General features: G+C 40.4%; 43 protein-coding genes (1 of these 43 cut by a window edge). 30 read left to right on the plus strand and 13 right to left on the minus strand.

Annotated elements, in window-relative coordinates:
• Nucleotides 1-270: 270 nt before the first annotated feature.
• The 8 genes from CWB80_RS05980 to CWB80_RS06015 all read left to right on the plus strand — a co-directional run bounded on the left by CWB80_RS05980 (nt 271) and on the right by CWB80_RS06015 (nt 20,331).
• Complete coding sequence (locus CWB80_RS05980; RefSeq protein WP_138601492.1) at nt 271-2,484, plus strand: CapA family protein; 2,214 nt, start codon at nt 271-273, stop codon at nt 2,482-2,484.
• A 9-nt stretch (nt 2,485-2,493) separates the two neighbouring features.
• Nucleotides 2,494-4,404 carry a hypothetical protein gene (locus CWB80_RS05985; protein WP_138601489.1) on the plus strand — a complete coding sequence of 637 codons (1,911 nt, stop codon included), beginning with the start codon at nt 2,494-2,496 and terminating at the stop codon, nt 4,402-4,404.
• Complete coding sequence (locus CWB80_RS05990) at nt 4,404-7,517, plus strand: poly-gamma-glutamate biosynthesis protein PgsC/CapC (protein WP_138601486.1); 3,114 nt, start codon at nt 4,404-4,406, stop codon at nt 7,515-7,517. Before CWB80_RS05985 ends, CWB80_RS05990 begins: the two co-directional genes overlap by 1 nt.
• Nucleotides 7,504-9,768, plus strand: a complete 2,265-nt coding sequence (locus CWB80_RS05995; protein ID WP_138601483.1) for a hypothetical protein — start codon at nt 7,504-7,506, stop codon at nt 9,766-9,768. The genes CWB80_RS05990 and CWB80_RS05995 overlap by 14 nt, the downstream gene beginning before the upstream one ends.
• On the plus strand, nt 9,758-10,504 hold the full coding sequence (locus CWB80_RS06000) for a hypothetical protein (protein WP_138601478.1): 747 nt from the start codon (nt 9,758-9,760) through the stop codon (nt 10,502-10,504). The genes CWB80_RS05995 and CWB80_RS06000 overlap by 11 nt, the downstream gene beginning before the upstream one ends.
• Nucleotides 10,489-14,766 carry a hypothetical protein gene (locus CWB80_RS06005; RefSeq protein WP_138601474.1) on the plus strand — a complete coding sequence of 1,426 codons (4,278 nt, stop codon included), beginning with the start codon at nt 10,489-10,491 and terminating at the stop codon, nt 14,764-14,766. Before CWB80_RS06000 ends, CWB80_RS06005 begins: the two co-directional genes overlap by 16 nt.
• Nucleotides 14,756-18,847, plus strand: a complete 4,092-nt coding sequence (locus CWB80_RS06010; RefSeq protein WP_138601471.1) for a poly-gamma-glutamate synthase PgsB — start codon at nt 14,756-14,758, stop codon at nt 18,845-18,847. Before CWB80_RS06005 ends, CWB80_RS06010 begins: the two co-directional genes overlap by 11 nt.
• Nucleotides 18,848-19,089: 242 nt before the next feature.
• Entirely contained in the window at nt 19,090-20,331 is a 1,242-nt protein-coding gene (locus CWB80_RS06015; RefSeq protein ID WP_054551960.1) for a DUF642 domain-containing protein, read from the plus strand.
• Nucleotides 20,332-20,391: 60 nt separating this feature from the next.
• On the opposite strand, the gene CWB80_RS06020 is transcribed toward CWB80_RS06015, so the two are convergent.
• A complete protein-coding gene (locus CWB80_RS06020; RefSeq protein WP_138601468.1) occupies nt 20,392-20,922 on the minus strand; it encodes a thioesterase family protein in 531 nt (176 codons plus the stop codon).
• 110 nt (nt 20,923-21,032) lie between these two features.
• Here CWB80_RS06020 and CWB80_RS06025 point away from each other — a divergent pair, with 110 nt between their 5' ends.
• The gene (locus CWB80_RS06025; RefSeq protein WP_054551777.1) at nt 21,033-21,521 is read left to right on the plus strand and encodes a hypothetical protein; all 489 of its coding nucleotides are present in this window, start codon (nt 21,033-21,035) and stop codon (nt 21,519-21,521) included.
• A gap of 63 nt (nt 21,522-21,584) precedes the next feature.
• Here CWB80_RS06025 and tyrR read toward each other — a convergent pair whose 3' ends face one another.
• The gene (gene tyrR, locus CWB80_RS06030; RefSeq protein ID WP_138601465.1) at nt 21,585-23,141 is read right to left on the minus strand and encodes a transcriptional regulator TyrR; all 1,557 of its coding nucleotides are present in this window, start codon (nt 23,139-23,141) and stop codon (nt 21,585-21,587) included.
• A 499-nt stretch (nt 23,142-23,640) separates the two neighbouring features.
• Between tyrR and CWB80_RS06035 the strand changes: the two genes are divergently transcribed.
• The 5 genes from CWB80_RS06035 (at nt 23,641) to CWB80_RS06055 (ending at nt 29,828) form a co-directional block, all read left to right on the plus strand.
• A complete protein-coding gene (locus tag CWB80_RS06035; protein WP_054551779.1) occupies nt 23,641-25,104 on the plus strand; it encodes a peptide MFS transporter in 1,464 nt (487 codons plus the stop codon).
• Nucleotides 25,105-25,552: 448 nt separating this feature from the next.
• Nucleotides 25,553-26,599 carry a 4-hydroxyphenylpyruvate dioxygenase gene (hppD, locus tag CWB80_RS06040; protein ID WP_138601462.1) on the plus strand — a complete coding sequence of 349 codons (1,047 nt, stop codon included), beginning with the start codon at nt 25,553-25,555 and terminating at the stop codon, nt 26,597-26,599.
• A 141-nt stretch (nt 26,600-26,740) separates the two neighbouring features.
• Nucleotides 26,741-28,054 carry a fumarylacetoacetase gene (fahA, locus tag CWB80_RS06045; RefSeq protein ID WP_054551781.1) on the plus strand — a complete coding sequence of 438 codons (1,314 nt, stop codon included), beginning with the start codon at nt 26,741-26,743 and terminating at the stop codon, nt 28,052-28,054.
• 150 nt (nt 28,055-28,204) lie between these two features.
• Nucleotides 28,205-29,356: a M23 family metallopeptidase gene (locus CWB80_RS06050; protein WP_138601458.1), complete on the plus strand. Its 1,152-nt coding sequence runs from the start codon at nt 28,205-28,207 to the stop codon at nt 29,354-29,356.
• The gene (locus tag CWB80_RS06055) at nt 29,346-29,828 is read left to right on the plus strand and encodes a bactofilin family protein (protein WP_138601455.1); all 483 of its coding nucleotides are present in this window, start codon (nt 29,346-29,348) and stop codon (nt 29,826-29,828) included. Before CWB80_RS06050 ends, CWB80_RS06055 begins: the two co-directional genes overlap by 11 nt.
• Here CWB80_RS06055 and CWB80_RS06060 read toward each other — a convergent pair.
• Entirely contained in the window at nt 29,825-30,301 is a 477-nt protein-coding gene (locus CWB80_RS06060) for a hotdog fold domain-containing protein (RefSeq protein WP_138601452.1), read from the minus strand. The two genes, CWB80_RS06055 and CWB80_RS06060, sit on opposite strands and share 4 nt — an antisense overlap.
• 177 nt (nt 30,302-30,478) lie before the next feature.
• Between CWB80_RS06060 and CWB80_RS06065 the strand changes: the two genes are divergently transcribed.
• The 4 genes from CWB80_RS06065 (at nt 30,479) to CWB80_RS06080 (ending at nt 34,919) form a co-directional block, all read left to right on the plus strand.
• Nucleotides 30,479-31,651 carry a multidrug effflux MFS transporter gene (locus CWB80_RS06065; RefSeq protein ID WP_138601449.1) on the plus strand — a complete coding sequence of 391 codons (1,173 nt, stop codon included), beginning with the start codon at nt 30,479-30,481 and terminating at the stop codon, nt 31,649-31,651.
• A gap of 222 nt (nt 31,652-31,873) precedes the next feature.
• Complete coding sequence (locus tag CWB80_RS06070; protein ID WP_138601446.1) at nt 31,874-33,715, plus strand: S8 family serine peptidase; 1,842 nt, start codon at nt 31,874-31,876, stop codon at nt 33,713-33,715.
• Between the two features lie 98 nt (nt 33,716-33,813).
• Nucleotides 33,814-34,446: a LysE family translocator gene (locus tag CWB80_RS06075; RefSeq protein WP_138601443.1), complete on the plus strand. Its 633-nt coding sequence runs from the start codon at nt 33,814-33,816 to the stop codon at nt 34,444-34,446.
• An 8-nt stretch (nt 34,447-34,454) separates the two neighbouring features.
• Entirely contained in the window at nt 34,455-34,919 is a 465-nt protein-coding gene (locus CWB80_RS06080) for a methylglyoxal synthase (RefSeq protein ID WP_063700272.1), read from the plus strand.
• 32 nt (nt 34,920-34,951) lie between these two features.
• Here CWB80_RS06080 and yegD read toward each other — a convergent pair whose 3' ends face one another.
• From yegD to CWB80_RS06110, 6 genes are all read right to left on the minus strand, one after another.
• On the minus strand, nt 34,952-36,319 hold the full coding sequence (gene yegD / locus CWB80_RS06085) for a molecular chaperone (protein WP_138601440.1): 1,368 nt from the start codon (nt 36,317-36,319) through the stop codon (nt 34,952-34,954).
• A 67-nt stretch (nt 36,320-36,386) separates the two neighbouring features.
• Nucleotides 36,387-37,226, minus strand: a complete 840-nt coding sequence (locus CWB80_RS06090; RefSeq protein WP_138601437.1) for a DNA ligase — start codon at nt 37,224-37,226, stop codon at nt 36,387-36,389.
• A 92-nt stretch (nt 37,227-37,318) separates the two neighbouring features.
• Nucleotides 37,319-37,975: an HAD family hydrolase gene (locus CWB80_RS06095; protein ID WP_138601434.1), complete on the minus strand. Its 657-nt coding sequence runs from the start codon at nt 37,973-37,975 to the stop codon at nt 37,319-37,321.
• A 48-nt stretch (nt 37,976-38,023) separates the two neighbouring features.
• The gene (locus CWB80_RS06100; protein ID WP_138601431.1) at nt 38,024-38,323 is read right to left on the minus strand and encodes a hypothetical protein; all 300 of its coding nucleotides are present in this window, start codon (nt 38,321-38,323) and stop codon (nt 38,024-38,026) included.
• Between the two features lie 110 nt (nt 38,324-38,433).
• The gene (locus CWB80_RS06105; RefSeq protein ID WP_054551792.1) at nt 38,434-40,695 is read right to left on the minus strand and encodes a TonB-dependent receptor; all 2,262 of its coding nucleotides are present in this window, start codon (nt 40,693-40,695) and stop codon (nt 38,434-38,436) included.
• Between the two features lie 368 nt (nt 40,696-41,063).
• Complete coding sequence (locus CWB80_RS06110) at nt 41,064-42,758, minus strand: mechanosensitive ion channel family protein (RefSeq protein WP_249362531.1); 1,695 nt, start codon at nt 42,756-42,758, stop codon at nt 41,064-41,066.
• 156 nt (nt 42,759-42,914) lie between these two features.
• Here CWB80_RS06110 and CWB80_RS06115 point away from each other — a divergent pair, with 156 nt between their 5' ends.
• Nucleotides 42,915-43,463: an HdeD family acid-resistance protein gene (locus tag CWB80_RS06115; protein WP_054551794.1), complete on the plus strand. Its 549-nt coding sequence runs from the start codon at nt 42,915-42,917 to the stop codon at nt 43,461-43,463.
• Nucleotides 43,464-43,485: 22 nt separating this feature from the next.
• Here the strand turns inward: CWB80_RS06115 and CWB80_RS06120 are convergent, their stop codons facing one another.
• Entirely contained in the window at nt 43,486-44,358 is an 873-nt protein-coding gene (locus CWB80_RS06120; RefSeq protein WP_054551795.1) for a mechanosensitive ion channel family protein, read from the minus strand.
• A gap of 198 nt (nt 44,359-44,556) precedes the next feature.
• Between CWB80_RS06120 and CWB80_RS06125 the strand changes: the two genes are divergently transcribed.
• The 5 genes from CWB80_RS06125 to CWB80_RS06145 all read left to right on the plus strand — a co-directional run bounded on the left by CWB80_RS06125 (nt 44,557) and on the right by CWB80_RS06145 (nt 50,161).
• On the plus strand, nt 44,557-44,766 hold the full coding sequence (locus CWB80_RS06125) for a hypothetical protein (protein ID WP_054551796.1): 210 nt from the start codon (nt 44,557-44,559) through the stop codon (nt 44,764-44,766).
• A 217-nt stretch (nt 44,767-44,983) separates the two neighbouring features.
• Nucleotides 44,984-47,122: a M3 family metallopeptidase gene (locus CWB80_RS06130; protein ID WP_054551797.1), complete on the plus strand. Its 2,139-nt coding sequence runs from the start codon at nt 44,984-44,986 to the stop codon at nt 47,120-47,122.
• Between the two features lie 89 nt (nt 47,123-47,211).
• The gene (locus CWB80_RS06135; protein WP_138601428.1) at nt 47,212-48,069 is read left to right on the plus strand and encodes a carboxylate/amino acid/amine transporter; all 858 of its coding nucleotides are present in this window, start codon (nt 47,212-47,214) and stop codon (nt 48,067-48,069) included.
• A 35-nt stretch (nt 48,070-48,104) separates the two neighbouring features.
• Complete coding sequence (locus tag CWB80_RS06140; protein WP_138601425.1) at nt 48,105-49,334, plus strand: glycerophosphodiester phosphodiesterase family protein; 1,230 nt, start codon at nt 48,105-48,107, stop codon at nt 49,332-49,334.
• Between the two features lie 89 nt (nt 49,335-49,423).
• Nucleotides 49,424-50,161, plus strand: a complete 738-nt coding sequence (locus CWB80_RS06145) for a dienelactone hydrolase family protein (protein ID WP_138601422.1) — start codon at nt 49,424-49,426, stop codon at nt 50,159-50,161.
• Here CWB80_RS06145 and CWB80_RS06150 read toward each other — a convergent pair.
• Nucleotides 50,158-51,069 (minus strand): LysR family transcriptional regulator, encoded by a 912-nt coding sequence (locus CWB80_RS06150; protein ID WP_138601419.1) that lies wholly within the window; start codon nt 51,067-51,069, stop codon nt 50,158-50,160. The two genes, CWB80_RS06145 and CWB80_RS06150, sit on opposite strands and share 4 nt — an antisense overlap.
• A gap of 134 nt (nt 51,070-51,203) precedes the next feature.
• Here CWB80_RS06150 and CWB80_RS06155 point away from each other — a divergent pair, with 134 nt between their 5' ends.
• From CWB80_RS06155 to CWB80_RS06165, 3 genes are all read left to right on the plus strand, one after another.
• Nucleotides 51,204-51,890: a type 1 glutamine amidotransferase domain-containing protein gene (locus CWB80_RS06155; protein WP_138601416.1), complete on the plus strand. Its 687-nt coding sequence runs from the start codon at nt 51,204-51,206 to the stop codon at nt 51,888-51,890.
• Nucleotides 51,891-52,002: 112 nt separating this feature from the next.
• Entirely contained in the window at nt 52,003-52,593 is a 591-nt protein-coding gene (locus tag CWB80_RS06160) for a rhomboid family intramembrane serine protease (protein ID WP_138601413.1), read from the plus strand.
• Nucleotides 52,594-52,614: 21 nt separating this feature from the next.
• Nucleotides 52,615-52,974, plus strand: coding sequence for a 2OG-Fe(II) oxygenase family protein (locus CWB80_RS06165; RefSeq protein ID WP_138601410.1), 360 nt, complete (start codon nt 52,615-52,617; stop codon nt 52,972-52,974).
• Between the two features lie 46 nt (nt 52,975-53,020).
• Here CWB80_RS06165 and CWB80_RS06170 read toward each other — a convergent pair whose 3' ends face one another.
• On the minus strand, nt 53,021-54,040 hold the full coding sequence (locus tag CWB80_RS06170) for an endonuclease/exonuclease/phosphatase family protein (RefSeq protein ID WP_138601407.1): 1,020 nt from the start codon (nt 54,038-54,040) through the stop codon (nt 53,021-53,023).
• Between the two features lie 207 nt (nt 54,041-54,247).
• Between CWB80_RS06170 and yghU the strand changes: the two genes are divergently transcribed.
• Genes yghU through CWB80_RS06185 form a run of 3 tightly spaced genes read left to right on the plus strand, consistent with a single transcriptional unit; the run spans nt 54,248 to nt 56,866 of the window.
• Nucleotides 54,248-55,087, plus strand: a complete 840-nt coding sequence (gene yghU / locus CWB80_RS06175; protein WP_138601404.1) for a glutathione-dependent disulfide-bond oxidoreductase — start codon at nt 54,248-54,250, stop codon at nt 55,085-55,087.
• A 35-nt stretch (nt 55,088-55,122) separates the two neighbouring features.
• Nucleotides 55,123-56,421, plus strand: a complete 1,299-nt coding sequence (locus CWB80_RS06180; protein ID WP_138601401.1) for an MFS transporter — start codon at nt 55,123-55,125, stop codon at nt 56,419-56,421.
• A gap of 58 nt (nt 56,422-56,479) precedes the next feature.
• The gene (locus CWB80_RS06185; protein WP_054551808.1) at nt 56,480-56,866 is read left to right on the plus strand and encodes a hypothetical protein; all 387 of its coding nucleotides are present in this window, start codon (nt 56,480-56,482) and stop codon (nt 56,864-56,866) included.
• Between the two features lie 59 nt (nt 56,867-56,925).
• On the opposite strand, the gene CWB80_RS06190 is transcribed toward CWB80_RS06185, so the two are convergent.
• Nucleotides 56,926-57,671: the final stretch of an alpha/beta hydrolase family protein gene (locus CWB80_RS06190; RefSeq protein ID WP_138601398.1), read on the minus strand. 1,177 nt of this gene lie beyond the right edge of the window; the window shows 746 of its 1,923 coding nt (coding positions 1,178-1,923); the start codon falls outside the window, past its right edge; the stop codon is at nt 56,926-56,928.

Consider the following 57,671-nt stretch of genomic DNA (forward strand, 5'->3'; position numbering starts at 1 on the left):
ATCTTCATTTAGTCGATTACAAATTTATTCTTTAACTCTGGCATCATATTTGTTAAACCCTAGTAAACAAATTATATTTTTGAAAAAAAACATTTTTTTGAGCTAAACTTCAATTTAAGACGTATTTATTTTGCTAAATTTCAACGGACTAAGAAATATCTGAATTTTCAGAGTCAGCGGTTATTGTTCCCAATAACCAACAAAGATACAATACAGCAATAATAATATTGACCTATACAATGTAAAAAAAATGATAACGAGGCTTGCCTTTTGAAAAAGATTATCAACTATTTACTTATAATTTCATGTTTAACCTTAACAGCATGTAAAGTGAAAGACCCTGATGAAGATAAGCCGCAAGAGCAAAAGCAAGATTCCATCAGTGCTAGAGAAACTTTACTTGCTGGTAAGGCTGATTTATCCCTATCAGTGGTGGATGAGAGTAAAGCCAATTTAAGTAATGTTGTCATAAAAGTCGCAGGACAAAGCTACACATCAGATGCCAATGGCAAAGTTAACATTAGCGATTTGCCTTATGGTAACCATGCCTTAATGGTGCAACAAAACGGTTACTTTGCAAAAGCAGGGGTTATCGTTAATCAACCAAATTATGCAACTTCTCAAGTACAATTAGAAACAAAAGCTCAAAACAGTAAAAGCCTGATTTTTGCTGGAGATACTATGTTTGGACGCCGTTATTTAGATCCAAGCTTATCGACTATGGGAACAAACATCCCCGATGTTAAAAATGCACTTATTCGCCCTGAAACAGCTGGGGCAGATAGTGTTGCAATTACTGCCGATGTTGCTGAGCTATTTTTAAATGCAGACTTTGCTTCCGTTAACTTTGAATCACCAGTAACAAGCAACCCTAGTGCCGTTCATCCAACAAAAGAGTTTAGCTTTTTTTCTTTACCTGATTCACTCCAAGGACTTTCAGCCATAGGCGTTGACTATTTGGGGCTCGGTAATAACCATGTGTATGACTATTTACAATCGGGTCTTGAAGACACACTTATAGAAGTTGCAAATGCAGGGTTCTTACACAGTGGTGCTGGAATAAATGACACTGACGCTCTTGCACCTGTGAATGCTAGTCTTGGGGACATTAACTTAACACTTTTTGCTGCAACCTCTATCACTGGAGATGAGCATGAATTTAATTATGTTGCAGAGCAGAGTAAAGGAGGAGCGGCAGATCTTACCAATGCAAATGCAGTAAATGATACTCTACAAGCGCTTGATACTAATAATTTTATAATTGCACAAATGCATGGCGGTGATGAATATAGTTACTCGCCAACAAGTTATATAGACGGTCGGTTCCAAGCTCTTTCTTCGCAAAATACTGATTTATTAATAGCTCATCACCCTCACGTTGCTCAGGGTTTTGCTGTTTATAATGATATTCCTGCAGTACTCGGCTTAGGTAACTTTGTGTTTGATCAACCTAGATTAGACACTCTATTAGGTGTTGCGGTGATGATTGACCTAAACGCAGACACACAAACAGTAAATCGTGCCTTTGCTTACCCTATTTACATTGAAGACTACAAGCCTCGTTTTACCACTGGCTTTTTAAGTAACTATTTAGTGCGCCGTCTAGCAGAGTTCTCAGATGACTCGGTAACGTTAATACCGCGTGACAATTATGCTGAAGTATATTTCTCTAAAGACCAAGCAACAAAGCGTACTTCACAAGTGACCGTTACACTCGATAGCAGCAGTGACATAATTGACTTACGTCAATATGCACCATCATCCGCTGCATACTTGTCTAATATTGAAGTGACTAGTGGTGAGCTTAGCAATAGCATTTTAGGCCGAGACATCATGGTATTCGGCGATTTCGAAGACTGGGATAACGACTCAGAAGCTTTTGAGGTAAGTCGCTGGGATCATACTAGTGATAGCGTTTTTCCTTGCACCGATAAACCCTACGCTGGGATTCAAGCTCTTTGCTCTAGCCGCGATGAGTTTGACAATACCCCTTCAATCATTCCTTTTAGACACACTATGCGAGTGATGGAATTGATTGACGAAAATGGGGCGCCATTATTGAGTAAAGATTTCTCATTATATGGCTACTTACAATCTGAGAATGGTGGCAAGCTAGAAAGCTTGTTAACTTATACAACCGAAATTGATGATCTTACTTTTTCGGAAAATGAAGTTGTTATCAGCAACGGAGGTGATAACTCGTGGCAAGTATTTAGCCATGATTTCAGCTTACCTTCTGACGACTTTACCCTTGGCCCAAAAAACTTACCGCCTCGTGGTATTAAGCTTCAATTTAGACAATATGCGCCAAGTAATGGCGAAGCAATAACGCGCTTAGACAATATCGCGATGATCACTTGGCAAAACCCAATCAGTCTTGAAAATAAGCAATGGCAAACCAGTAAAATGCATGGATTTGACTTTTTAAAAGTCTCTGCAAGTAATGATACGAGTATAAAGCTCACTTTCACTTTACTTGACTAAGGAGGAGCAGTGGCTGTATTTCAACAATTGTTACGATTGAGGCACCAACGTGCGTTTTGGTTAACAGTTAGCTTATTTGCGATTGTAATGTTCAGCAATTTACTGAACCTATTTCAGGCAAGTAATGCTTTTTTATACCAAGCACTTGAGCCATTAGGTCAAACACAGCAAACTAATATCGTATTAGTCAACAGTGATAATTTGAGCAATAATCACCAGCAGCTGGTAAGTAAACTTCATGATTATAAACCAAAAGCGATTATTGTCTTAGCCGATGAACCTTTGCAGCCCTTACCGATAGACAATGTATTCTATCCGTACTCAAACAAAAGCTATTGTGTCCCTCATGTAATTGCTTGGGCAACCTATCAGATTCAAATTCCTTCTCAAGAGGGTTTGAATTGCATAAGTATTTGGCAAGAAATATTTGATTATGAAAATAATCAAATAGCCTTGATTGACTTTAAGCTCGCCGTGGCCGCTTTACCAAAATTTAGTGCTCAAAGAGTGCTTAACTTTGATGTTATGAGTGAACAATTAGAAAATAAAGTCATCATTGTGGGTCAAAAAGCTTCCTCATTTAACGTGCAAATACACGCGCCAAAACTTAACGGCTTACATGACCCACTATTACTCACGGCTTACATGGCTGACAGTATTGATAAGAACACTGTAGTAACACTGCTAAAACCAACCTACTCTATTGTTATTGAATTAATTTTAGTGGTGGTTCTGCTTTTTAGTTTTCAGAAACTATCACTCTTTTACTCATTTTTCATTGCCTTCATGAGTATTTTTGTCTGGTGCACAATTGGTTATTTTTTCGTTGAATCAATGCAGATTTATATCCCAATAGGCCAGTACATTATACTTACCTTTATCACCCTTCTCTGGATCCTAGTTGTCCGCAAAGTAACAGAGGATGCAGAGCTTAATGTTGTGGTAAATAATATCCAACAAAAGATGATGGGACGCTTCATACCACAAAGCTTTATAGATCAAGCTTCGCCTTGGGACCCTATTATTCAGTTAATTAGTCAACAATTAGACTTAGAGAAATCAATTTTCCTTGCTCGCAAAGAAGATGATCACCGAGTTGTAGAAATTCGTGCAATGAATTGTAATTTAGATGACATACAAGAAATGCGCAGAGATTATCAACGAACGCCCTACAGTAATGCGTTAAAGTCATTGGGGATAGTGCAAATAACTCGACCTTTTTTTAAACATGTTAGTGCGAATGAAATTGAATTTATGGTACCGCTTGTTTATGCCGGTGATGTACGCGGTTTCTGGGCACTTTCAGTGATCCCAAATACGCAGTTCAATCAACAAGCCTTTGAAAAGAATGTTAATAGATTTGCTGCTCAAGTCGCTGAATTGCTATTCCATTACCATATTTTTAAAGCCACTGAGAGAAAAAATAAAACTCTAATTAACCAACTACTTAACTTGAGACTGCATGAGCCTACGAGCCAGCGAGTTAAGCGCTCTATTGATGAAATGGAGCAAAAAATGACAACTTTAGAAATGGTATTCAGCCACACTCGTTCTGCTAATATTTTGTTTAACTTATTTGGCCAAGTTATTCAGACGAATGCCGCATTAGAGCAATTTGCAAAACAACATCAAATTGCTGTCTTTGAGATGACTGCATTAGATCTATTATGCCGCTGTTGCAAACTGGATACTGAGGTTGCCAAAGGCAAACTTCGTTATGTGACGTTAAACAAAGCTGAGATAAGTTTACCTGCCAAACTTAATAACCGAAACTATACGCTAAGTATTAAAGCACTGAACACCGACAGTTCGCAAACTGCCTCAGGCGAACCATTTCAAGTATCAGGTATCTTATTTGAATTTATTGATAACCATGCTGTCATAGACGAGCAAGAAGCCACTAAAGAGGACCAAAGTTAATGGACTTTGTACTCGCGCTTTTTCCTGCAGGCACAGGCTTAGGCCAGTCTGTTATTACTACCGTATGGGTAGGTACTGCGGTCGTCTGCTTGTTAAATTTGCGTTTTGGTTTCCCTCTGACGGGGCTTGTTGTACCAGGCTACCTAGTCCCTTTACTGATTATTAGCCCAACCTCAGCTGCGGTTATTATTATCGAGGCAATCGTTGTTTATGCATTAATGCGCTTTAGTGCTCATTATATGATGGAAAAGTTTGGCTATGGAGAAATGTTTGGGCGGGATCGCTTTTTCGCCATAATCTTGCTTAGTATTCTTGTGCGTGTCTGCATGGACACATTGTTTTGGCCTTTAATTGCCGCTCAGTTAAGCCAATGGGATATTACTTTTGATTATGCATCTCAGCTTTATTCTTTAGGCCTTATTATTATCGCACTAACAGCGAACGTGATGTGGAACGGAGGGTTTAAGTACGGGCTTAAAGTAACTTTCATTCAATTACTTATCACTTTCTTGCTAGTTCGTTTTGTCTTAATGCCTTTTACTAATTTTAGTATTGCTAATTTGGGCATTATGTACGAAGCCGTTGCCGCTTCAATCATCGCGGCACCAAAAGCATATATCATACTAGTCATCACTGCATTTATTGCTTCCAGAGCAAATATAAAGTACGGCTGGGAGTTCAATGGAATAATGCTACCGGCATTACTTGCACTGCAATTAACTCAGCCTTCAAAGCTTTTAACTTCTTTTATAGAAACGGCCGTTATTTTGATAATTGGTAGCTCATTGGTGCATTTTACTCGGCTAAGACATGCGAACATTGAGGGTGCCAGACTATTAATGTTCTTCTTCACTATAGGCTTTGTCTATAAGTTAATACTGAATTATGTCGTTGTTTGGTATTTTCCTACGCTCAAAGTGACAGACACATTTGCATTTGGCTACATGCTTGCAACTCTACTGGCACTAAAAATATATCAAAAGAATGCGCTTGGATTAGTAATCAGAGCAACATTTCAAACTTCGGTAATTGGCGGCATTTTCGCTATTACTGTAGGTTTCTTAGTGATGTTAGTGCCCTCTTTGCTGTCTAATCAGGATGTACATTCAGATATCGACAATCCACATGTCATCACCTTAAATCAACAAGTAAGCCAATATAAGAGCTACTTATACACAACTCGGACAGATAAAGTAACAGTCAGTAGTTATAAAGCTAACCAAGCAATTAATGATTTCAAGCATGCTGTTTACCAGTTAAATCAAGCACTTGAGAACAAGCAATCCATAGCAAAGTTTGGTTATTTATTTAGCGAGCTGGGTTTTTCGCTTGAAAGTGATGAGCAATATGTTTACTTGGTAGATACCTACGAAAGTCAGCAAAGAGGGCTATTTATTTTTAATAAAACGCCAAAGTCTCCTTTGTTGATAACTATTCCCTATCCAATTACAGAAAGTCTAGCGAGTGACTCTGCAAGCTTGATTTTTCAACATATGAATAATAAAGCAATGTTATTTGGCACTGCTAAAACGCCACAAAAGACGATTGCAACGGAAGATCAACAAAGCTTTTATTATCAAGCTTTCATTGACGCACTACAAAGTGACGAAATCTTACAAATTCGAGAAGCTAATCGCTTCACGGCAGCACTAGTTGAAAAGCCTTCTAATAAATTCGACAGCCAATATTGGATATATAGCCAACTACCAACTTCAATTAGCCAAAGAGACATTCACCAATTTATAGGCAGTGAGGCAACTTATTTTGGTGCAGCAACACAAAGCAGTTTGCCAACAGCGAATTACTCGGGCTCTATGCTTGAACTATTTTTAGATAGTGCTAACTATACTAATATTTTGGCTAACATTTATCGCGATAACTATAAGTACAATACCCCCCAAATTAGCGTTATCAATGAAGAAATAAATACTATTGTTGACGAGTTTGCTTATCAAATTAGTAAAAAAGGTAGTTTTGAGTATCAACCTCTATCAGAAAGCCAAATAGCGCTGTGGGAGTATGAAGTTTTAAAGCCACTCTATAAATTAATTACACAGATAGGTAATGCCCCACTGACAGAAGACAAGCTTAATCAGTTAAAGCAAATCAATGGCACAACCGAACTACTTAACTATCAATTGCAACTAATCAACAATAGCAGTGGTCGATATCTATTGTTAAGCCCACTTAAAAATAATGAAGCACGCTCACAAGGACAAGGGCTTTACGCTTTTAAATTGACTGCTCATGAAGCTATCACACTCAGTGTACCAAGGCCTTTATTTGAAAGTAATACGCTGAGTTTTGCAGCTGAATTATTCTCCGAGGCAAACACTGCCAATTTATTAATTGCGGGGGCTCACCCTTATGCGCACCCTAAAGCTAATGTACTTGGGGCTGATAATATTGACTCTTTATTTAATGTTATTCATCAAAGCTATTTGCGCTTTACAGCTAATCAGCCTAGTTTACACATTCAAATCCGCAGCCATAGCGCGCCGTCATGGGTACGCCCAAATGCAATTGCATTCTCAGCTACGCGCATCAGCGATGTGGCCTCGCCACTAATGAAACAAATCGACGGAAAACTGAATAACTTAGGGGTTGAATATCAAGTAGTATCAGGACAAAAATCAACGCGAGGTCTTGAAATAGGCAGCTCACCTCAATCAGGATACCAACAATTTAATAGCAATAGTGAGCTGGCAACATTATGGCTGGCATCAGACTTTAAAGAACAATTTTCAATCGACCAAAACAGCGTATTGCAACGATTATTGGCAATATCTACCAATACAAAGGTAAAAACTATAAATCTGGCTACCTTGTCGCCACTAAACTGGCAAGCAATCTCGACTAAAGAAAAGCAACGAATTCAAACTCTCGTTAAAAACTATATAGCTCATCAGCGTTTAACATCATTAAGCGGTTTCTGCGAGCAAATTAAAGACTGCTCTTTACACACCATTAAGCTTGAAAATGCAGACAAGTACGCGCTTATGATTAAGTACAATAACGATATTGTGGCAATCTACAATCCAACCAATAACCAGCTTATTGATCTGAGCTTATTTAATAGCATTATGGCTGGAGGCGCATATGTACTTAATTAAACGCCTACTTGCTATTTTAGCAATCACAATTGCTTTAGTGGCACTTTTTTATTTCTCACGAAAAATAATGGTATGGATCGACTCCGCTGAACCCATTGATGCGCGTACTAGTCAAGAAACACGTTCAAATGTACAGTGGCTTAGTAGTCAAAAGCCACTACAGTTTACGTTTTCAAATCAACGTACTCACTCACTACGCATTTTATCTAATGCCGTGTTTGATCAGTCAGTCGTACTTGATCAACCGGTTAATTATGCAATTAAATACGTGCTATATGATCAAGAAGGAGATGTCATTTTAGACAAGGTTTACCATCATGCATCTAAATTGGTTACAAACTCGCAAGAGCAACAAGTAAAACAAATAATTGAAAACAAACAATCATTGAACGTCGCATCTGGTCAATCTTTTTATTTACCTATTAAAGATTACCCTAATGCTGCGAGTCTCGATCTAACGCTTATCCCTGAACAAACTAACCTACAGGGTGTAGTTGTAAGGGTCCACGCTAAAACTCCTGAGCAAAGTATTGATCCGCTTAACAGCTGGCTAAAGCGTCCTTTAGAAAGACGCAGACGAGCAACTGATTACCTTACTATGGGAGAAAATACTTTAACTGATGGAGAGATTAGAAATGCGATGGCATTCTGGTGGCAAAAGATTGCACCACAGGGAATTCCTGACATAGATTTTAAATCAGACATATTGTATGAAAGTTTACCCTACAATGTAGTCACATATGACTTTAGTGAACAGCAACATGATCTAGGCTCTTATTTCACGAAACCGGGTCTTTGCGCGAGTATTCGCTTAGAGGAAACCGATAGCCTGATATTCAAAACAGACAAACAAGGGCTGCTTCCTTCGTTAATTTGGTATGACAAACTACAGTTTTCCCCTCCTTTACCTGTAAACTTTAGTGCAATAGACGAAGCTAATAGTTATCAAACTGAGCCACTTAATCCGGGCTTAGTCACAATCTGCAGCGAAGATAATTTATTAACGCAATGGCGAACATTATCTGGTAATGCAATCTTAACTAGTTACTCAGGCAGTTACTTGGCTAACAGCCAATCCTCTGTCAGTTTTGATATTGAATCGCAAAGCCATTTAAATATTGAAGTTCGAGCTCTTGAGACAAGCCAACTAAATGTCACCTTGTTTGATGAAAGTAACGAGCAAATCGAGAGCTATTCTGTGACATTGAAAGGACAAGCTTCAGAGTTTGATCGTTTGATTGCCGAAAACACGCAACGTCAAGATGTTGGTATGTTAGTAACTTACTATTTGCGCTCGCCAAAGAATGCAAGGCGAGTCGAAGTCAAGGCAGATAAAGATGTCTATGTTCGTCTGAAATCCCGCTTTGCTGATTTTAACTACCAAAGAACCTTAACTCACGGCTTGGTGACAGAATCACCTACAAACTTTCATGATATCGCTGCGTGGTATGAACAGCGCGCCAATAATCATTATGAACTTACATTGATGGGGCACTTTTCGAATATTCGGACTTTCACGCCACCAGCAGAGTTAGATCCACAAGTCACATACTATCAATCTAGGGAACTATTTGATCAGCTACCAATTTCAAATGTAGCACTGACACTAAGCCCCAATAAGTACTATTTACCTAAACAACCCGCTCAGGTTTTTAACTACGGTATTTATAATAAGAATAATTATACGCCGTATATTAACTCTGAAGATAACAGCCTAATTTATCGTTTAAAGGGTAATAGTGCTAAAGAAGCTAATATGGCGGATTTATCTGTTTCACAACTACAGCAAATCCAAGACAGTTCTCGCTCAATGTATCAAAATTGGTATGGTAATCGGCCTTGGGTTAAACAACGCCTGTACCAACTAAATAAAAAGACTCCTCTAACACTCAGATTTGATAAGTATCAGCGCCCTATTAGTCTTGTTTTCAAAGTTGCTAAATCAAATAATGAGGCTCCCGTTGAACTTAGTGTCAAACAAAGAGCAAAATACAAGTCAGGACTCACAAGCGAATACAGTATTAAAAAGCAAAAATATCAGCTTTATCCATCTGAACTAATTAATGCTTTTTTGATTCACCCAAAGAATAGCCGACTGAATAGCTATCCAAGTGTCACGCACTTAGTGTCAAGTGATATAGATACTTTACACTCAATAACAATCGAGTCATCAGAAACAATCTGGCTGTCTATTCTCGATGAATACCCTGCTCAAGAGCAAAAAGTAAGGTGGTGGAATAATGAAAATTAATGCTATGTTACTGGTTTTTTGCACTTTTATGGCGGCATGCAGTGCCGAGGAAACTAGCTTGCATGATTTAACAGAAGATTTTCATGCTTGGCTATTAAAGCCGAACACTGAACTAACACACTTCAATTACAAGGATGGTGTTTTTAAAGCAAAAAAAACAATTACCTCCGGTGGCGAGATTCATTATAAGAAGACTGGTAATAACTGTATTGCTTATGCACCTCATCGCTATTTTGATAAACACACGCTAAAAATAGCCAAGGCAGTGTTTGCTGAATGTCAGGTGTTACTCACAAATTCAAAACATAGAAATACCCTTGATCAAAGTAATAATAAACTCGATTTTGGCAAATACAAAGTTAGTAGTGCGAATGCATTTATTCTTGCCTATGCTAAGACTGTAGAGTCTTTTTCTATTTATCAGGTACATGGGTTTGCAAAGGAAAAGCGAAAAACTTTACAAGGGCGTAATGCAGATATCATTGTTAGCAATGGCTCTAAAATACCGTCAAAAGCAACTGTAAAAATATCTGAATGTTTAAATAATCAAGTAGGCTCTAATGTTATGCTATTTGGTCGTGATGTTTTTGAGCTCGGAGGGACAAAAAATATACTTACCGACATGGCGCCTGTTAATAGCCAGTTTTTTCATATCGAGTTAAGCCGTCAAATGCGTGAGCGTTTAATAACTAATAGCCAACTTTTAAAGCAGTTTAGCCAATGCCTTATATCATAATAGCCTTAGTCACTTTTACATTATTCAGCATCAACATGGTGTATGCTGCTAAGCCTGAGCATGCGGTTCTTGAGCCCCCTATTTGGTTACAAACAACGCCAAAACTGGCCCCTTTAACGTCTACTCAAGAGTTGCAATTTGATGCCAAGCAGCATCAGTATTTATGGCTACCAGAAGGCCATTGGCTTGAGATAAATCCCGATTTATTAAATCAATTTATTATCAGCGCCGGAAACACACAATACATTCAGCAGCGTTTACAAGTTCATCGGGATCTACTTTGTAATTCGAAACGATGCCAGCTTCCGGCAACAGGCCATAATCGTATAATTGCCATTCAGAATCACCTTGACGAAAGCGCTAGCTTTAGGGCTCTTGTCGGTCACTATCAAGCAAAAAGAGATAGTTTTCGACGTGCACTCAAGCTAGCAAAACCATCTGTTTTATTGACCACACAGCAAGGCAATGAGCGTTATTATCAACTGCATAAAGATGAAGAAGTTACGCTGTTTTTTCCTGCAGCAAAAAAATTAAAGCTATCTGTTAGGCAGAATATGCAACTTCCTGATCGAAACGGTGTTGTGTACGCCTATGTTGATAACGTTTTAACTGCAAAAGTGAATACGATTAATAGTCTCGCTGTTGAATATTCAGATAAGAATGTTGGTTTAGTTAACTCAGATTATTTGGCTATCGACGCAGGCCAATACCTAACCATTAAAAGCGCAACAAATTCACTGGTTAAAATAGAGCAAAGCCACCGCGCAATTTATGATGATGGTGCAGCCGCAAAAGAACAAGAAAAGCAACTAATGCCATATTGGCTAAATACTGCCAATGATCATTTAAAATCAATTTACCAAGAGCACTCGTTGGGGCCGTTAAGTAACACTGTTTTTTCTGAAAATGACCCGCTTAACGTAAAGCGATACTATAACTTGCTTTCGATGATGAGCATCGATTCACAACTTGTTGGCAGCTATCGAAACCAATTGCCTGTAGAAAGTAAAAGTGAAACCATCACTGAGCTTGCTGAGCTGCGTTTAGTCGATCACCATTTTTACCCTCGTATCAATCATCAGACTAGACTTTTAACAGCTCTGTCTCAATCTGCACAAGTGTTTGACTTAACGGTAAAAGAACGAGCTACGCCTTGGCTTACCCTAATTGCAAAAAGTAACAATGACACACAATTAAAATTCACCGCAGGTGAGCAAAGCTGGCTAGTTAACCTGAAAGCGACAGAACACTTTCAAACATTAACACTCTCTGTGCCTTTAAAAGAAAAATCACTTTCTATACAAGCACTTAAAAACACAACGGAACATATTGATTTTGCACTATACGCAAGAACTCTAGCTGATATCCCCATGGATGAAGTACTCTACCAGCAGCCGAACAAGTTAAGTGCAAAGAGCCCTACCACAGAGCTGATTATTAAAAACTACTTGCACAAGCAGCATGCGGACTATTTAGCTTCAATTGAACCTTATACACCCGCACAGCAGCAATTAAACATAACAGATTGGGAGCAGTTGCTAATGACTGCTAATGATTTAGCAGAATCTGCGCCATTGGATGCCCTTCGCTTTTTGAAAAAGCTAAGCCAGCATAGTAACCATCAAGTTGCGGAAAAAGCATGGCAAGCAAGAATTGATATTTTGAGGCAGCAAAAACAATTCCATTTAGCAAATAGCTATCTAGAAGGTTTATACAAAAGTGCAAAACAGGCTCAATTGCAGCATTTTGCAAGTTTAGAGTTGATTAAAATTTACCAAGAGCAGCATCAAGACTACAAACTATTTGCCTTGTGCGCTGGTAATTTATCGTCAATTTCCAATTGTAGAAAAATCTTGATCAGGCTTGCTGTTAAACAGCAGAAAAATCGTTTAGCGACGTGGCTAGCTCATCAGTCTGATCAGCAAAACATCGCAGAACCAAGTTTCGCAGCACTAAATTTTCAAAGTTTGGCTTCAAATACTAAACAAAATGACCCTTTATACCACTTAGTAACAGCAGAGCAAGCTGGACTTATTGATGGACAAGGCAAAATACAAAATACCGTGCTAAGTGATAAGAAACCGTGGAAATTTACTGCTACGCACCCTATTCATTTAGCGATCAAAGCTCGGGTAGCTGCGAAACAAAATGGTGAATATCAAACGGCTTGGCTAAAAGCCGATAGCCAATATCAGCATAAATTGATGCCAATTTTTAGTGATATTCCAGCAAATATTCAGTTTATAGATAATCAGCAACTAGCATCTATATCGGCAACCTTAATTATAAGCTTGCAAGTCGGAGAAACTCTGACTTTGAGCGCTGATCATATGACATATCTTGATGTAAGCCTGCTCCCTAATGATTTAGTTTCACAATTTGACTACCAGTCTGATGCTGCCAATAACCTGACTGCAATAGACTTTATGTCATTAGTTTATTCACCTACCGCATCACAGTATGACTTATTAATTAATGGCTTATACCAATTAAGCAAAAGGCGTTTAAACGACAATCAATACACTCAGCTACTGCAACGTCTAGAGACCTTACCAGCAACAGCTAGATCGACCTTCATTCAGAATAGAATTGAAAGTTTTGGTCAGTGGCAACCTATTGAAAGCATGCTAGATTATGCTGGAACTCGACTATTTAAAATGCAAGCTCCTGCACAAAGTAGCTTTGCTGATCGTTTTACCTTGCTTAACACCCAGTCTGCGTCAGAGCAAGGGTTACAGTTACGACCATTCCATACTTTGCATATTGATCTAGCTCAAACTGCTGGACAACAAATCCGTTTTAAATTTCACTTCTCTACTGCAGAGTTAGCACGAGACAATGTCGCAAATGTTTCCCTTCGCCTAGCTAATGAACTGAAAACCTGGTCAGTTTCACAACAACAAAGTGTGCCATTTACTTTTACTAAGCAAGAGCTCGATAACAACATAATCAGTATTAGATGGCTCAACCCTTACCTATCACAATACTTAACAATAGAAGCAGAACAATATCTAGCCGGAAAATGGCAGCACTTAGAGCTACCAACCAAGTTATTATTCTACACGGTAATACCGGACACACCGCTAATAGCAACTTTATCGGCCGACAGGCTAATCAAGTTGGAAGAAATCGACGAACAAAGACGAACAGAACGTCGCTTTTTTCATCCTGCAGGAAAAATCGAAGTTAAAGCTGAAAAGTTGGAATATGTCCGCCTATACAGTTGGCAGTTAAGCGAACATAACAATAAAATTTCTGCTTACTCGCAGACTAAAGCTGCCCTGCCAGAGTTGATCACCTATCAAGCGCCTGAAAAAGTAGAAATCGTTAAGGAGCAAACAGAACTACACGCAGATGAACTCAACTGGCAAGTTTTTGCTCGTTATGATCAACAGCAAATTTTTCAAAGCGCTGAAGATATTCCCACCCGCGAAGAAACTGATATTGGCGCTAGAATTCGGATAAATGATGATAATCAATGGTATCAGTTAGAGGGATATTACTCATTCAGTGATACGCAAACTGATATTATTAATTTAAATGGATATTACTCTTGGGAGGATGAAACAACGCCTTGGTATATTGATAGCCAAATTAATAGTCGCTGGCAAATGAGCCGAGAGCAATTTGATAGTCAATACGCGATTGATGCCAGCATTAGTATTGGCCAAATATGGCGACAAGACTCAGTGCATCGCCATCAATGGCAAATAACTCCTTATGTTCGCTACAGCAGCGCTGATTTAGCTGACTACCTCGCTGATGATAAGCTTAACTCAGGTATTTTTAATTTTTACAGAGAAAATCATTCATCTGGTTGGTTAGGGCTCTACCAATATAGATATCAACCCTGGGTCGATAACTACCTTAATTTTGGTGTTTCTTCCGGTTCTAATGATGATTGGAGCAGCTTGGATTATTTACGTTTTAACTCTAGTTGGAATCAATATTATGAAGGCCATATTTTCCAGGTGGGGCTAGATAGTTATTACCGCTTCGCTGATGAACATCGTGCTACTGCCACATGGCAATATATCTCTCGCTTTGCATGGCAAAAGCAGATTGACTTAGGGGGCTTCTCACAAGGCTGGCTTAAAGTAAGCTGGCAACAAGATTGGGTTTGGAATAACCACAATATTAGTGTTGAGTTTTCATCTGGCAATAACTTGCATACGGGCTTTGCTCCCTATGCACACGATGAAATTATTTTTCCAACACTTCAACTTAACCATTTGTTAGAGCTGAGTGACTATGAGCAGTAAAGTTTTAAAAGAGCGCCTTGAGTCTCTACTATTTGCCGATATAGCCAATTTTTGGTTAGACCTTTATCGCCAAAAGTATAAGCAACTCGTTAACGAATTAAGTGAGTGGGATCTCATAAAGAACCAGCCAGATGATAATGACGAAGATGATTGGTTGTTACTTCAAGCTATTGCTTTTTTAACTCACAAAATTGATAAGCTGCGAAACCAATTAACCAAACTTGATGGTGATCATCGTCGCTTTGTTGAGCGTTTGAGTCATGCGGAATTAAAAGCCGAGAGGCAATTTCATATCCTTGATTATGCAAAAACATTAGGGGCAAGTGAGTTGCAACTGCAAAAGGATCAAGATGCTTTTCAGCGTTGGTTTGATGAAGGGGCAATGATTAATCGTTACCAAGATAAAACCTCTGAACTTGAGCAATCATTAAAGTTTTTGATAGGAAAGCTCGGTGATTTAACAAACCGTTATTTACGTAATCACCAAAATGACATGGCTCAGTCATGGTTAAGGCTCGATTTAGAAGGCTTCTTTTTAAACCTACTAGAAAAAACTGACAATGAAGCAACACGAAACTCATTATTTAGAGCGTTAGCTAATCAGGTAAATTTGCTTAATGAATATGTCGAAGATCCTGAGTTTAATGCAGATTTAGTTGAAAACTTACTACAATCATTAGAGAAGCCAACAACACCACACGCAGCAAAAGTCGATATTTTAGAAATACTAATTAATCTTAGACCCACTTTTACTCGCTACTTTATGCGCTCTCATATTGATCTGGACGTTGATAAAAACGGCAAAGTAGATCGCCAGCAGTTATTTTTAATTACTTCATTTGCCAAAATCATCAGCAAACAGTTTTCCTTAAATGAGGCAAACCGTAAACTAATTTTTTTACTTGCTAAACATGCTTACCCTCGTGTTCGTCAAAGTGTTATAGAGCAATGTTCCGTTTTGCCTTGGTCATGTGTAACAGATTTACTCAATGAGCGGATGCAACTTGAAAACAGCCCAGCTGTAAGACTAACATTAATTAAACAGTTATCAGACCCGCGCTTTAGTGAACAGCAATTAGGCTTTAAGTTATGGCAACAACTCCTTGAGGAAACTGATAACTTTGCAGAACAACGTCTATTACTTGAACTCACTCCGAGGATCATGTTTAACCTTCAAGTTGATAATGATAATCAAGACTACACTCAAGATATATTTAAAGCGTTTATAAATGTATTAAACCGACAACTTGAAGAAAAATCTAACCTTGCAGTAAAACGTATTATTAGCCGTGTTCGAGAGCAGTTAGTCAGTTTTATGCATCAGCAACAAGTTGCACAATTAGAGGTGAGCTTAAGTTCAGACACATCCATTGACTGTAAAGAAGTAGATGAAGATTTGCTTGGCCGACTACTAAGTAAACAAGCTCAGCATTATGAAGCGTTCAATGTTAACCTGAAGAAAAAGTCATGGCAGGTGCAATTGGGTTATAAGCGTGGCTTTAGAATCTGGCGCTTATGGCATGAATTTAAGAACCCTAGTACCGGAAAAAGACAAAGCTATAACCATTTACAGGCCAGAAAGCCTAGTGCATTTATGCATGTACCAAGTTGTACTGTTGCAGAGATAAGCCAGACAGAAGTACCCGGTGAGCCTCGTTTTGATGAGCATCAATTTAGCTCACGACCACACTTGCCATTACTTGATTTCTTATTAAGTACCTTGTCTCAAGATAATTTAAAAGCGCCAGCTAAATCCTATACCCCTGATGGCATTTTGATAATTTCACCACCAACAAGTTTATTTAAGCGTTTATATGCATACTGTTGGATTTCATTGAACTACGAAAAATTGAATGAGTTACGAAATGGTACTGAAGTAGAACAACAACACTACCTAGAAAACATTCGCAGTAAGGGCTTTACGCTAGACTTCCAACCATATGGAATGTTGTTTGATGTAGCGTTCCCTGTCGAATCAGGTATTGCTAACCTTTATAAAAAGCTCGCAATTACACCCTTTATTTTTAACATTGGGTCAAGCTTTAAAGAGTATGCGTATTCAATTTACCAAAACAGCATTGGTCAGCTAATATTTTTTGTCATTAGCTTTATCGCTTACTTTTGGGCGAGACATATAAAAATCAGCCGTCAGATTCAATCTGACAGAGCACTTATTCCTGTATCTATTGGCGGCTGGGGAACACGTGGGAAATCCGGAACAGAACGCCTTAAAGCGGCCCTTTTTAGCAGCTTATGTCTAAAAGTAGTAAGTAAAACAACGGGCTGTGAAGCTACGATGATTTATGCAAGGGCAAGTGGTGAGCAGTTTGAAATCCCCTTATTTCGTCCATTCGATAAAGCCAGTATTTGGGAGCAAGGAGATGTTTTGCACTTTGCTAAGAATGTAAAAGCAGACGTATTTTTGTGGGAATGTATGGGGCTCACACCACGTTATGTGCGTATTCTTCGCAACTGGATGAAAGACAATTTCTCAACCATAACAAATGCCTACCCAGACCATGAAGATATACTCGGTCCAACAGGTATCGATGTTGCAAACGAAACCAGTCACTTTATTGGCGAGAATAGCTTAGTATTTACCAGCGAACAAAATATGGCTCCTATTTTAGACGTCAATGCCAAGCAGAAGAACTCAAGTTTGATCCAGGTGCATTGGGCCGATGGCTTGCAAATTACAGACGATATACGTTCTTTATACCCGTACCAAGAACATCCAGCTAATATTGCGCTAGTTTGTAAAATGGCACAGCATATTGGCTTAAGTAAAGACTATGTTTACAAAGAAACATCGGCCAGAATCATTCCCGATATTGGTGTTTTACAACATTTTGAAAAAGCTAAAGTGGGTAAAGTAGAACAATCATTTATTAATAGCATGTCAGCAAATGAACGTTTAGCAACGTTAGAGAATTGGCAACGGTTAGGGATCTATGATTTAAATGACAACCCCAAAAAACAGGTTATTGCTTTAATCAATAACCGAAATGACCGTGTGGCTCGCTCAAAAGTGTTTGCAGATATTTTAAGTCACGATTTGCGTTTCGATAAAATAGTTGTAATTGGTACAAACGTTGATGGGTTTTATAGCTACTTTATTAACGCACTCATTGAGCGATTAGATAAAATTATTGCAAATAATGATCTAGAAGAATTTAATAAACTTTTATCTCAGTTCAACTTTTTAACTGAAGAACAATTAATTGCTCGGTTGAGCGACGCATACGATCTAACTCTTGCTAATAAGCTCATAAAATTAAACGGCGACTCGCTTAAGAAATCTAATATTAACGCTCTTTTGAAAGATGCTACCGGTAACTCAAATGAGGCCGAAGCATCGGCTATTTTACAAAATCTATTTGTTTATCAACAACGTCAAACATTAGAGTTGCTTAAGCAAGATATCGTTAACAATAGCGAAAAGCTAAAAGAGGTTATTGTAAAAACAATAAAATCTAACGTTGTGTTACATGAAAACAGTAGTTTATCTGCTGATGAACTAACGCGGTCAATTGCCCAATTAGGTTTAGTAAATAACCATCAAGTTATTGTTGGTATGCAAAACATTAAAGGCGCTGGCTTGAACTATGTTTACGCTTGGCAGCAGTGGCAGCGAATAAACCATACTCTTGAACATCTATTTGACCAACAATGTACAGCTAAGGAGTTCAGAACAGCACTAACAAACCTCAACATGATTGTTTCCTTTAATAGGTTAGAAGTGGCCACATTAAAAAAACATTTGAGCACATTGAAAAAAATGCACTTGGCGCAGAATGAGTTCTGCCAAGCAGAAATCACTAATCTACTTGAAAAACTTGAGGCATATAGTTCCGAAGATAACATTGAGAAACAGCAAGCATTGCCTATTCAATATTTAAATCAAGTGGTTGAGTCATTTCTTGATGCAGGAGCAGCTGTTAAACGTAAGAAAAGAGCAAATCAAATTTATAAAGATATAGCTGATCAGAGAATTACCTTAGAAAAGGCGATAAAAATATTAGGCAAATTAAGCCGCAATCAAAAATCAGGCTGGTTTGCTAACAAATCTAAACCCAATTAACTTTTAACCTAGCATAAAAACGCAAGGTAATCCAAAAGGATTGCTTTGCGTTTTTTATTATTTTCCCATCGAAAAATCAGAATTTTCCTACAAACTAAATTCTTATTAAAAATCAAATAATTAATATAAAAAATTAAAAAAGTATAAATTTAGATCTATTCCCTATTTGATAAACACCAGCAAAAAGCAGTAAAATGATACTATTAAATATTAATTTTATGTTAACAACTTCGGAGACTGTCATGAAAAGCTTAGTTTCTAAATTAGCAGTGTTACCTTTAGCTATCGCATCTGGTATGGCAATGGCAAGCACAAACCTAGTTGAAAACGGGTCATTTGAAAATAACACTGTAACTGGCCATGGTGGACAATGGCAGTTATTCAGTAATATCGATAACTGGAGCCGTAGTAACAATGCTAAATTTGAGTTACAAACTAACAAATTAGGTATTGTTCCAGCTCAAGATGGTAATCAACTTCTTGAACTAGACTCAACTGCTAACTATTCAATTTCACAGAGCGTAGCTACTTCAGCGGGTAAAAAGTACGAACTTACTTTTTATTACTCTGCGCGTGTTGAAGGTAATGCGACAACAAACGCTGCCAAAGTTTTATGGAATGGTAATGAATTAGCGACCATTAATAGCAGCACAAAAGGCTGGACTAAATATAGCTTTACTGTAGAAGCAAACGATACTAGTTCAGTATTGAGCTTTGCTGGTGCTGGTAAATCAGACTCTTTAGGCGCATTTCTTGATAATGTTTCTCTAACAGAAATTCCAGAACCTTGTGCAGTTGAAACAGGTCTATATGGTATTAATAACTTCGGTTCAGAAACTGAGGGCTATGTTTATCATTTCAACCCAGTTTCAAGCTCTGTCACTATTGTTGCAGGCCTAAATAACACAGCTTCAAATATTGCAAGTAAAGACGGTGTGCTTTATTTCATGGAGCAACTAGATAAGAGCAGCAAAGCATCTAAAATTTACAGCTTAGATTTAGCAACTAACCAACAAGCGGAAGTAGTTGATGCGACTTCATTCCCTATTTACCGCTCAACAGTCACCGCTGATGGTCTTGCTCTTCGTGCAACAAGTAAGACATATATGTACGACTTTGATTTAGAAACAGGTGATAAGACAGTTCTTGGTAAACTATCTTACCCTGGTGATACTTTCTCAGATGGTGATATTGCTTACTCAAATGACTTTAACGTACTTTACGTGTTAACAGGTAAAGCACTTTATACGCTAGATGAAGGTAGCTTAGAATTGACACTTGTTGGTGAGCATGGTGTAAATTGGGCATCAGGTATTGCGATTGCAGATGATGGTACAATTTATGTTTCAGGCCGCGAAAGTGGTGAAAATGCTAAAATCTACTCACTTGACCAAAACACTGCAGAAGCAACGTTTGTAATGGATGGTCCTTCGCATGTTAATGACTTAACATTTGTTAGTGAAGCAGTTTGCGCTGCAGAGTAAACTGTGTTTAAAACCATAAAAATGCCAGCTTAGCTGGCATTTTTTTATTTATCTTGGGTATCACTTATTTGTGAGTTTCTTTTGCTCTAACATTTCTTTCCAGTGCATTACTTCTGTTGGCAAGATAGGAGCTACACCTTCAAACCCAGCAACTTCAAGCATTTCTTCAACGCTCACAACACCTTTCTTACGTTTAAATACCCCTCGTACATAGGCAATCGCATGCAATCCACGCTCAGAGTGAAACTTTTGTTCGATGTAAAAGTATTTATGGTCCCAGCCAACTAAACGCGTACTAACAGTGTATTTTTGCATTGGTTTAATATCGCGAATATAGGTAATTGCAGTCGCATTAACGATCGGGAACCAACGACGTTTCATAATATGTTGAAGCAACCCTACTCTTTCTGTCATCCAAGTGCGCGCCAAATCCATCATTGCTAAATAACGGGAATTAGTCAGGTGCAAGTTAATATCGCAATCAGTCGGCAGTGCTCTGAATTCAATATCTATCGTGTCGAGTAAACCTTGATAGTCACGATTACGTTTGATTTTAAAAAACAATAATATTAGTCGAAAATATAGATTCACAATAAAAGGTCTAACCAGTTGATAATTCACAAAGTGTATCACAGCATATTGCTAAGGCGAATATTCTGCTCTAATCTGTGCATATATTATTATAAAAACAGATAAGCCTAATGAAACTATTCAGTTTGGTAACTCTATTTTCTGCAAGTTTATTTACCGGCTCAGCATATGCTGACTTCAACTTTCCAGGTAACGGTACTTTAAAATACCCAACGGGTGTGGAAAAAGATTTTAAATTTGGTTTTGCTTGGCAACAAACTGCCGAAAAATTCACTATTGGTGATAAAAGCTATGACATGTCTTTGCCTGAGTCATACTCCGTTGCGATTACACTGAGTAAAGACGAACAACAAGTTTGGGTACAAGAGTTTAATAATGGCTTTATTGAAGGCTTCAATTGGCAAATAGCAGATCACTCCTTAAAACTCGAAAAGCGCAAATTTAGCGACTCAGTCAAAGGCGATTATGTTATAAGCCTAGATAACCGAGATTACTTTTTTGCCCGCAATAACATAAGTATTGTTATCAAATTTGACAATGACGGTATCAAAAATATTGCCATTGATGGTGTCACCAAGGATATGGGTACCAAACAGTAGCAAAAAGCTTGGCTTTTCACCCAAGCTTTTTGCTTAATTAACGATTATTGTGGGGGGTTACTTTTAAACCTTCACTGTCTTACGGTTAATGCCATAATCTCGAAGTTTGTTTGCCACTGCGGTGTGGCTCAAACCTAATCGCTTAGCAAGCTGTCGAGAGCTAGGATAAGCCGGATAGAGCTTACGAAGTAAGGTCGCTTCAAAGCGTTTTACCGCTTGATCTAAAGTTCCTTCAAAGTCAGACTCAAGATAACCTAAATCATGAGTAAAGGTTGGTAACTGCAAATGTTCAATACGCAGTTCGTTATCATCTAACAACGACACCGCACGGTAAATCGCATTTTCTAATTGGCGTACGTTACCCGGCCACGGATAATCTTGTAAAAAGCGTAAACAATCTTCAGACATCACAGGCACAGAATGACCATTTTGTTGGGCATACTTTTGAATAAAATGTTCTGCTAACGGGCCAATATCAGCTTTTCTGTCACGTAATGGCGCAATTTCTAAGGTCAAAACATTAATCCGGTAATAAAGATCTTCTCTAAATGTCCCCTCTTGCACCATGGCCGGTAAGTCTTTTTGCGTTGCAGCAACAATACGTACATTCACTTTTACTTCGTTTTCATCACCGACTTTGCGAAATGTGCCATCTTGTAAAAATCGCAGCAACTTAGTTTGCAATTGAGTCGACATTTCACCAACTTCATCTAAAAACACCGTACCACCATCGGCTTGCTCCAAAACGCCACGTTTTGGTGCCGCGTTTTCTTCATAGCCCGCATAACCAAACAACTCTGACTCAGCCACGTCATCAGGTAACGATGCACACGATAAGGCAATAAAGGGTTTTACTGAACGGTTAGATGCATAATGACAAGCCCGTGCAAGTAATTCTTTACCGGTCCCCGTTTCACCAGTTATCAAAATTGGCGCTTCAAGCTGTGCCATTTTGCGAGCTTCACGAACAACACGACGCATTGCAGTGCTAAAATTATGGATTGTCGCAAAACTTTCTTGGCCATATCGACGAAAGGCACTCACTTGCTGACCAAGTCGACTTTGCGATTTAATGTTAATAACGGCGCCTGCTAACACATCCCCTTCAGCACCTTGTGGAACTGAAATAGGAAGAATATCAGCAATAAAATCTTCGCCAGCAACTTCTACACGCGTTGTTTGACCAAGCACCTCTTTACCCTCTAACCAGCGAGTAAAGTTAAAGCCTTTCAGCAAGTTATTAATATTAGCGCCTATAACTTCATTTTCAGATAGCTGTAAATCGCGACAAGCTGCATCATTGCATAATCGCACCCAGCCTTTAGCATCAATAGATATTACACCATCAGGCAATGCTCGCAGTAATGTATTTAATTCATTATGCTCTCGCTCAGAAGGTAGAAATGCAGTTGTGCGAACATCCATCACGCCGTCAATTAAGCGAATAGAAGGCATGATCTTTTGAAATTGCTCAAATTCAATAGGAGGAAAACTGACATACATACGACAATTAACCGAATCTACTTCAATACCTTTTAAGTCAACCTGATAACTTACTAAGATATTGAGAATCTCTTGTGCGATACCGATTCGGTCAGCACAGTGGATATCTAAACGCATTACATCCTCAAAAAACGGGAACCTATAGTATGAGAATAATACGCTAACTACTAGCGGCTGAATAGTCTATTGTAAACAATTTTGGACAATTTAAAGTACTTGCTCAGCTATCCAGATGCCAAAAGATCCGCTTTCATTGCAATGAATTACACCTACCCAAACAAAAATAACTCATCACATAAACTTAAAATGAATTGCTAAGTATTACTGACAAGTATCAAGTAATCTTAAATTGGTTGTATTTAGTAAGGTTAAGTTAACGCAACAAATGGTGTACCTACCGCAAGATCTTCCCCTGACCAAGAGGTCTATGTATACTGTAGCGCACTTGTAGCTAGGATAAGGGTGTGTCCTATACCCTTAAGTTCATAACTTGAGCAACAAACCATTATCTTAGCTGCATCAAAAAAACATGGCCACTCATTCATCAATATTAATTAACCAATGAGCAAAGCAATAATATAAGGCCAACGACAATTAAAATTAGGAAGTATAATTCATGAGTTCTCTACCAAAAGCTGGTGACTTTATGGGTCACCCGAAAGGGCTCTTCTTACTGTTCGTTACAGAAATGTGGGAACGTATGAGCTACTACGGTATGCGCGGTATTTTCGTGCTTTATTTATCAACAATCGCAACTGCAGCTGCTATGGGCTGGGATATGGCCTACTTTGGTATTGACCCATTATCTGCAGGTGCTGATGAAGCTTACCAAAAAGCATTAAACTCTAATGCATTGAGTATTTTAGGCCTCTATGCAATGTTAGTTTACGTAACACCAGTTATCGGTGGCTGGTTTGCTGATAATGTATCTGGCCAACGTAAAGCTATTATATTTGGTGGTGTTGTGATGGCTTTAGGCCAATTTGCACTTGGTACACCTCACGGTATGATCGAAGGTCTAGAAAAAGAGTTTTTATACCTTGGTTTAGCATTACTAATTGTTGGTAATGGTTTCTTTAAGCCAAACATCTCAACAATGGTTGGTGACCTCTATACTGAAACTGATAAGCGTCGTGACGGTGCATTCACAATTTTCTATATGGGTATTAACCTTGGTTCGATTTTAGGTTATTTCGTTGTAGGCTCAATTGGTGAAAAGTTTGACTATCAATACGGCTTCTTAACCGCAGGTGTTGGTATGTTAATTGGTGTAATTTTACAGTTAGCATTATCTAATAAATATCTTGCCGATATCGGTAAAGTTCCATCAGCTAAACAAGGTGATGACGCACAGGCTGCAAACAAACCTTTAACTTCTGAAGAGCGTGATCGCGTTAAAGTTATATTAATCATGAGCTTTTTCACTATTGTATTCTGGGCTGGCTTTGAGCAAGCTGCAGGTTCAATGAATTTATTTGCAAAGTATAAAACTGACCTTGTTTTCTTTGGTTGGGAAATGCCAGCAAGTTGGTTGCAAGCTGTTAACCCTATCTTCATTATTATTTTAGCCCCAATTTTCGCAAGTGTATGGATCCGCATGGGAGATAAGGAGCCTGACTCTCCGCGTAAATTTGCTCTTGGTATGTTATTCCTAGGGCTAGGCTTCGTGTCTATGGTAGGTGCAGCCTTACAAATTGGTGATGATGCAAATACAAAAGCGCATGTAATCTGGTTAGTTATGGCATACGTATTCCACACAATGGGTGAGCTATGTCTATCACCAATTGGATTATCAATGGTATCTAAGCTCGCTCCGCTGAAGTTTACCTCACTATTGATGGGTATGTGGTTCCTATTCTCTGGTTTAGGCAACTACGCAGCAGCATCAATTGGTCAGCTTGTAGGTGAAAGTGGCCCTCTAAACACCTTTGGTGGTGTAGCAATTATGGCTTTCATCGCAGGTATTTGTTTATGGCTGTTGGCAGACAAACTTGTTGATTGGATGCATGATGCTGATACCTCTCAGGATGAGTTAGAAATTCTCGAAGAAGAATTAGAGATTACTGCTGACAAACAGTAACCTTAAGCCCCACAGTTTATGCTGTGGGGCTACGTACTTCCCGCCGTTAGATCTTTACTAGTTAACTACACTCGATATCATTTCGTACTTTCGACTTCCCTATTTAAATATTCACTGAAATTGACAACCACTAACTTTGTAAACAATTCGATACATTCACTCTAACTTTATTTGGCGAAAACAAAACGAATAAAATACAAAAAAGCTTATAAATATCAGTTCATTAAATATTTATTAACGGCGCTTTATTTACTCTTTTTGATCTTTATTTTTACTATTTTCACTTCACATGATGAAATTAAAACCATTGTCTCATTAAATTTACAAAAGGGACTTTGGCTAAATAACGCTGTGATCTTCCCCAAATTGAATTTCTGGTTAATCATCCGCTCATTACATAACAATAATTCTTTTTAGCGCAGTGCTTATAATTGCGGGAGTAATGACAATGAGCGAAGTAAATAATCCGTTAGGCCTAATGGGCATTGAATTCACTGAATACGCAACACCTGATGCAGATTACATGGACAAAGTGTTTACTGATTTTGGCTTTTCAAAGCTAAAAAAATTCAAAGGTAAAGACATCGTTTACTATAACCAGCATGACATTCATTTCTTACTAAACAATGAGCGTGAAGGTTTCTCTACTGAATTTGCTAAAAGCCACGGCCCGGCAATCTGTTCTATGGGTTGGCGTGTAGAGAATGCACAAAAAGCATTCGAGGTTGCTGTTGAGCGCGGTGCAAAACCTGCGACAGACTCAACTCACAAAAACTTACCATACCCTGCTATTTACGGTATCGGCGACAGCTTAATTTATTTCATCGAGCAATTTGGCGACAAAGGTTCTATCTATGAGTCAGATTTTGAAGATTTAAGCGAGCAAAACATTGTTGAAGACAAAGGCTTCATCCGTATCGACCATTTAACCAATAACGTTTATAAAGGCACGATGGAAACATGGGCTAACTTCTATAAAGACGTATTTGGTTTTACTGAAGTTCGTTACTTTGACATTAAAGGTCAAAAAACAGCGTTATTATCTTACGCACTAAAATCGCCGTGTGGCACTTTCTCGATTCCAATCAATGAAGGTAAAGATAACAACAACAACCAAATCGATGAGTACTTAAATGAGTACAATGGTCCAGGTGTACAGCATTTAGCATTCCTAACGAATGACCTAGTAAGTTCACTTGATAAGCTTGACCAATCAACGATTGCGACTCTAGATATCATCCCAGAGTACTACGACACCATTTTTGACCGTGTGCCTTGGGTTAAAGAAGATAAAGAGAAGATCCGTAAGCATCAGATCCTAGTAGATAGCCAAAGCGAAAACTGTTATCTACTGCAAATTTTCTCGAAGAACCTATTTGGTCCTATCTTCATCGAGATGATCCAACGTGTAGATGACGGCGGTTTTGGTGAAGGTAACTTCCAAGCCCTTTTCGAGTCAATCGAGCGTGATCAAGAGCGTCGTGGTGTAATCTAAATCATCATAATGAATAAAAAGCAGCGTTTAACACGCTGCTTTTTGTCGTTTTAAATTCTGTTTTAAACTAACTGTTTAAATTGCGTTGATTGCCTCCATATAGATAACTAATAAATCAGCGCGAACCAATAAGGAAAGAGTATGAGCCTAATTAACGAAACCCACGATATTAATCTAAAAAGCTGGGTTGCATCTGCTAACGAAGCGAACTGTGACTTCCCAATTCAAAACCTTCCTTTTGCAGAAGTACGTCGTAAAAATTCAGATGAAGCGTTCCGTGGCGCTGTAGCTATTGGTGATCAAGTTATCGACTTAGCAAAAGTAAATGAACTTGGTTTATTCTCTGGTGATGCACAGATTGCCGTTAAAGCTGCAAGCCAAGCTACATTAAATGAATTTATGGGTCTTGGTCAGCAGTATTGGTCTGCACTGCGTCTAGCGTTATCAAAAGCACTTCGTGAAGGTGCCAGTGAGCAAGCGCAATTAAGCGAAGCGCTTATCGCTCAAGCTGACATCGAATTTGCACTACCGTGCCGTATTGGTGATTACACTGACTTTTATACCTCTATTTACCACGCAACAGCGGTAGGTAGTCTATTCCGCCCTGATAACCCACTTCTACCTAACTACAAATGGGTACCAATTGGTTATCACGGCCGTTCATCGTCAATTGATGTATCTGGTCAAACGTTCCACCGCCCTAATGGTCAAACTAAAGCGCCAGATGCAGAAGTCCCTTCATTCGGCCCTTGTAAACGCCTTGACTACGAACTTGAGTTAGGTATTTACCTTGGTAAAGGTAATGAATTAGGCGATGCAATTGCCATTGAAAATGCTGAAAACCACGTATTTGGATTCTGTGTATTTAATGACTGGTCTGCACGTGATTTACAAGCGTGGGAATACCAGCCGCTTGGTCCATTCCTTGCGAAAAACTTCGCTTCGACTGTATCACCTTGGATTGTTACGACAGAAGCACTGGCACCATTTAGAACAAACTGGACACGTGACGAAAACGATCCACAACCAATGGATTATTTAGAGTCAGCTCATAACCGTGAGTTTGGTGCATTTGATATCAAAATGGATGTACAAATCGAAACTGAAAAGATGCGTGCAGCCGGCGAAGCACCAACACAAGTATCTAAATCAAGCTTCAAGCACTCTTACTGGACAGTTGCGCAAATGGTGACTCACCACACTGTAAATGGCTGTAACTTTCAACCAGGCGATATGTTAGGTTCGGGTACGCAATCAGGCCCTGAGCACGAAGAAGCAGGTTCATTATTAGAGCTTTCTCGCGGTGGTAAAGAAAAGATCACCCTTGCTAATGGTGAGCAACGTGCTTTCTTAGAAGACGGCGACAACGTAATCATGCGTGGTTGGTGCGAAAAAGACGGTTTTGCACGAATTGGTTTTGGTTCAGTTGAAGGAACCGTGCTACCTGCTAAATAAAAGTAACTCACTATTTTTATTTCCAGAACAAGTATTAAGGGCATTTTTTGCCCTTTTTTTTGTGCTTTTTCAGCTGAGTTACAATTTTTTGCTGGCTTTTTTAACTGAGGTTGCTATCTTAACTCGGTTATTAGTTAAATTTTGTACGCCATGTTAGTTAAACTTAAGTCTTTTTATCGCACGTTTTTTCCAGCTCGACAGCTGTTGATCCGTCAAAATGGCGAAGTAAAACACTTGGTATTAGCGCCTTGGCTACAATTGACGACCTTAATGGTTATTTTAATAGCCATTGCTTGGCTTAGTATCTCAACACTTCAAATCATTTCACAAGCAGACAAGATAACCAGCATTGAGCAAAAACAGGTTACCAAGCAGCAAGAGTGGAAAAAGCAGCACTTTCAACAGCAAGCTGCCTATGAAAAACAATTAGAGCAACTAGCAATTCTTGAGCAAAAACAAGCGCTATTGCAAAGCATGATTGAATCACTACCAGAATCGATGAACAAACCCACCTTGCCAAACGATGCTGAACCTCTACTTTTACCGATTAAAGAAAATGCTGAAGATTTTCATGCTCCTTTAGAAGATGAGCAGCAACCAAAACAAGTAAAACACTTAGAAAGTATGACTGAGCGTTTAGCACGTCTTGATGCGGCTTATAATCGTAGTTTCGTAGTGCTAGATGAACAAATCAAATTACGCCATCAAGAAATTGTTGCCATGCTCGAAGGGGCTGGTCTTGATAGCAGTCTAGCCAATACCTCAATACTTGAAAGATCAGACACAGCCCAGGGTGGCCCGTTAGACTTGTTTGACGAATCAAGAATACCTGCTGAATTTCTAGCAATTGCCGACAACTTACTAGCGTTAAACAACCTAGAAAACTTGCTGAGTGAGTTACCACAAACACTCCCTGCTGCTGACTACTATATTTCTAGCAGTTTTGGCTTACGCAAAGACCCAATGAATGGCCGCCGGGCTTTTCATAAAGGTGTTGATTTAGCCGGTTGGCATAAAACCGAAATTTTTGCTCCAGCCGATGGCACCGTACTTCGTGCAGGTCGTAATGGCGGCTATGGCAACTTTATCGAACTACAACACAAAAATGGCTTCGTTACTCGCTTCGGCCACCTTAATAAAATTAAGGTTAAAAAAGGCCAAACAGTAACTAAAGATGATGTCATCGGTTTAATGGGTAGTACTGGCCGTAGTACCAGTACCCACCTACATTACGAAGTTTTAGTGAATGGCAAACATGTCAATCCAGTTAAAATAACAAAGGCGCTTTCTCGTGTTCGGTAAAAAAAAACAATCAACAGCTAGTTCGTCTGGCTCATCATTAAAAAGAACCAACCATACTCCTTCTATTATTTCTGAAGACGTACGCTTAACAGGTAGCCTTACCAGCCAAGGTGAGGTTCAACTTGATGGTCGTATCGAAGGCGACTTACATGTTAAACACTTAGTGATTGGTCACACAGGTATGATTGAAGGTGTTATCGAAGCAGACAGTGTGGTCGTAAAAGGTAAAATCATTGGTTCACTCATTGCCAACAAAGTGACAATTGAAAGTACTGCTGAAGTCCATGGTGATGTATTTCACGACACTTTAAGTATTGAAGCCGGAGCTATCATTGAAGGCAGCTTAAAACATCGTCATGAAGAAGATAATGTGGCGCCTATTAAGCCTGAAGAACAAACGAGTAATTCAATATTGGCTGATGATGACAACGACTTGTCGTTTGTAAACAAACAAGCCGCTGATAAGTCTTAACGTTTTTTGGCGGTTACATACATAGTGATATCCGCGGTGAAGACAAGTTCATCGCGGCTATTGTAAACCTTAACGGGCACTAGCAAATCCAGCTTTTCTAGCCACTCACTCGGCACTTCTATCTGGGCAACAGCACGCATGTCTGTATCAATTTTTGCTAAGTAGTTCACTGTCATGCCTTTTGGGATCCAGCGATGCGTTTTTGCCGGCACAGTTGCATCAACCATTAAACCTGCGCATAGCTCTGCCACATTGCACTGTGCAATTGCATGGATGGTACCAATGTGATTATGGATCGCGCGGCGATTTTTAACAGTTGCACTGCAATGCCCAGCAGTCAAATTTGTGATCAATGGCTTTATAGACCCAAAGTAAGGTGCTTTAAAGCACACGGCTTTACTAAACAACCAGTTACCTTTCGGCAATGACTGACACTTAGTCCAAATTTTTAATAATGATGATGGTGAGCTCACGATGTTTATCCATTATTTTTATGATGTAAGATAAAAAACTAACACATCAGACCAGATAGCGAAATGGAAATTTTTTGTAAGCAGTTTTAATGATTACGTATGTATTACACTTTTAGCCAAGTGAACGCTTTTCTTTTCCTTTAGGGGCACATAAAATACCGTTTTAAAGGAGAGCGAATGCAGTCACGCCAGCACAAAAACCTCAGCTTACTATTTATTCTTGGCCTTCTGGTTATCTTTAGCCCGTTAGCAATAGATATTTACTTACCCGCATTTCCGACTATTGCAGAACAATTCAGCGCTTCAGAAAAGCAAATTCAGCAAACCGTCGCTATTTTTATGCTTACCGTCGGGCTTGGACAGCTCATTGCAGGGCCATTAGCAGATAAGTTTGGTCGTAAGCCTGTGGCAATCACCGGTGTGACAATTTATGGTTTAGCGGCGTTTGGCGCGTATTTAGCACCTGATTTTACTAGCCTGATGATTGCAAGAGCACTGCAAGGTTTGGGGGCCTGTGCCACATTTGTAGTAGCGTTTGCCATTGTAAGAGATCGATTTGGTAGTGAACGCAGCGGCCAAATTATTACTTATCTTAATGGTATCGTTTGCTTTATCCCTGCCCTCGCGCCAATTTTAGGCGCTTGGCTCACAGTACAGTTTGGCTGGCGCATGAACTTTTTATTCATGGCTGTATTTGCACTCATTGGTTTATGCATAACCTTGTTAATGTATAAAGAAACCCGCCCTGCAGATAGTGTATATAGTGGTCATATTCTTGACTTACGCCGTTTTATGCCAATTATCAGCACGCCATTGTTTCTATTTCATAGCTTAATTTGCTTGGTAACTATGTCGGCTATTTTAGTCTTCGTTACGCTAGCACCTGGCTGGCTTATTACTGAATTAGGTGGCAGCGTTACCGACTTTACTTTCTGGTTTACCTGTAATGCGGTATTGAGCATTGTTGCAAGCTTTATAATGCCACTGTACATCAAACGTCAACCAAAGCGCGCGTTAAAAGCAGGACTCCTGCTGCTTGTAATCGCAGGAGCCTTAATGTTAGCCTTTAGCCAACAACGTACTGCGCTTGCGTTGATGTTTCCGATGTTTATTGCAGCGTTTGGTTTTGCACTGACACTTGGCTCATCAGCAGGCCGTGCATTAAGTTTGTTCCCTAAACAAGCAGGTACGGCTTCAGCACTTATAGGCTTAATGCAAATGAGTGGCGCAAGTTTATTAGTGTTTATAACGCAATTATTAAATTTGACTACACCAGTATTAATTGGCGTGCACTTTTTAATGCTCATCCCATTTACCTATTTATTGTTCAAACATAAGCATTTGTCATAAAAAGTTTTATCATACTTTTAGTTATATCGGGTAAATGAGAATCGTTATATTCTATTTACCCGTTTAGACATCCTGTTATTTCCTACCGTTATAAAAAGCATCTTTCTAGAATAATTTGTTCCAGTTTTGTGGATTATTTTTCTTGTACCTACTGCCCCATTAAACTATTGTTTACTCGTGTTAACATTTGGTTAACTCAAAAACAGGTTTGGGACACGAATTATGAAAAAGAATAAATTAGCATTAGCACTGATCATCAGTGGACTATGTGCAGCAGGAACTGCAAACGCAGCAAATGATCGTTACATCATCCAAGTCGACAACAATAAAAAAGGCGTAGTTAAAGCCCTCGCTAAAAAGCTTGGTGGTGATATTAAAGTTGATGGTAATGGCTTTATTGCAGCGCAATTTACAGGTCATGACCTTGCAAGTGTAAAAGGCTTACTAAACAACCCTCACATCAAACTGGTTGAAGAAGACCAAAAGCGTGTACCAATGGCGCTTTATAACGATGACGCTGGTAATGCAATGCAGCAGCAATTAACGCCTTACGCAGTTTACCAATCACAAGCTGATCAAGTTACCTTCGATGCAAATGCTGGCATGAAAGTATGTGTAATTGACTCTGGTTTAGATGCTACAAACCCTGATTTTGTATGGGGTAACATCACAGGTGATAATGACAGTGGCACAGGTAACTGGTACGACAATGGTGGCCCACATGGTACTCACGTAGCTGGCACAATTGGTGCAGCAGACAACAATGTTGGTGTGGTTGGTATGGCACCCGGTGTGGCAATGCACATCATCAAAGTATTCAACGCTGAAGGCTGGGGTTACTCTTCAGACTTAGCACACGCAGCAGATTTATGTTCTCAAGCAGGTGCAAATATCATCAGCATGAGCCTTGGTGGCGGTGGTTCAAATAGCACCGAGTCTAACGCATTTGCTAATTTCACAAGTGCTGGCGGTTTAGTCGTTGCTGCTGCGGGTAACGATGGTAACAGCGTGCGCTCGTACCCTGCAGGCTATCCATCAGTAATGATGGTTGGTGCAAATGATGCGGACAACCAAATTGCAGATTTTTCGCAGTTCCCTAGCTGTACATCTGGCCGCGGTAAACGCGCTACTACAGATGAAACTATCTGTGTTGAAGTAACAGCAGGTGGTGTTGATACACTTTCTACTTACCCTGCAGGTATGGCAACGTCAGCTAGCTTAGCAGCTGATGGCGCAGGCTTTGCTACTTCATCAATGGAAAACTCAGGCAATGCATCAGGCACGGCGTATTACATGGGTACTGCTGAAAGCGTAGATGCTGGCGCAGCGGGCAAAATTTGTATGATTGACCGCGGCAATATCTCGTTCTATGACAAGGTAAATAACTGCGAGAACTCAGGCGGTATCGGGGCTGTTATCATCAATAACGAAGCAGGCATGTTATACGCTACACTAGGCGAAACTAACGATACAACAATTCCAGCTGTCGGTGCGGCACTTGAAGACCGTTCAGCTCTTCTTTCAAGCACAACTATTGATATCGCAATTGGTACTAGTGATTATGGTTTCATGAGCGGTACATCAATGGCAACGCCTGCTGTTTCAGGTATCGCAGCGCTAGTATGGTCAAATCACCCAGAGTGTACGGGTACAGAAATCCGTGATGCACTAAAAGCAACGGCAGAAGATCAAGGTGCTTCTGGTCACGATGTTTACTTCGGTCACGGTATTGTTAAAGCAGCTGACGCAGATGCATACCTAACAGCCAATGGCTGTGCAGGTGGTGGCGATAATGGCGGTGGCACAACACCAGGTGGTGATGATATTAGTCTTTCTACTTCAGGTTACAAGTCAAAAGGCACTAAATACATTGATTTAAGCTGGAGTGGCGCTGCTACAAGCACTGTAGATGTTTACCGTAATGGTAGCAAAGTAGGCTCAGTGGCAAACACTAACAGTTATACTGACACTATCACAACAAAAGGTGGTGGCACTTACACTTATCAAGTATGTGAAGCACAAAGCACAACTGTTTGTTCAAACAACAGCACTGTGACGTTCTAATACTTTCCCCAACCCAAATTAGCGGGCATTGATTGCCCGCTTTTTCTTTTTCTAGAAGCTTGTTAAAATCAACTACCTAGCTTTTTATCTTTGTGCCGATGATCAATCCAGAATTTCTACTGTCGTTTTTAGGCGCCAGCTTTTTAATTGCCGTAGCCCCCGGCCCTTCTAATGCTTTTTTAATGGCACAAACCTTTGCCAATGGCCGTAAAGCGGGAATGCAAAGTGCCTTTGGTTTTGCCTTAGGTGGTGTGGTGCATACTTTTTTTGCGGTGGTGGGTTTAACAGCAATCTTAAAAGCGTCGACTGTTGCTTATACCACGGTGCAGTATTTAGGTGCGGCGTACCTGTGCTATTTGGGCGTAATGACGTTAAAGGACACCTTCACACAGCCTGAGCCAGACTGCGACGAAAAACCCCATGTAAGTACCAGTAAAAAGCAAAATGTGATGTTTCAAGCAATGATGACCGAGGTACTCAATCCTAAAGTCGCCTTATTCTTTATTGCGTTTATTCCGCAGTTCGTCGATCCGAGCTTATCTTCAACGACCTTTCAGCTCGCTTTTTTTGGCTTACTCTACCCGCTTTTTGCTTTTCCGATCGACTGCACGTATATTTATTTCGGCGATAAGATAGCCAGTTATTTTCGTGAGCACCCACAAACCCAAATTTGGATTGATCGGATCACAGGACTGGTGTTTATTGCATTAGCAATTAACCTATTGATATAAGAGCACTTATGGAACAAAAACAACAAGCCTTACCAGCCAAAAAGAATATTGCCCTCGTAGCCCATGATGGCAAAAAAGCAGCTCTTCAGGCGTGGTGTGAAAAACACCAAGCCATTTTAAGTAAGCACACGCTGTACGGTACGGGTACAACCGGTCATTTAATCGAACGTACAACAGGGCTTGAAGTGATTAAGCTGCTAAGCGGCCCTATGGGTGGCGATCAACAACTCGGTGCTAAAATTGCTGAACATGAAGTGCACATGCTGGTGTTTTTCTGGGATCCACTTGCATCGCAGCCACACGACCCAGATGTAAAAGCATTACTGCGTTTAGCTGCGGTTTGGAATATTCCTGTTGCCTGTAATGAAGTCAGTGCCGATATGCTATTAAGCTCACCTATGATGGAAACTGAGTTGTGCCGCACGTTGCCAGATTACGAAAAATACCTCGCAACGCGCCAAGTGACTCTTTAGTTCTATAAGTCGATATATCAAAGTGGGGGCTATTAGCTATAAAGCTTGTGCGCCCACTTAGTTAAACCTGCAGTCACACTACCAAAGTGATCGCCGTTCAGCATTGCAATATCACCTAAATGGGCTTTTAACGCAGCCTTGATAAGCGGTGATTGTGCACTACCGCCCGTTAGGTAAATAACATCAGGCGTTGTGCCTGCTTCTTGAATCGCTTGTTTAGCTAGGCTTACTATCTGGCTTATCGAATCATCAACGGCTAAAGCGAGATCTTTTAGCGTTAAGCACTGCGTTAAGTCTGAATCTAAGAAGCGTAAATCTGTAGTAAATTCATTCGCTGACGAGAGCGCAATTTTTGCCGCCTCGCCTTGCTGCACTAATTGATGACCTTGCTTATTTTGCTGCAATTGAATTAAGCGTTTAAAAAGCGCAGGCTCTTTGACTTCACGAAGTTGAGTCAGTAACTCACGATGATGGGCATCGCTATAAAACTGACTTTGCAGATTTACATCATTGATTTTACAAGCTTGCCAAAACGGTTGATTCGGCAGTGGAAGTCCCGATTTAAACTCAGTGCCTAAACCTAGTAATGGCATTAAACCATGAAAGCTCAGCGCAATATCTAAATCATTTCCACCCACACGCTTACCACTGTGAGCTAAAAAGTCATTGTCACGGCACTGTTTTTCACGAAAGCTCGGCCCCATTTGTACAAATGAGCAATCGCTAGTCCCCCCGCCAATATCGACTACCAACACTTTTTGGTCTTGCTGCAATGAGGTTTCATAATCAATCCCCGCCGCTAACGGCTCATATAAAAATGAGACCTCTTTAAAGCCTGCGCGTTTTGCTGCTCGCTCTAATATGCCGAGCGCTTGTTGATTAGACTCTTCACCACCGACTGATTGAAAGTTTACCGGTCGCCCAATGACCGTTTCTGTTAATGTGTCTTGCAAAGATTGCTCGGCGCGTTGTTTAATTTTTAAAATCATCGCCGTGGCAATGTCTTCAAAGAAGTTTATTTGCCCTTGCTTTAAGCCTACTGCACCAAAGAATGACTTAGGTGATTTTACAAAGTAACCTTCTTCAGGAAATTGCACATACTCGCTAATTGCTTCGCGACCTATAAATAAGGTTTCATCACCAGCTTGAATATCGAGGTCAGATTTAATACGAGGAATGGTATTTAAAAGCGCTTGTCGCTCAGTTTTAAAATCGTGCTCAAATGGACTACCCGTAAGGTGTTTTGTCACAAAATCGACAACTAATGCACTGTGATGAGTATAAAGTGTTGAGGGTAAATATTGCTTGCCCTGCTCAAGCGGCACTAAAGAGACTTGTTGCTCGTTATTCATTACACCGATTGCACAATTTGAGCTACCGTAATCAAAGCCTGCAAACATTCTAACACCTATACATCAATAAAAAGGCCGCGAAATTTACCATAGTCGCAGCCGTTTTTGAATGACGCTATGGCATTTCATGCAAAAAGCTTGCAAAACGAGGTAGGCCATTTTTAGTAAAGCCATGATATTTGTAGGTAATAGTACTACCTATCGCAGGGGGTGATGATCTTTGTTGATCGGTAAACCCCGAGCCAATTTTAAATTCGGTCCCATCACTGCTGCGCACTTTAAGTGCACCAAGCATATTTTTAAACTTACCCTTTCCTGCGATATAACCGATTACAACCGCTTCAGCGTCAAAATAAGGCTTTAACTTTAACAATGCATCACTACGCCCTGCACTATGCTTTGCAGCTGCTAGATGCAGCATGACGCCCTCAGCACCTTGTGCGATTAGTTCATCCATAAACAAACTAAGTTGCTTGTTATCATTAAAGTGCATTTGCGCAACGGCTTTAATATGCTTACTTTGCAGCTGGTTTACTAACCTTGTGTAGTTTTCATAGCGTTGACTAAATGGCGTTGTCGCATCCGGCATATCAAATATCATGTAATTGACGGTTTGCCATTCTGATTCTACAGGTATGACTTTTCGAACGATCCCGCTCACATTGGCAAAATCTTGGTGCTTAGTCCAAAGCTCGCCATCAAGCCAAACATCTGGCAGCGGCGCGGTAAACCACTTGGGTGCATAAATTGGGTTACCATTTCGGGTTACTAATTGACTCCCAGTCCAAATAGCTCGAATGCCATCATATTTTTCACTAACTAAATAGTCGCTTACATTCACCTTTTCGGCTTGATAGACGTTTGCTAAAAGGACTGAAGGAGCTTGTTGCGCTTCGGCTAAAAAGCCTATAAATAACGTGATTGCGCACAAAAGCGCACGAGTGAATTTAACCATTATTGCTTCCTTGCAAATTTGTAAGTTTTAAAGTGGCTATTCCTGCTTAATCATAACCACTTAACAATAGCTGTTTTGTGATTGCCAGCTAATTATAGTTTAGTTTGTAGCCATTTGAAGAATTCGTTCAAATCAGCAAACACGCCTGCCGCTTTACTAAAATCATGCTCTAACGTGAAATGATTCGGCACAGCAAACACAGCAACACCGGCATTGCTCGCAGCGGTGACACCGGTATAAGTATCTTCAACTGCTACGGCTTCATTAGCTGTAATATTTAACGTATCAAGAGCTAGTTGATAAGGGTCACCAGCAGGTTTAGGATTGTTAACATCATCTTTGGTAACCACACAATCAAACCAATCAAAAATGCCATAGCCTTTTAAAATAGGATAGGCTTCATTTTTTGCACTGCCTGTTACTAAAGCCATTTTTAAACCACTGGCTTTTACTTGCTCTAGCACTTCTTTAGCGCAAGGCATATAGGCGGGTAAATGAGTACTAACAAAACGGCCAAATGCCGCGTACTTATCATCCGTTAACTGCTCTGGATTGATACTAAGCCCATAACTTTCAACAACCTCCTTTGCGGCTTCAAATGTTGGTCTTCCTGAGAAGCGCTTACAAAAAGTAGCTTCATCATACTGCACACCAAAAGGAGCTAATAAATCATTCCAAATAGTAAAATGCACACTTTCAGAGTCCACTAAAGTGCCATCCATATCAAACAATACTGCTTTTAAAGTCATCCTCATTCCTTCAAAGTAAAAAGGTGCCATAGGCACCTTTAAATATGATTATTCTGTTAAGCCCGCAGGAGGTTCAGCAAACGCTTCCTCGCCGTTTTCTACATCAACCAGCTCGTAGCCACGTTGCTTTCTTACCACTTTTAAAATCGGCTTAGAAAACGCTGTTTTTAAACGTTCTGCATCTGCTTCAAGTTCTTCGACTGTATTACCAAATGGTGCGGCACCGGTTTCTGACCAGTTAGTCACTTTACCATTCAAGTTATATTCAACTTCATGAATTTGATATTGTGCCGCTTCATCTTTTGTTGCTTCACAAAAAATGACACGGTAGTTCCAAAATCCAGCCATAGCTATTCTCTTTCTCTTTAATTAATCCTGCCACTTTAGCAGTTACCAACGCGATTATAAACGAAAAAACCCGCTATACAGCGGGTTTTAATAGGACTTATTATTTCAGCTTAGAAGAAGCTTACTTTGAACTCAGCACCGATGTAACGCTCTTCGTTCACCATTGCTGTGTTGTTATTGAAGTCGATAGCACCGATTGATTGTTGCTCGTCGAACATGTTACGAACGAATGCTGATACTTCATATTCGTTGTCGCCTTGTGCCCAAGCATAGCCTGCACGTAAACCAACTTCAGTTAAAGGCTTGCCTTCAAACTCAACTGACTCGTATAAGAAGTAGTTGATTTCACTGCGGTAAGACACGTCAGCGTAAGTGAAGAATTCACCATCAGCTACTTCGCGGCTATAACGTAATGTAAGGTTAGAGATCCACTCAGGTGCGTGCGGTAAGCTGTTACCGTCAAGAACAGCTTGACCTGCGCTGTTTAATGAATTTGTTACAGTACACTGCGCACATACGTCAACAGCTAAGTCTTTATCTTTAAGCTCAGTGTTGTTGTAGCTTAAGTTAAATGTAGCATTTAGGTTGTCAGTTAATACCCACTCAGTGTCTAACTCAAAACCGTAACCAGTTGTCTTATCAGCATTAACTAAACGGTTGAAGTTTGCACCACCGCCTACAGCTGTTAATTGTTGGTCATCCATTGTGTAGTAGAACACAGTTGCGTTTACACGACCTTGACCGTCAAGTACGTCTGATTTGATACCTGTTTCGAATGACGTCACAGTTTCAGACTCAGCAACAGTAACTTCATCACCGAATAAGATACGACCTTGGATACTTGGTGCACGGAAGCTGTTAGCAACACGCGCGTACCAGTTTACGTCATCGTTGATCTTGTAGTTAGCAGATAAATCCCAGCTAACGTGGTCGTCACTTGGGTTTTCTGTTAGGAATAACGCACCGCCACCTGCTGGGCTTAAAGTACGGTTTGCAGAGAATTCTTTTTCGTCATCTGAGTAACGTAGTCCTGCAGTGATTTTTAAATCATCTGTGATTGTGTAATCTAATGAACCGAATACCGCCCATGCTTTAGTATCTTGCTGCTGGATAACATAGCCGTTTAACTCACCCGGTGTTGAACCGTATGTATCGTAGCTGAAGTTTTCGATTGTTAACGCTTCGTCAAAGTAGAATACACCTACTTGGAAGTTTACGTCGCCAGCATAGTTGCTAGATAAACGAAGTTCTTGCGTATATTGGTCTTGATCTGGAATGCCGTCAGCACTTTCAGAGTAGAATGGGATAAAACCAGGGCCCATATCTGGTAAGTAGCTTGCACCGTAACCACCGTCGATGTCAGCGCGAGAATAGATTTCAGCACTTTCCCATGCAGAGATTGACGTAAGAGTTAAATCATTGATATCCCACTCAAGCTTTAAGCTTGCGCCTTGAGATTCAACTTGCTGTGTCGCACGAGAAGCCGCATCGTGGTAAACCACATCGTGCTCAAAATTATCTACTAAGTCATTTGTACCCGCTTTAATAGCGTTACCACGGAATGCGATTGGCTTACCGTCCATATCACGAACGTGGTAGTTGAAAAGACCTGTGAAATCGTCACCTTCGTATAAAAACTGAATACGTGCCGCTTTTTCAGTGTAACCACCTAAAACGTCATCTTGTTCAAAACCTGGTGCACGATTATCAATATAATCGTCTTTTTCTTGCCAAAGTACAGAAACACGCGTTGATAAACGGTCTGTTAAGCCACCGCCAACAGCACCTTCAAAGTCAACTGCGCCACGGCTACCGTAAGATACTGAACCATAGCCTTCAAATTCTTGTGATGGTTTAACTGTATCAAATTTAACAAGGCCTGCCGGTGTGTTACGACCAAATAAAGTACCTTGTGGGCCACGTAGAACTTCTACACGTGCTACGTCAAATACAGGGAAACCTTTTAAGATTGCATTCTCTTGAACAACTTCGTCTACAACTAACGAAACTGGTTGAGAAGCATTTAGGTCAAAGTCAGTGTTACCTAGACCACGAACATAAAAGCGTGGGAAAGAACGACCAAACGAAGATTCGATTGATAAGCTTGGGATCTTCGCGTTCATAAAACGAATATCCATACCAGCTGAGCTGTAAGCGTCTAAGTTGTCACCTTGTAATGCAGATACAGCAACAGGTACTTCCTGAGCATTTTCTACACGTTTACGTGCGGTGATTTGAATAACTTCTAGTTGGTTGTTTTTTGCTGCTGGCGCTTCGTCTGCAGCAAGAGTTGAAAATGAAGTACCTGCTACGGCAGAGAACAACGTTGCATTGATAAGTGTTGCTAACGTAGATCTTTTCATTGCTTTCATGTCGGGTTTTAACCTTTTTTATGCACTCTTATTCAACGGTGATGATGTTGCGTCAATTCATTTGACGGGCTCGGCCAATTTTTCGCGCCTTGTAATAAGCTGCGCGGACCTCTAAATCGAGAGTGCAAAACGAAGTGAAGAGGCTGAACGAACGCTGACGATTATAACACTTTATGACACTTTTACTGCATTAAAAGTTAGAAATATACAAATTTTTTACAACAATTAGCGGCAACATCGGCGCATTTAGAAGATTTTATGCAATTATTTTTCAATAAAGCGGACATATGTCCTGTGCATCTAATTACAACAATGTGTAGACATTATGTACAAATGAGAGCCACTTTCATTTGCTCCTTTTTCAGTAACTAATCGGTAACTCGTGCGAATTCTGGGTTAGCTAATTCGCATTCATGCTCATTTAATAAGCCTAACACTGCTAAATTTAATTCTTCGATTACTTCCATATAAAATGCAAAGTCGACGGTCTCTACGTAGCTTAGTACATCCACTTGTAAAGCCCAAGGCGTAAAGCCTTTAAAGCGAACCCGACACGGTTCAAAGGCGATATGCTTATGTTGTTCTAATAACTCTCTTAGGGCCTGCATAAACGACATAAGATTTTGTTGCTTGGTGTTGGCACTGAGCATCAGTTTAGGTCGATAAGAAATTCGCTCTCGTTCAGAGACGTTCTCAAGCTGCATATCAACAAACTTAGCATTTGCTACATAAATGACAGAGCGGTCAAGGGTTCGGATACGCGTGGCTCTTAAGCCTATTTCTTCCACAGTCCCCAACTGACTGCCAAATTTACATAGATTACCTATTTTTACCGGCGCAGAAATATAAAGGGTGATTGCAGCAATGATATTCTCAACAGTTTTTTGCGCTGCAAGGGCAATAGCAAGCCCACCAATGCCTAAGCCAGCTAACAAGGTAGTAGCATTAAAGCCTAAATTTTCAAACCACATAAATAGCAATGAAATGACAATCAGAGTTTTTGCTACATTGCTTATAGGTCGTAATAAGAAAATCGCTTGTGGCTTATCTTGTTTAATAAAACGCTGGCTTAATCTGTGTTTGGCAAGATCCACAGCACGTAAACAAATCCAACCCCACGCAATTAATAACACAGTTGCGCCATGGAATAGCGCCATTACAGCAATAGTGACATTTGATTGGTCGTTCAATGAACGCGCCATAAACACAGCAAGTAACAGGCTAATTGGCCCATTAATAAAACCAATAACGTCATTTTCTACAGGTACTTTCAAATGTGCTAGGATAAATGTGATTAAGCGAGTAATGATTATCGCGACTAGCAAAAACAACACAAATGAGAAGGCAAAATAAATCCATTGCCAAAGCATCACCCCCAAAAATTCGATGTCTGGCAGGTTATCATATAGCCATTCACCTACTTTGTTATAACCATACTCTTTGGTGAGTAACGGTATTTGACTTACCGTTGCATTTGATATTTTCCAGATCCGATTATCTGTTTTATCATCAGGTACTAGTTGTAATAAAATTTGTACCTTACCTTGTGATGTACTGATTTCCCCCACCAAATCACGATAGCTAGGCACACTTTCTTTTTGTTTACCTTCAGGCTTATTACTCAAGTTATCAACATCAACCCATAAGGTACGATCCAGTACCACTGATAAATTTTCAGCAAGTTGAATTTTTCCTAATGCTTCAACGTCTTTAGGTAGATTACGATAATCAAGATAATGGCTGGCCAGTTCAAAATCGCGAGCGCGAGCCGCTTTTAAGTAACCCTGCATTGAACTACGTGGCGTTATCCGGTCAAAAGCATCATAGGGTAAGTCATCTTCGAGAGATTCCTGCGCTTTTTCAGCTGTTGCAGGTGTATTGGTTTCTGATTCTTGTTTGACGGGCTTTTGTTCGACTTGTTCTTCCTTGCTGTCTTTATCAATTAAGGATTTAACGGTCACTTCTGGTGTGGTTGTTGCCCATAATGGCGCGTTAAACAACAGTAAAAAACACACTAATAATTTACTAAATTGTAATGAAAACTGGGTATTACAACGGCTCACGCTTTATTCCTTGTTAGATAAACATTAAATCGCTGAAATATTCAGCTAATTAAATTAGAGCATGGTTTGTGTAACTGTACAAAAAATAATTAAAAATCTTTGCAAGTAAGCGCTGAGATGTTAGTTATATAGAGACTAAAGCAAAGGAAAACGATAATGCAGATTTCAAGTTCACTCATTCCTCATTGGTCGTCATTGATGATCCATGGCGCCATTGCCATCGTTTTTGGCTTGTGTGGTTGGTTTGCCCCAGAAGCTTCACTAGCGATTCTGATGTTTATTTTCGCCGCTTACTTTTTTGTCGATGGTGCCATTAGGACTTGGTTAGCTATTGCTTCAAAAAATGAAAACCCACTTTGGTGGATGCTATTAGTGGGTGGTTTGATTTCAATTGCTGCTGCACTTGTAACCCTGTTTGCTCCCAACGTAACGGCTATCTTAATGCTCTACTTTATTGCCGCATGGGCCATTGCTATCGGTGTAATTGAAATATTGATTGCGAGTAAACTACGTAAAGAGATCAGTAATGAGTGGCTGCTAATTGGTAGCGGTATTATTTCAATAATCTTTGGTGGCTACCTGATATTTAACCCAGGCGCAGGCATAATCACCCTCCTGTGGCTAGTAGCAAGCTATGCAATCGTGTTTGGCATAATGATGGTGTTACTTGCTTTGAAGCTGAAAAAACTCAATGAACAAGCATAAAAAAGCGGCTTAGCCGCTTTTTTTATTTTTGGCTGTTACGCCTTGTTAAAGCAATTTCACCATCAATATGAATATCGCGCTGCGGGAATGCGATAGTAATGTTGTTTTCAGCAAATACTTTATAGATGCTAAAACGCAGCTCACTGCGCACTTGGCGAAGCGGTGCTTCTGATTCAGCACATACCCAGAAAATAGCGCTAAAAGTTAAAGAGCTATCAGCAAAGTCATCAAACAATACTGACGATGCAGGTGTTTTTAAAATGGCTGGATGCTCATTAAGAATTTGCTTCATCAGCTTTTCAACCAATACCACATCTGAACCATAAGCAACGCCAACATTTACAAACGAACGAGCATTACGGTCAATTAAGGTCCAGTTAGTTACCGTGTTTTCTAATAAATGGCTATTAGGTACCAGCATATGCACACCATCGTTACGACGGATACGGGTTGAACGGGTATTAATAGTCTCGACAACCCCTTTTGCTGTGCCTACTTCTAAAAAGTCACCAATACGAATTGGCCGCTCCCACATTAATATCCAACCACTAATAAAGTTATTAATAATGTTTTGCGCACCAAAACCAACACCGATAGCAATGGCACCAGAAACAAATGCAAACGCCGTCAGAGGAATATTGAGTACCTCAAGCGAGGTAAACACGAGCACAGCAATAGTAACGACAAGATAAATACGCGTGAACAGGTGAACTGTGTCAGGGCCTAGGTTTTTTGCCTGCAATGCTTTTTTAATTAATCGACCAATCCAGGTGACCACAAACCACATTAAAAACAGTACCAAAGGTACTTGAATTACTTTTAGTACAGTAATTTGCACATCGTTGTAGGTGAACAAGACAAACGATAGTGCAGATTGCAGATCAGCAAGGGTCATAAATTAACATTCCTAGTAAAAAATGAGTTTGATTCAGTTGTGACTAAGTTTAGCACGGCATAATAGGTGAAAACTTGGTAAATACTAAGTTCTTTATGCGCAATATGCGCTAATTATTAACTATTTTAGACTACAGCTGCTATATACATAGAGAGAGCTTGAGGTTTCACAGGCTTTGAATAGCACGAGGAGAACACAATGTCACAAATGACGCTCACACAAAAACTTGCCACTTTACAACCCTTGGTCGATCTAAACTTATTTGAATCAAGTTTAGAGTACCGTAACCGCATCTTAAACTTACTTGCTGAGCAAGAACACTCACTGACTTTAATTAACAAAGAGTTTGGCAACGCTATGCCAGAAAGCTTTGGCTCAGAGAGAAAGTTTGTGTTGGGTTACAACTAACCTATGGTGATTTATTACCAACAAGATTTAAACTGGCAGCTAGTGCCACTTTTTACTTAAGTGAGCCATTAATACACAATTGATGGCTTTTTACGCACATTTATCCCCTCCATCACATTATTTGCGTTCAAATTCCCCATTCAGACGACAAACTTGATTGTTTCTAGCCAAAAATTTGATAAGTTAGAAAAGATTTATCCACATTTTTGGAGCTCTCATGCGTAAGACCTTAGTAGCAACTACGATTGCTAGTGTGCTTTTATTATCTGCTTGTAGTTCACAACAAGCCGACACTCAAACTCAAGTTGAAACTGCCGCTGAAACACAAACAGCTAATGTTGAAAACGTTCTTTTCAAGCCAAGCCCTTTACAATACATGGCCCCTGAGTTTGATAAAATTTCGACCAAAGATTACGAGCCAGCGTTTGAAGCAGGCATCGCACAGCAAAAAGCTGAAATTGCAAAGATTGCAAACAACCCAGAACCAGCAACATTTGAAAATACCCTTGTTGCTATGGAGTACTCTGGTGAGCTATTAGACCGTACGTCTGCGGCATTTTTTAATCTATCGGGTTTAATCTCTGACAGTGAGTACCAACGTATCGCCGCGAAAATGGCGCCGATTATGTCAGCTCACACTGATGACATTTACTTAAACAAAGCTTTATTTGCTCGCGTACAAAGCATTTACGACAACAAAGCGTCTTTAAATGCTGAAGATCAACGTCTTGTTGATTACTACTACAAAAAGTTCGTTAACGCAGGTGCAAAACTAACTGAAGCTGAAAAAGCAAAAATGCGTGAAATCAACGCAGAGCTTGCCAAGCTTTCAACTGAGTTTTCACAAAACATCTTAAAGTCATTCAAAGAAGATGTGATTTTAGTTAAAGATAAAAGTGAATTAGCGGGTTTATCTGAAGGTGAAATTGCAAGCCTTGCAGCTGCTGCCAAAAAAGCAGGTAAAGAAGGTTACATGATCACATTGGTGAACACGACTCGCCAACCTATCTTACAAAGCCTTGAAAACCGCAAGCTTCGTGAAAAGATTTGGACAACGTCTTCAACGCGTGCACAAGCAACAAACAGCCCTATCATCATCAAAGAAACTAAGCTACGTGCAGAAAAAGCGGCATTACTTGGTTATAAAGATTGGGCTTCGTATGTAATGACTAATCGTATGGCGCAAACAACTGAAAATGTTTACGGCATCCTTGATGACTTAGCACCGAAAGCGGTTGCTAAAGCAGAAGCAGAAGCAGAGCAAATCCAACAAGTAATCAAAAAGTCAGGTGAAACGTTTGCGCTTCAACCTTGGGACTGGGCGTTTTACGCTGAAAAAGTTCGCCAAGAGAAGTACGACTTAGACCCAGCTTTAGTTAAGCCTTACTTTGAAATGCAGTCAGTGATCCACGACGGTCTATTCTTTGCGATGAATAAACTTTACGGTATTACCTTTAAAGAGCGTAAAGACCTACCGGTTTATCACGAAGACGTCATGGTGTTTGAAGTATTTAACGAAGACGGTAGCGCTATTGGCCTATTCTACATGGACCCTTACGCACGTGAAGGTAAACGTGGTGGTGCCTGGATGAGTGCCTATGTTAGCCAAAGCGGTCTTAAAGACACTATGCCTGTGATCTACAACGCACAGAACATTCCTAAGCCAGCTGAAGGTCAACCTACACTTATGACTTTCTCTGAAGTAACGACTATGTTCCATGAGTTTGGTCACGCTGCACACGGTTTATTCTCTGACGTTAAATACCCAAGCTTAGCGGGTACAGCCACTGCTCGTGACTTTGTTGAGTTCCCTTCACAAGCACACGAAGACTGGAATATTGAACCAACAGTACTGGCAAACTATGCCAAGCACTACAAAACAGGTGAGCCAATTCCTAAAGCGCTTTTAAATAAAGTACTTGAGTCACAAAAATTCAACCAAGGCTTTGATACAACTGAGTATTTAGCTGCGGCACTGCTTGATATGGAATGGCACTCATTTGGTGTTGATGCTGACGTTACAGACGTTCAAAAGTTTGAACATGATGCATTAGACAAGCACGGTATTGCTTACTACCCAGTACCACCACGCTATAAGTCTTGCTACTTCAGCCACACCTTTGCCGGTGGTTACTCAGCGGGTTATTACGCTTACCTTTGGACTGAAGTATTCGCAGCAGATGCGTTTGCACACATGACTGAAGAAGGTGGTTTAACACGTGAAAACGGTGATAATTTCCGTAAAGAGATTTTATCAAAAGGTAACAGCCGCGACTTAATGCAAAGCTACATTGAGTTCCGTGGTCAAAAACCAACAACAGACGCACTATTAAAGCGTCGTGGTTTAGTTGAATAATCTAAAATTATTCGCAAAATGATGAAAGCCCGCAATTAATGCGGGCTTTTTGTTATAGTGCAATTTTTAAAATGACAAATTAATCAAACATGACCTACTTATTTGCTGTAACCCTGCTTTGGGCTTTTTCGTTTAGTCTTATTGGTGTCTATTTAGCAGGCCAAGTGGATGCATGGTTTAGTGTATTAATGCGTATTGGCTTGGCAACTTGCGTATTTTTGCCCTTTTTACACTGGCGTAAAACTCCTAAAGCCTTAGCCCTAAAGCTCATGGCAATTGGCGCAGTACAACTTGGTGTGATGTACAGCTTCTATTACCATTCGTTTTTGTACCTTAGCGTGCCCGAGGTACTGCTATTCACGGTAATGACGCCACTTTACATCACTTTGTTAAACGATTTGCTTGAAAAACGTTTTAATGCCAAGTTTTTATTCGCCGCATTACTGGCTATTTTAGGCGCCGTTGCTATTCGCTATGAAGGCGTCGATGAGAACTACCTTATTGGTATGTTAATGGTGCAGGCTGCCAATATTTGCTTTGCCACTGGGCAAGTAACCTACAAACGTTTAATGCAAGATGAGCAGCTCCCCCACTCTCGGGTGTTTGCTTGGTTCTTTATTGGCGCTTTAATTGTCGCGCTGATTTGTTACGGTTTATTTGGTGATACCAGTAAGCTACCCACCACAACGACACAATGGAGCGTGTTAATTTACTTAGGCACGATTGCTTCAGGGCTTGGTTATTTTGCTTGGAATAAGGGCGCGACCATCGTCAATGTAGGTGCCTTGGCTGTCATGAATAATCTACTGATCCCAGCAGGGATCATCGTTAACATTGTGATATGGAATCGTGATGCCGATATCATCAAGCTTACCATCGGCGCAGCGATTATCTTATTAGCACTTATTATAAATCAGAAACTTAATAAAACTGCCATGGAGCAATGATAGGCTAAACTCTATTAGATTAGAGGAATGCTGTTATGCGCGCACTGGTTTTATGTTGTTTAGTTTTAATTATTCAAGGTTGTAAGAATCTGCCTGAGGAGCAGGCAGTGCAAGTGGGTGCTAGGCCTTACTATTTAATCGACAAGATGACTGATGGACCTTTAAAGCAGCAACTTGCGACATGCGCTAATGGCCCTTTCTATAAAACTGATTTTGTAATTGGTCATCGCGGTGCCCCCATGCAGTTTCCTGAGCACAGCAAAGAGTCATATTTAGCCGCTGCAAGAATGGGCGCTGGCGTACTTGAATGTGACGTCGCCTTTACTAAAGACAAACAACTCGTGTGTCGCCATTCACAGTGTGATTTACACACCACTACCAACATTTTAGCGATTCCTGAGTTGGCTGCAAAATGCAGCCAACCTTTTACCCCGGCCAAAGGCGGCCAACCAGCTCAGGCTAAATGCTGCACCAGCGATATCACCCAAGCTGAGTTTTTAACCTTAAAAGCTAAAATGGATGGCGCCAATGCAAATGCCAAAACCGTCGCAGAATATATGCAAGGTACACCAAGCTGGCGCACTGATTTATACGCAAACAGTGGCACTGTTATGACCCACCAGCAAAGCATTGAGTTATTCAAATCACTAGGTGTAAAAATGACACCCGAGCTAAAAAGCCCAGAAGTTAGCATGCCATTTAACGGTTTTAGCCAGCAAGATTATGCGCAAAAAATGCTTGATGAGTATCGGGATTTAGGTGTGAATAGCGATGATGTGTATCCGCAATCATTTAATCTTGAAGATGTGAAGTATTGGCTAAACAATCACCCTGAATTTGCGAGCAACAGTATTTATCTTGATGGCCGAGATGAGCAAGCAGACTTTGATGCGATGGATGAAACAACTTGGCAGCCATCAATGCAGGCTCTGTATGACGATGGAGTACGCATTATCGCACCGCCAATGTGGATGCTTTTAAGCCTTGATGAGTCAGGTAAAATCGTGCCATCGCTTTATGCTATTAAAGCTAAACAAGCCGGACTGAACATCATTACTTGGAGTTTAGAGCGCTCTGGTCCATTAAATAATGGCGGTGGTTATTATTACCAGTCGATTGCCCGTGTAATTAAACAAGATGGGCAAATGATGAAAGTGGTAGACGTCCTTGCTAAGCAAGTGGGTGTGATGGCTATTTTCTCTGACTGGCCTGCTACTCTTACCTATTACGCAAGCTGTATGCAGTATCCTGCCTCAGAGAGTTAACTGAGCATCAATAAATTTCAAGGGCTTTTACTCGTCCAAAAGGTGGGGCTGAGGTATTATTCGCTAAACCGTTTTTTACAAGGATAAACATGATTATTCAGCACCATAGCCACGACATAGCGACCAACACAGGCGCAATGCGCACCAGTATTTATCGCCCTGTAGAAGAAGGTAAATACCCGTGTATTATCTTCTACTCTGAGATTTTCCAAGAAACAGCACCAATTGCACGCTCTGCGGCAATACTTGCTGGTCATGGCTTTGTCGTGTTAGTGCCAGAAGTTTTTCATGAGTTAAATCCTATTGGGACAGTACTTGCCTATGATGATGCTGGTAAAGACAAAGGCAATGCCGACAAATGGGCAAAACCGCTTGAGAGCCATGACTCAGACACTGACGCTTTAATTGCATTTGCACGTCAGCAAGATTACTGCACAGGGAATGTAGGTGCGATGGGCGTATGTATTGGTGGTCACCTTGCATACCGTGCTGCATTAAACCCAAGTATCAAAGCCGCTTTTTGTTTATACGCGACAGATATACACAGCGATACTTTACCAGCGCAAGCGGGTAATAACTCATTTGAGCGCATGGCAGATATTAAAGGTGAAATTCATTTTGTTTGGGGTAAACAAGACCCACATGTACCAAAAGAAGGCCGCCTTAAAATTTACAAACAAGCGGTGGCAACAGGCATTAATTACCAGTGGCAAGAAGTGAACGCCCAACATGCGTTTATGCGCGACGAAGGCGACCGATACGATCCAGCCCTTGCCATCAGCATGTATCAACAAGCCGTTGCTTTATTTAATCGCACACTTGTTTAAATCGTCATAGTGGCTACTTGATTAGTAAAATAATCCTTCAAGTAATCGAGTAAAACCCGCAGTTTTTTACTTCCCGCCGCTCCTGGCGGGAATACGCCATAAAGTTCAATATCAGCAGTTTTGTAATCATCTAAGATTGTGCGTAACAATCCTGCTTTGATCCTGGGTAGTGCATCATAAACTGGGATTTTCGCTAAGCCATGCCCAGCTTCTACAAAGGCAGTTCGTGCAGCAGCGTTATTGGTACTTATGCCACCACTAACAGCCACTTCAAAACGGCGTTTATCTTTTTCGAGCGTGACAACAGCACTACTTGGTTGATACACCACCCATGTATGATCTGCTAAATCGGCGATGCTCTTTGGTATAGGGTATTTTAAAAAGTAATCGACTGAACCGCATAAGCAAGTTGCCATACTTGCAAGTTTAGTCGCTTGTAAGTTTGAGCTTTCAAGGGCCACGCCTCTAATCGCTAAGTCAAAGCCCTCTTTGATGATATCAACCACATCATCACTAAGCTGTAAATCAATATCAATTTTCGGATACAAACGCTTAAACTGAGCCAGTGCCGGTACCACAAGTTGCAAGCCTACATTCACCGGACAACTCAATTTAATTACCCCAACCGGTTCACTCTTTAAGTTCTCAAGGTGTAAGTTAGCAGCTTCAGCGTGCTCGGTGATAGCCTGACAACGTTCATAATAAGCCATACCTGCTTCGGTGAGGGTCATGGTACGCGTTGAGCGGTTAAGTAACGTGAGCTTTAATTGCTGTTCTAATTTCTTTAAGTGATAACTAACTACAGCCCTTGATAAACCAAGTTGTTGAGCCGCTTTAGTTAAGCTGCCTTGCTGCACAATGTGGGCAAATACCACCATACTTTTTAGCTGCTCAAACGATACTTTCATACAAACTCCTAATCTAACCTGAATCATTGTATCAATTATTAAACCAATGAAGTCAAGTTTATCTGCGTTGTTTAATTCAACTCTCACCCCTATAGTTTTATCAACGATGTTTAATTCACAAAAAGGGATTCACTATGTCAGCTAAGAAAATTTTAATGGTACTTACTTCACACGATCAGCTTGGCGATACAGGCCATAAAACGGGTTTTTGGGTCGAAGAATTTGCAGCACCCTACTACGCCTTTATTGATGCTGGTGTAGAGGTAACTTTAGCCTCTGTTAAAGGTGGCCAACCTCCGGTTGATCCAAACAGTGCAGCCCCTGATGCGGCAACCGATGCAACAAAACGTTTTGAGCAAGACAGTGCGGCAAAAACTTTAATGGCTAATACTAAACCTCTTGCTGAAGTTAAAGCCGATGATTTTGATGCGGTATTTTACCCAGGTGGCCATGGTCCGTTATGGGATTTAGTTGATAACCAAGATTCGATTAGCTTAATTGAGCAATTTCTTAACTCAGAGAAACCAGTCGGTGCAGTATGTCACGCCAGTGCCGTATTACTGAATGCGAAAAATGCCGCTGGTAAATCTGTGGTATTTGATAAAAAAGTAACAGGCTTTAGTAATTCAGAAGAAGATGCCGTACAGCTTACCAATGTTGTGCCATTACTTGTTGAAGATGAATTAATCAAACAAGGTGGTCAGTATCAAAATACTGATGATTGGGGCGAGCTAGCGATTGAAGATGGCCTACTAATCACTGGGCAAAACCCTGCAAGCTCAGAGCTGACTGCTAAAAAACTACTGACCAAATTAGGTTAGACTAGGTCAACATGCCCTAGACCTTTAGTAAACACCTTGCATATCAAGGTGTTTACCTTCACTTTTAATAAGTTATACTCATTCGGTCACATTGATTTAAGAGCTGCCCATCATGACTGAAAAAAAAACTGTCAAAATTCCTCCTATCAGTAGTAAGCGATTCGCAATTTTCGGCATTATGCTGGTGTGCTTGGTACTGCAAATAGTTAATTCCCTACCCGGCATAAATTTAAACGGTTTAGGTATATTACCAAGGCAGATGTCTGGTTTATCAGGGGTATTTTTTGCGCCATTTTTACATGGTGGCTGGGCACACCTTTTTAGTAACCTAGTGCCATTTGCTATTCTCGGCTGGCTAGTTTGCCAATTTAGCGTAAAACGCTTTTGGCTGGTGTTTGCAGGCACAGCGCTCGTTGGTGGGTTATTAGTATGGCTATTTGGCCGCAGCAATATTCATGTAGGCCTAAGTGGTGTTATCTACGGTTTATGGGGCTATTTAATTAGCTACGGCATTATGCACCGCTCATTCAAAGCCATTTTAATCAGTATTGCGGTTGTTGTGTTATACAGCGGCCTGATTTGGGGTGTTTTTCCGCAGCGCGTTCATATTTCATTCGAAAGCCATTTATTCGGCGCAATCAGCGGCGCATTTATCGGTTATATTATGGCAAAGCGTGATAAACAAAAGAGCCCTAAGCTTTAAACTGAAAGCTTTGAAATAACAATGACCACACCTTCACTATTTAAAAAGTTCTTTCGTTTTGAAAAAGGCCGGCAGCTTTCAGGCTACGATAAAATGCTAATTTGCACAGCTCGCTGGCCAATTAAATTTGATATGTATATTTTGCGTTTTCCTGAGGGCAGTGAAATAGCGGCTCACACCGATAAAGTCGCTAGAGGTAAACATTTCAGGCTTAATATTGTACTCAAAAAAGCGCGTTCGGGTGGGGAGTTTATCTGCTCTGCCCCACTCTATGAAAGCTCACGAATCAAATTGTTCCGTCCTGATATCTGCGAACATCAGGTAACGCGGGTAACGTCTGGCAGCCGATATCTTTTAAGTATCGGCTGGGTAAAAAATTAACTGTTTTTCAACTTGGAACTTAAGACTTGCAGCTTAAAGCTATAAGTTAGTCTCTTAACTTCATTGTCACCATCACAACGCCATGGTCGGTACTTTGATCATCATAGGCAAACTGTGGGTTGATTAAGTGCTGATCATAAGTGTGATAATCAACTACTTCAAAAAAGCTACCCTGAAACCCGGCATCAAACTCACGGGATAACAAAATATAATCAAATACTGAGCTGCTACTGCCAAAATAGTGGGTCGCTTCTCTGTCGTTCTCGGTGACAACATGTCGCTGATAGAGTTGCCAACTATCTTGTAGTTTGAACTCTGAACGAGATGGGCTATTTTGGCTATGACCGCTAAAACGAAGGTGGTCAGCGATTAAATGGTTAAGCACACCATCGTGTAACTCATTATTAAAGTCCCCCATCACAATCACAGTGTTATTAGTGTGCGCTCTGCGCTTAATAATTTCAACGAGTAACAGCGCTGCTTCACTGCCACGCTGCATGCTTGATGCCCAGCGCCCAAGGGCTTGTGATTTTAGCTGCATAACTACGTTTTGCTGTTCGCTATGGCTTTCATCATCTTGGTGATGGAGCATGCTGCGTTTAGATTTAAAGTGCACTACATAGCAATCGACGTGTCCTATGTGAGGTACTTCAAGTGTCGCGCGAATAATACTGCGGCTAAAGTTAAAACTAGCGCTCAAGCCCATCGCTAAAATATCATCTTGTTCTGCCTCAACCTGACTGACAGCAATAATTTTATAGCGTGAGGCAATGGCCACAACCGGATCGCGATAAATAAAGTCATCAATCACCGTTGGCTCATCAACCACTGCAAAATAAGGGTAACCCTCTGCGTTAACTTGTTGTTTTAGTTCATTGATACTGAACACTTCTTGAAAGCCAATAATGTCTGGCTGCTGATTTTTAAGGTAATCGGCCAGCCAGCGCTGCTTTTTGGCCCACTGCTCAGCGCTATAAATGCGCTGAAAATCATAAAATGCGTCAGGTGGCGCTAAATAATTATATAAATTAAACGTTGCTACCTTTAATTGACTGTTTTTTATCACTTAACTCCTTATTCGTGTAACCACTCAGTGGCAATGATCGGGTCTTCAAAGTATTTCACTTCGCTCAAGGCCAATGGCTAAACCATGCTTTTTCATGTCATCCTCCTTGTTATTCATAATTAATAACTGTACTTCCCTTGCTCTATCTGATCAACTAGGATGGTAGTCTCGTAATGACATTCATTAAAGCACAATTTAGGAGTTTCAATGAGTAATACCGACAGTTATACGCCACCTAAAGTGTGGCAATGGGATGCAGAAAACGGTGGTGAATGGGCGAAGACAAATCGTCCGGTCTCAGGTGCAACCCACGAGCAAGACTTGCCCGTTGGTAAACATGACCTACAACTCTACTCGCATGCGACACCAAACGGCCAAAAAGTCACTATCATGCTCGAAGAGCTATTAGAGCTTGGTATTGATGAAGCCGACTACGATGCATTTTTAATTAAAATTGGCGATGGTGACCAATTTTCTTCAGGGTTTGTCAGTGTTAACCCTAATTCAAAAATCCCAGCCTTAATGGATCACAGTACCACACCCGTTACTCGCGTGTTCGAGTCAGGTGCAATTTTACAATACCTGGCAGAAAAGTTTGATGCGCTGATCCCAAGCGATCACGCCAGTAAAACAGAATGTCGTAATTGGCTGTTTTGGCAAATGGGCTCTGCCCCCTACTTAGGCGGAGGCTTCGGTCACTTTTATAGTTATGCACCATTTAAAATGCAGTACCCAATTGATCGCTTCACCATGGAAGTAAAACGCCAGCTAGACGTATTAAACCGTCATTTAAGCGACCATGACTACATGGCTGGTAGCGAATATTCAATTGCCGATATCGCTATTTGGCCTTGGTATGGCAGCTTGGTACTTGGCAATTTATATGATGCGGCAGAGTTCTTAGATGTTGAGTCATACAGCCATGTGATGCGCTGGGCAAAACAAATTGAGCGCCGCCCTGCTGTAAAACGAGGTCGTAGAGTCAATAGAACTTGGGGTGATGAAGCTGAGCAATTAGCAGAGCGCCACTCTAAGGAAGATTTTTAAGGGCTTAACGGCCCTTTTTCATAAAAATAAACAGTATGAAAAAGCTCAGTAAAGAAGATATCTATCAACGTCTTAGCAATACCGAAGATGCCCGTGCCTGTAAAGCGATTGATGAAGCTGCTTGTAAAGTGGTACCCGGCAATTTTATTACTTTATTAGTGAGCCAACTATTTAGTAAGTTTGCAGATGCCCTGCTAAACCCTAAAGTGACTCTGCCTTGGCTACTGCAAAGCATTAATGTACCAAGTAGTTTTATTGCTTGGCTTGTGCCTATTCGTGAGTCAGGCTCAATGTTGCCACAACTGGCCATCGCCAGTGCTATTCGTAGGCTCCCAGTTAGAAAGTGGGTTTGGGTGATTGGCGCCATAGTGCAAGCTTTGTGTATTGTAGGCATGCTTATTTGTGCTTTAACACTTCAAGGTGCAACAGCAGGTTTTGCTATCATCGCTATTTTGATTATCTTTAGCCTTGCTCGTGGCTTTAATTCCATTGCTGCAAAAGATGTATTAGGCAAGGTCATACCTAAACAACAACGAGGCAGCATTAGCGGTCTTGCTGCGAGTTTTGCAGGATTTGCAACGCTCACCTTTGGTCTTGGTTTATGGTATCTACAAAGCCTTGGCTATGAAAATGGGGTGTATGTTGCTTTAATGCTGGCCGCTTTAATGTGGCTGTTTGCAGCGCTCAGTTATAGCCGCATTCAAGAATACAAGGGCGCAACCGAGGGCGCTGAAAACGGCTTTTTGCATGCTTTATCAAAATTAAAACTGCTTTACCAAGATAAACAATTTGCTCACTTTATTATCACTCGTGCGTTGTTGCTATGTTCTGCTTTGAGCGCCCCGTTTTATATCGTTCTTGCTAGTGAACAGGCTTTCGACTTTTCACTACTTGCTACGTTTATGGCGCTTTCTGGGCTTGCCAGCTTAGTCTCTGCGCCTATCTGGGGTCGACTAAGTGACTTATCGAGCCGCAAGGTATTAGTGTTTGCTGCAATGCTCGTCACCCTCAACGGTTTCGCCGTTTATTTAGTTGCTTATCTGAGCCCACAAACGCTCAATGAGTCTTGGCTATTACCGCTCTGTTATTTTTTACTCACCGTAGCTCATCAAGGGGTTCGCCTTGGTCGTAAGACCTACCTTGTTGATATGGCTGAAGGAAACAAGCGCACTGACTATGTCTCTGTTAGTAATACGGTGATCGGAGTTATATTATTACTGCTAGGTAGCGTGGGCTTACTAAATACCTACTTAACGACTGCTGAGTTAATTTTTTTCTACAGTATCTTAGGCTTACTTGGTGCAATTAGTGCGTGGTTTTTACCCGATGCCTAGACCCTCGGGTAAAAAAAGCGCATAATCGCGCTGATTTTATTTCCAAAAAGGACTTACTATGAAAAAGGCAGCGCTTGCACTTTTTACCCTACTTACACTTTCTGCTTGTAGCACCAGTGTGCCTATTCGTAACTTTGACGCAAACCCTGTACCGCAAATGGCGTCTGGCCAACATGACCTTGAAAGTATCAAAACCAATATTTTAAAAGCATGTATGAAACTAGGCTGGACGTGTCGTTCAAATGCCGAAGGCCAAATCTTAGGTAAACTTGATATTCGTAAACACCAATTACGCGTTGATATAACGTTTAACGAGCAAGAATACTCTATTGATTACAAAGATTCGATCAACCTTGATTACAATGGCAAAAAAATCCACCGCCAATATATCAATTGGGTTACCAACTTAATGCGCAACATTGATGCTGAATTAGCCTATAAATAAAATTGACGCAGAATCAGTTATTAAAAAAGGCGACCTAGGTCGCCTTTTCTTTGCTAATTCTAGTTTTTCAAGTTCTTATCGAAGAACTCTAAAAACGCTTTCAACGTTTTAATTCTGTATGGCTGGTGCGATAAGTAATGATCGCCATCTTCAAGCTCAATGTAAGTAACATCTTTACCTTCGTCTTTAAGTTCATCATCCATTTCACGGCTATGATAAACAGGCACTACATTATCATCAGAGCCATGAACCAATAGCACCGGACGATTAATTTGCTTTGCAAAATTAACTGGTGAAACCTTTTCAAGTTTATCGCCATCAGTTCCAAATTGCTTACGCACAATTTCTTTATTAGTGAAATAACGCGCTTTACTAACAATACGCTCAAGATCAGTAACGCCTGCAAAGCTTGCTGCACATTTGAATGTTTCTGGGTGTTTAACCACCGCCATTAATGCAGCATAACCACCATAACTTGCCCCGCCAATACAGATTTTATCTTTATTAGCGATACCTTCCTCAACAAGCCAATTCGCCGCATCTTGCAAGTCATCTTGCATTTCTTTACCAAAACCTTGAACTGCAGCCATCTCAAATTCATGGCCATAGCCACTAGAACCACGGAAGTTTGGTTGCAGTACTGCATAACCATTATAAGCAAGTAATGCAGTCCAATAGTCAAAACCAGCGTAATCACGAGCCATTGGCCCGCCATGCGGGAACACAATAGTGGGTAGTTTATCGCCTTCTTTGTAACCCACAGGTAAAGTTAAATACCCTTCAATAGTTAAACCATCACGGGCTT

The organism is Pseudoalteromonas sp. S1650 (assembly GCF_005887195.1).
GTDB classification, from domain to species: Bacteria; Pseudomonadota; Gammaproteobacteria; order Enterobacterales; family Alteromonadaceae; genus Pseudoalteromonas; species Pseudoalteromonas simplex.

What these genes read in the sequence shown, in the direction of transcription:
- CWB80_RS05990 (WP_138601486.1), top strand. Translation starts at nt 4,404, where the DNA reads ATGGACTTTGTACTCGCGCTTTTTCCTGCAGGCACAGGCTTAGGCCAG.
- CWB80_RS05995 (WP_138601483.1), top strand. Translation starts at nt 7,504, where the DNA reads ATGTACTTAATTAAACGCCTACTTGCTATTTTAGCAATCACAATTGCT.
- CWB80_RS06000 (WP_138601478.1), top strand. Translation starts at nt 9,758, where the DNA reads ATGAAAATTAATGCTATGTTACTGGTTTTTTGCACTTTTATGGCGGCA.
- CWB80_RS06005 (WP_138601474.1), top strand. Translation starts at nt 10,489, where the DNA reads ATGCCTTATATCATAATAGCCTTAGTCACTTTTACATTATTCAGCATC.
- CWB80_RS06010 (WP_138601471.1), top strand. Translation starts at nt 14,756, where the DNA reads ATGAGCAGTAAAGTTTTAAAAGAGCGCCTTGAGTCTCTACTATTTGCC.
- CWB80_RS06015 (WP_054551960.1), top strand. Translation starts at nt 19,090, where the DNA reads ATGAAAAGCTTAGTTTCTAAATTAGCAGTGTTACCTTTAGCTATCGCA.
- CWB80_RS06025 (WP_054551777.1), top strand. Translation starts at nt 21,033, where the DNA reads ATGAAACTATTCAGTTTGGTAACTCTATTTTCTGCAAGTTTATTTACC.
- tyrR (WP_138601465.1), bottom strand. Translation starts at nt 23,141, where the DNA reads ATGCGTTTAGATATCCACTGTGCTGACCGAATCGGTATCGCACAAGAG.
- CWB80_RS06035 (WP_054551779.1), top strand. Translation starts at nt 23,641, where the DNA reads ATGAGTTCTCTACCAAAAGCTGGTGACTTTATGGGTCACCCGAAAGGG.
- hppD (WP_138601462.1), top strand. Translation starts at nt 25,553, where the DNA reads ATGAGCGAAGTAAATAATCCGTTAGGCCTAATGGGCATTGAATTCACT.
- fahA (WP_054551781.1), top strand. Translation starts at nt 26,741, where the DNA reads ATGAGCCTAATTAACGAAACCCACGATATTAATCTAAAAAGCTGGGTT.
- CWB80_RS06050 (WP_138601458.1), top strand. Translation starts at nt 28,205, where the DNA reads ATGTTAGTTAAACTTAAGTCTTTTTATCGCACGTTTTTTCCAGCTCGA.
- CWB80_RS06065 (WP_138601449.1), top strand. Translation starts at nt 30,479, where the DNA reads ATGCAGTCACGCCAGCACAAAAACCTCAGCTTACTATTTATTCTTGGC.
- CWB80_RS06070 (WP_138601446.1), top strand. Translation starts at nt 31,874, where the DNA reads ATGAAAAAGAATAAATTAGCATTAGCACTGATCATCAGTGGACTATGT.
- CWB80_RS06075 (WP_138601443.1), top strand. Translation starts at nt 33,814, where the DNA reads ATGATCAATCCAGAATTTCTACTGTCGTTTTTAGGCGCCAGCTTTTTA.
- CWB80_RS06080 (WP_063700272.1), top strand. Translation starts at nt 34,455, where the DNA reads ATGGAACAAAAACAACAAGCCTTACCAGCCAAAAAGAATATTGCCCTC.
- yegD (WP_138601440.1), bottom strand. Translation starts at nt 36,319, where the DNA reads ATGTTTGCAGGCTTTGATTACGGTAGCTCAAATTGTGCAATCGGTGTA.
- CWB80_RS06090 (WP_138601437.1), bottom strand. Translation starts at nt 37,226, where the DNA reads ATGGTTAAATTCACTCGTGCGCTTTTGTGCGCAATCACGTTATTTATA.
- CWB80_RS06095 (WP_138601434.1), bottom strand. Translation starts at nt 37,975, where the DNA reads ATGACTTTAAAAGCAGTATTGTTTGATATGGATGGCACTTTAGTGGAC.
- CWB80_RS06100 (WP_138601431.1), bottom strand. Translation starts at nt 38,323, where the DNA reads ATGGCTGGATTTTGGAACTACCGTGTCATTTTTTGTGAAGCAACAAAA.
- CWB80_RS06105 (WP_054551792.1), bottom strand. Translation starts at nt 40,695, where the DNA reads ATGAAAGCAATGAAAAGATCTACGTTAGCAACACTTATCAATGCAACG.
- CWB80_RS06115 (WP_054551794.1), top strand. Translation starts at nt 42,915, where the DNA reads ATGCAGATTTCAAGTTCACTCATTCCTCATTGGTCGTCATTGATGATC.
- CWB80_RS06120 (WP_054551795.1), bottom strand. Translation starts at nt 44,358, where the DNA reads ATGACCCTTGCTGATCTGCAATCTGCACTATCGTTTGTCTTGTTCACC.
- CWB80_RS06125 (WP_054551796.1), top strand. Translation starts at nt 44,557, where the DNA reads ATGTCACAAATGACGCTCACACAAAAACTTGCCACTTTACAACCCTTG.
- CWB80_RS06130 (WP_054551797.1), top strand. Translation starts at nt 44,984, where the DNA reads ATGCGTAAGACCTTAGTAGCAACTACGATTGCTAGTGTGCTTTTATTA.
- CWB80_RS06135 (WP_138601428.1), top strand. Translation starts at nt 47,212, where the DNA reads ATGACCTACTTATTTGCTGTAACCCTGCTTTGGGCTTTTTCGTTTAGT.
- CWB80_RS06140 (WP_138601425.1), top strand. Translation starts at nt 48,105, where the DNA reads ATGCGCGCACTGGTTTTATGTTGTTTAGTTTTAATTATTCAAGGTTGT.
- CWB80_RS06145 (WP_138601422.1), top strand. Translation starts at nt 49,424, where the DNA reads ATGATTATTCAGCACCATAGCCACGACATAGCGACCAACACAGGCGCA.
- CWB80_RS06150 (WP_138601419.1), bottom strand. Translation starts at nt 51,069, where the DNA reads ATGAAAGTATCGTTTGAGCAGCTAAAAAGTATGGTGGTATTTGCCCAC.
- CWB80_RS06155 (WP_138601416.1), top strand. Translation starts at nt 51,204, where the DNA reads ATGTCAGCTAAGAAAATTTTAATGGTACTTACTTCACACGATCAGCTT.
- CWB80_RS06160 (WP_138601413.1), top strand. Translation starts at nt 52,003, where the DNA reads ATGACTGAAAAAAAAACTGTCAAAATTCCTCCTATCAGTAGTAAGCGA.
- CWB80_RS06165 (WP_138601410.1), top strand. Translation starts at nt 52,615, where the DNA reads ATGACCACACCTTCACTATTTAAAAAGTTCTTTCGTTTTGAAAAAGGC.
- yghU (WP_138601404.1), top strand. Translation starts at nt 54,248, where the DNA reads ATGAGTAATACCGACAGTTATACGCCACCTAAAGTGTGGCAATGGGAT.
- CWB80_RS06180 (WP_138601401.1), top strand. Translation starts at nt 55,123, where the DNA reads ATGAAAAAGCTCAGTAAAGAAGATATCTATCAACGTCTTAGCAATACC.
- CWB80_RS06185 (WP_054551808.1), top strand. Translation starts at nt 56,480, where the DNA reads ATGAAAAAGGCAGCGCTTGCACTTTTTACCCTACTTACACTTTCTGCT.